The organism is Clostridium sp. L2-50 (assembly GCF_000154245.1).
Taxonomy (GTDB): Bacteria; Bacillota; Clostridia; order Lachnospirales; family Lachnospiraceae; genus Coprococcus.
Genome location: NZ_DS480312.1, coordinates 173,015 through 230,685, shown reverse-complemented (window position 1 = coordinate 230,685; position 57,671 = coordinate 173,015). Strand labels below are relative to the sequence as shown.

57 protein-coding genes and 1 pseudogene (2 of these 58 running past the window's edge) are annotated in these 57,671 nt (G+C 45.3%); 53 read left to right on the top strand and 5 right to left on the bottom strand.

The window, feature by feature from the left end; all coding sequences use genetic code 11:
* The 7 genes from CLOL250_RS01225 to argJ form a co-directional block, all read left to right on the top strand.
* On the top strand, positions 1 to 9 hold the end of the coding sequence (locus tag CLOL250_RS01225; protein ID WP_044944572.1) for an FtsX-like permease family protein. Its footprint begins 1,200 nt before the window's first position; only the last 9 of its 1,209 coding nucleotides appear in the window; the start codon falls outside the window, past its left edge; it ends in the stop codon at positions 7 to 9.
* A 213-nt stretch (positions 10 to 222) separates the two neighbouring features.
* On the top strand, positions 223 to 1,284 hold the full coding sequence (locus CLOL250_RS01220) for an ABC transporter permease (protein WP_274922218.1): 1,062 nt from the start codon (positions 223 to 225) through the stop codon (positions 1,282 to 1,284).
* The gene (locus CLOL250_RS01215) at positions 1,281 to 1,940 is read left to right on the top strand and encodes an ABC transporter ATP-binding protein (RefSeq protein ID WP_008400106.1); all 660 of its coding nucleotides are present in this window, start codon (positions 1,281 to 1,283) and stop codon (positions 1,938 to 1,940) included. Before CLOL250_RS01220 ends, CLOL250_RS01215 begins: the two co-directional genes overlap by 4 nt.
* The gene (locus tag CLOL250_RS01210) at positions 1,937 to 3,283 is read left to right on the top strand and encodes a DUF6034 family protein (protein WP_008400104.1); all 1,347 of its coding nucleotides are present in this window, start codon (positions 1,937 to 1,939) and stop codon (positions 3,281 to 3,283) included. Before CLOL250_RS01215 ends, CLOL250_RS01210 begins: the two co-directional genes overlap by 4 nt.
* A 159-nt stretch (positions 3,284 to 3,442) precedes the next feature.
* Positions 3,443 to 4,417, top strand: a complete 975-nt coding sequence (locus CLOL250_RS01205) for an aldolase catalytic domain-containing protein (RefSeq protein WP_008400103.1) — start codon at positions 3,443 to 3,445, stop codon at positions 4,415 to 4,417.
* A 601-nt stretch (positions 4,418 to 5,018) separates the two neighbouring features.
* Entirely contained in the window at positions 5,019 to 6,698 is a 1,680-nt protein-coding gene (gene gltX, locus CLOL250_RS01200) for a glutamate--tRNA ligase (RefSeq protein ID WP_044944570.1), read from the top strand.
* Positions 6,699 to 6,814: 116 nt separating this feature from the next.
* Complete coding sequence (argJ, locus tag CLOL250_RS01195; RefSeq protein ID WP_044944736.1) at positions 6,815 to 8,059, top strand: bifunctional glutamate N-acetyltransferase/amino-acid acetyltransferase ArgJ; 1,245 nt, start codon at positions 6,815 to 6,817, stop codon at positions 8,057 to 8,059.
* Between the two features lie 106 nt (positions 8,060 to 8,165).
* On the opposite strand, the gene CLOL250_RS01190 is transcribed toward argJ, so the two are convergent.
* On the bottom strand, positions 8,166 to 8,879 hold the full coding sequence (locus CLOL250_RS01190; protein ID WP_008400098.1) for a GNAT family N-acetyltransferase: 714 nt from the start codon (positions 8,877 to 8,879) through the stop codon (positions 8,166 to 8,168).
* 67 nt (positions 8,880 to 8,946) lie between these two features.
* Positions 8,947 to 9,828, bottom strand: a complete 882-nt coding sequence (locus CLOL250_RS13200) for an Ig-like domain-containing protein (protein ID WP_008400096.1) — start codon at positions 9,826 to 9,828, stop codon at positions 8,947 to 8,949.
* Between the two features lie 506 nt (positions 9,829 to 10,334).
* On the opposite strand from CLOL250_RS13200, the gene CLOL250_RS01180 reads away from it, so the two are divergent.
* The 6 genes from CLOL250_RS01180 to CLOL250_RS01155 all read left to right on the top strand — a co-directional run bounded on the left by CLOL250_RS01180 (position 10,335) and on the right by CLOL250_RS01155 (position 17,173).
* On the top strand, positions 10,335 to 11,087 hold the full coding sequence (locus tag CLOL250_RS01180; RefSeq protein WP_008400090.1) for a DeoR/GlpR family DNA-binding transcription regulator: 753 nt from the start codon (positions 10,335 to 10,337) through the stop codon (positions 11,085 to 11,087).
* Positions 11,084 to 11,986, top strand: coding sequence for a 1-phosphofructokinase (pfkB, locus tag CLOL250_RS01175; protein WP_008400087.1), 903 nt, complete (start codon positions 11,084 to 11,086; stop codon positions 11,984 to 11,986). The genes CLOL250_RS01180 and pfkB overlap by 4 nt, the downstream gene beginning before the upstream one ends.
* A 78-nt stretch (positions 11,987 to 12,064) precedes the next feature.
* Complete coding sequence (locus CLOL250_RS01170) at positions 12,065 to 14,128, top strand: PTS fructose transporter subunit IIABC (RefSeq protein ID WP_044944569.1); 2,064 nt, start codon at positions 12,065 to 12,067, stop codon at positions 14,126 to 14,128.
* A gap of 181 nt (positions 14,129 to 14,309) precedes the next feature.
* Positions 14,310 to 14,573 (top strand): HPr family phosphocarrier protein, encoded by a 264-nt coding sequence (locus tag CLOL250_RS01165; RefSeq protein ID WP_008400082.1) that lies wholly within the window; start codon positions 14,310 to 14,312, stop codon positions 14,571 to 14,573.
* Positions 14,563 to 16,317, top strand: a complete 1,755-nt coding sequence (gene ptsP, locus CLOL250_RS01160) for a phosphoenolpyruvate--protein phosphotransferase (protein ID WP_008400081.1) — start codon at positions 14,563 to 14,565, stop codon at positions 16,315 to 16,317. The genes CLOL250_RS01165 and ptsP overlap by 11 nt, the downstream gene beginning before the upstream one ends.
* A gap of 553 nt (positions 16,318 to 16,870) precedes the next feature.
* The gene (locus CLOL250_RS01155) at positions 16,871 to 17,173 is read left to right on the top strand and encodes a hypothetical protein (RefSeq protein WP_008400078.1); all 303 of its coding nucleotides are present in this window, start codon (positions 16,871 to 16,873) and stop codon (positions 17,171 to 17,173) included.
* Here the strand turns inward: CLOL250_RS01155 and CLOL250_RS14355 are convergent.
* Positions 17,105 to 17,269, bottom strand: a pseudogene (locus tag CLOL250_RS14355) (winged helix-turn-helix transcriptional regulator); the annotation flags it as partial. The gene CLOL250_RS01155 and the pseudogene CLOL250_RS14355 overlap by 69 nt on opposite strands.
* Positions 17,270 to 17,511: 242 nt before the next feature.
* Between CLOL250_RS14355 and CLOL250_RS01150 the strand changes: the two are divergent.
* The 3 genes from CLOL250_RS01150 (at position 17,512) to CLOL250_RS14025 (ending at position 18,584) form a co-directional block, all read left to right on the top strand.
* Positions 17,512 to 17,703, top strand: coding sequence for a hypothetical protein (locus CLOL250_RS01150; protein ID WP_044944567.1), 192 nt, complete (start codon positions 17,512 to 17,514; stop codon positions 17,701 to 17,703).
* 271 nt (positions 17,704 to 17,974) lie between these two features.
* On the top strand, positions 17,975 to 18,316 hold the full coding sequence (locus CLOL250_RS14030; protein WP_008400074.1) for a DUF6664 family protein: 342 nt from the start codon (positions 17,975 to 17,977) through the stop codon (positions 18,314 to 18,316).
* Positions 18,282 to 18,584: a hypothetical protein gene (locus CLOL250_RS14025; RefSeq protein ID WP_274922217.1), complete on the top strand. Its 303-nt coding sequence runs from the start codon at positions 18,282 to 18,284 to the stop codon at positions 18,582 to 18,584. Before CLOL250_RS14030 ends, CLOL250_RS14025 begins: the two co-directional genes overlap by 35 nt.
* Before the next feature lie 54 nt (positions 18,585 to 18,638).
* Here CLOL250_RS14025 and CLOL250_RS01140 read toward each other — a convergent pair whose 3' ends face one another.
* Entirely contained in the window at positions 18,639 to 18,890 is a 252-nt protein-coding gene (locus tag CLOL250_RS01140) for a helix-turn-helix domain-containing protein (RefSeq protein ID WP_015513363.1), read from the bottom strand.
* Between the two features lie 216 nt (positions 18,891 to 19,106).
* Between CLOL250_RS01140 and CLOL250_RS01135 the strand changes: the two genes are divergently transcribed.
* The 29 genes from CLOL250_RS01135 to CLOL250_RS00995 all read left to right on the top strand — a co-directional run bounded on the left by CLOL250_RS01135 (position 19,107) and on the right by CLOL250_RS00995 (position 50,406).
* Positions 19,107 to 19,367, top strand: a complete 261-nt coding sequence (locus CLOL250_RS01135) for a hypothetical protein (RefSeq protein WP_008400069.1) — start codon at positions 19,107 to 19,109, stop codon at positions 19,365 to 19,367.
* Between the two features lie 102 nt (positions 19,368 to 19,469).
* On the top strand, positions 19,470 to 20,798 hold the full coding sequence (locus tag CLOL250_RS01130) for a HEPN/Toprim-associated domain-containing protein (RefSeq protein ID WP_055182926.1): 1,329 nt from the start codon (positions 19,470 to 19,472) through the stop codon (positions 20,796 to 20,798).
* Between the two features lie 127 nt (positions 20,799 to 20,925).
* The gene (locus CLOL250_RS01125; RefSeq protein ID WP_161208660.1) at positions 20,926 to 21,834 is read left to right on the top strand and encodes a ParM/StbA family protein; all 909 of its coding nucleotides are present in this window, start codon (positions 20,926 to 20,928) and stop codon (positions 21,832 to 21,834) included.
* The gene (locus tag CLOL250_RS01120) at positions 21,822 to 22,115 is read left to right on the top strand and encodes a hypothetical protein (RefSeq protein ID WP_006428275.1); all 294 of its coding nucleotides are present in this window, start codon (positions 21,822 to 21,824) and stop codon (positions 22,113 to 22,115) included. The genes CLOL250_RS01125 and CLOL250_RS01120 overlap by 13 nt, the downstream gene beginning before the upstream one ends.
* Positions 22,116 to 22,333: 218 nt before the next feature.
* A complete protein-coding gene (locus CLOL250_RS01115; RefSeq protein ID WP_006428276.1) occupies positions 22,334 to 22,906 on the top strand; it encodes a hypothetical protein in 573 nt (190 codons plus the stop codon).
* A gap of 33 nt (positions 22,907 to 22,939) precedes the next feature.
* Positions 22,940 to 24,283 carry a DNA (cytosine-5-)-methyltransferase gene (gene dcm, locus CLOL250_RS01110; RefSeq protein WP_008400060.1) on the top strand — a complete coding sequence of 448 codons (1,344 nt, stop codon included), beginning with the start codon at positions 22,940 to 22,942 and terminating at the stop codon, positions 24,281 to 24,283.
* Positions 24,280 to 25,239, top strand: coding sequence for an amidoligase family protein (locus tag CLOL250_RS01105; protein WP_008400058.1), 960 nt, complete (start codon positions 24,280 to 24,282; stop codon positions 25,237 to 25,239). Before dcm ends, CLOL250_RS01105 begins: the two co-directional genes overlap by 4 nt.
* 7 nt (positions 25,240 to 25,246) lie before the next feature.
* Positions 25,247 to 31,654, top strand: coding sequence for a SpaA isopeptide-forming pilin-related protein (locus CLOL250_RS01100; protein ID WP_342413203.1), 6,408 nt, complete (start codon positions 25,247 to 25,249; stop codon positions 31,652 to 31,654).
* Complete coding sequence (locus tag CLOL250_RS01095) at positions 31,614 to 32,153, top strand: gamma-glutamylcyclotransferase family protein (protein ID WP_117628480.1); 540 nt, start codon at positions 31,614 to 31,616, stop codon at positions 32,151 to 32,153. Before CLOL250_RS01100 ends, CLOL250_RS01095 begins: the two co-directional genes overlap by 41 nt.
* Positions 32,150 to 32,965 (top strand): class B sortase, encoded by an 816-nt coding sequence (locus CLOL250_RS01090; protein ID WP_008400054.1) that lies wholly within the window; start codon positions 32,150 to 32,152, stop codon positions 32,963 to 32,965. Before CLOL250_RS01095 ends, CLOL250_RS01090 begins: the two co-directional genes overlap by 4 nt.
* 233 nt (positions 32,966 to 33,198) lie before the next feature.
* Positions 33,199 to 34,359, top strand: coding sequence for a methionine adenosyltransferase (gene metK, locus CLOL250_RS01085; RefSeq protein WP_025577044.1), 1,161 nt, complete (start codon positions 33,199 to 33,201; stop codon positions 34,357 to 34,359).
* Positions 34,359 to 35,330: a DUF3991 domain-containing protein gene (locus CLOL250_RS01080; RefSeq protein ID WP_008400051.1), complete on the top strand. Its 972-nt coding sequence runs from the start codon at positions 34,359 to 34,361 to the stop codon at positions 35,328 to 35,330. Before metK ends, CLOL250_RS01080 begins: the two co-directional genes overlap by 1 nt.
* Before the next feature lie 4 nt (positions 35,331 to 35,334).
* The gene (locus CLOL250_RS01075; protein ID WP_008400050.1) at positions 35,335 to 36,108 is read left to right on the top strand and encodes a hypothetical protein; all 774 of its coding nucleotides are present in this window, start codon (positions 35,335 to 35,337) and stop codon (positions 36,106 to 36,108) included.
* Positions 36,109 to 36,165: 57 nt separating this feature from the next.
* The gene (locus tag CLOL250_RS01070) at positions 36,166 to 36,987 is read left to right on the top strand and encodes a DNA-methyltransferase (RefSeq protein WP_006428285.1); all 822 of its coding nucleotides are present in this window, start codon (positions 36,166 to 36,168) and stop codon (positions 36,985 to 36,987) included.
* 139 nt (positions 36,988 to 37,126) lie between these two features.
* A complete protein-coding gene (locus tag CLOL250_RS01065) occupies positions 37,127 to 37,459 on the top strand; it encodes a DUF7768 domain-containing protein (protein WP_044920437.1) in 333 nt (110 codons plus the stop codon).
* A 142-nt stretch (positions 37,460 to 37,601) separates the two neighbouring features.
* Positions 37,602 to 37,979, top strand: coding sequence for a DUF3789 domain-containing protein (locus tag CLOL250_RS01060; protein WP_025577043.1), 378 nt, complete (start codon positions 37,602 to 37,604; stop codon positions 37,977 to 37,979).
* A gap of 126 nt (positions 37,980 to 38,105) precedes the next feature.
* Positions 38,106 to 38,414, top strand: coding sequence for a plasmid mobilization protein (locus CLOL250_RS01055; RefSeq protein ID WP_019162193.1), 309 nt, complete (start codon positions 38,106 to 38,108; stop codon positions 38,412 to 38,414).
* 3 nt (positions 38,415 to 38,417) lie between these two features.
* Complete coding sequence (locus CLOL250_RS01050; protein WP_008400045.1) at positions 38,418 to 39,707, top strand: relaxase/mobilization nuclease domain-containing protein; 1,290 nt, start codon at positions 38,418 to 38,420, stop codon at positions 39,705 to 39,707.
* Positions 39,708 to 39,712: 5 nt separating this feature from the next.
* Entirely contained in the window at positions 39,713 to 40,549 is an 837-nt protein-coding gene (locus CLOL250_RS01045) for a PcfB family protein (protein ID WP_008400044.1), read from the top strand.
* Between the two features lie 3 nt (positions 40,550 to 40,552).
* Positions 40,553 to 41,491, top strand: a complete 939-nt coding sequence (locus CLOL250_RS01040) for an ArdC-like ssDNA-binding domain-containing protein (protein ID WP_008400043.1) — start codon at positions 40,553 to 40,555, stop codon at positions 41,489 to 41,491.
* 95 nt (positions 41,492 to 41,586) lie between these two features.
* Positions 41,587 to 41,901, top strand: coding sequence for a hypothetical protein (locus CLOL250_RS01035; protein ID WP_015513376.1), 315 nt, complete (start codon positions 41,587 to 41,589; stop codon positions 41,899 to 41,901).
* 30 nt (positions 41,902 to 41,931) lie between these two features.
* Positions 41,932 to 42,183 carry a DUF4314 domain-containing protein gene (locus tag CLOL250_RS01030; protein ID WP_008400041.1) on the top strand — a complete coding sequence of 84 codons (252 nt, stop codon included), beginning with the start codon at positions 41,932 to 41,934 and terminating at the stop codon, positions 42,181 to 42,183.
* Entirely contained in the window at positions 42,174 to 43,940 is a 1,767-nt protein-coding gene (locus CLOL250_RS01025) for a VirD4-like conjugal transfer protein, CD1115 family (protein ID WP_349093466.1), read from the top strand. Before CLOL250_RS01030 ends, CLOL250_RS01025 begins: the two co-directional genes overlap by 10 nt.
* Positions 43,941 to 43,948: 8 nt before the next feature.
* Positions 43,949 to 44,314, top strand: a complete 366-nt coding sequence (locus CLOL250_RS01020; protein ID WP_446714943.1) for a glutamyl-tRNA amidotransferase — start codon at positions 43,949 to 43,951, stop codon at positions 44,312 to 44,314.
* Positions 44,315 to 44,388: 74 nt separating this feature from the next.
* Positions 44,389 to 45,228, top strand: coding sequence for a hypothetical protein (locus CLOL250_RS01015; RefSeq protein ID WP_008400038.1), 840 nt, complete (start codon positions 44,389 to 44,391; stop codon positions 45,226 to 45,228).
* 12 nt (positions 45,229 to 45,240) lie between these two features.
* A complete protein-coding gene (locus CLOL250_RS01010) occupies positions 45,241 to 45,705 on the top strand; it encodes a DUF4313 domain-containing protein (RefSeq protein WP_008400037.1) in 465 nt (154 codons plus the stop codon).
* A complete protein-coding gene (locus tag CLOL250_RS01005; RefSeq protein WP_330386278.1) occupies positions 45,698 to 46,120 on the top strand; it encodes a PrgI family protein in 423 nt (140 codons plus the stop codon). The genes CLOL250_RS01010 and CLOL250_RS01005 overlap by 8 nt, the downstream gene beginning before the upstream one ends.
* Entirely contained in the window at positions 46,107 to 48,443 is a 2,337-nt protein-coding gene (locus CLOL250_RS01000; RefSeq protein ID WP_008400035.1) for a VirB4-like conjugal transfer ATPase, CD1110 family, read from the top strand. Before CLOL250_RS01005 ends, CLOL250_RS01000 begins: the two co-directional genes overlap by 14 nt.
* A gap of 31 nt (positions 48,444 to 48,474) precedes the next feature.
* A complete protein-coding gene (locus CLOL250_RS00995) occupies positions 48,475 to 50,406 on the top strand; it encodes a lysozyme family protein (protein WP_008400034.1) in 1,932 nt (643 codons plus the stop codon).
* A 134-nt stretch (positions 50,407 to 50,540) separates the two neighbouring features.
* Here the strand turns inward: CLOL250_RS00995 and CLOL250_RS00990 are convergent, their stop codons facing one another.
* Entirely contained in the window at positions 50,541 to 50,897 is a 357-nt protein-coding gene (locus CLOL250_RS00990) for a helix-turn-helix domain-containing protein (RefSeq protein WP_008400033.1), read from the bottom strand.
* 588 nt (positions 50,898 to 51,485) lie between these two features.
* On the opposite strand from CLOL250_RS00990, the gene CLOL250_RS00980 reads away from it, so the two are divergent.
* The 8 genes in view from CLOL250_RS00980 to CLOL250_RS00950 are tightly spaced (at most 47 nt apart) and all read left to right on the top strand, a layout consistent with a single transcriptional unit that may run on beyond the window.
* Positions 51,486 to 52,268 carry an ABC transporter ATP-binding protein gene (locus CLOL250_RS00980; protein WP_008400030.1) on the top strand — a complete coding sequence of 261 codons (783 nt, stop codon included), beginning with the start codon at positions 51,486 to 51,488 and terminating at the stop codon, positions 52,266 to 52,268.
* On the top strand, positions 52,258 to 54,408 hold the full coding sequence (locus CLOL250_RS00975) for an ABC transporter permease (protein WP_008400029.1): 2,151 nt from the start codon (positions 52,258 to 52,260) through the stop codon (positions 54,406 to 54,408). The genes CLOL250_RS00980 and CLOL250_RS00975 overlap by 11 nt, the downstream gene beginning before the upstream one ends.
* Positions 54,409 to 54,437: 29 nt before the next feature.
* Positions 54,438 to 55,121 (top strand): response regulator transcription factor, encoded by a 684-nt coding sequence (locus CLOL250_RS00970; protein WP_025577041.1) that lies wholly within the window; start codon positions 54,438 to 54,440, stop codon positions 55,119 to 55,121.
* A complete protein-coding gene (locus CLOL250_RS00965) occupies positions 55,118 to 56,209 on the top strand; it encodes a sensor histidine kinase (RefSeq protein ID WP_008400027.1) in 1,092 nt (363 codons plus the stop codon). The genes CLOL250_RS00970 and CLOL250_RS00965 overlap by 4 nt, the downstream gene beginning before the upstream one ends.
* On the top strand, positions 56,169 to 56,678 hold the full coding sequence (locus CLOL250_RS00960; RefSeq protein ID WP_015533392.1) for a hypothetical protein: 510 nt from the start codon (positions 56,169 to 56,171) through the stop codon (positions 56,676 to 56,678). Before CLOL250_RS00965 ends, CLOL250_RS00960 begins: the two co-directional genes overlap by 41 nt.
* 22 nt (positions 56,679 to 56,700) lie before the next feature.
* The gene (locus CLOL250_RS14020; RefSeq protein WP_008400025.1) at positions 56,701 to 57,009 is read left to right on the top strand and encodes a DUF6619 domain-containing protein; all 309 of its coding nucleotides are present in this window, start codon (positions 56,701 to 56,703) and stop codon (positions 57,007 to 57,009) included.
* Positions 56,969 to 57,388: a DUF6619 domain-containing protein gene (locus CLOL250_RS14015; RefSeq protein ID WP_243871917.1), complete on the top strand. Its 420-nt coding sequence runs from the start codon at positions 56,969 to 56,971 to the stop codon at positions 57,386 to 57,388. Before CLOL250_RS14020 ends, CLOL250_RS14015 begins: the two co-directional genes overlap by 41 nt.
* 47 nt (positions 57,389 to 57,435) lie before the next feature.
* On the top strand, positions 57,436 to 57,671 hold the 5' portion of the coding sequence (locus tag CLOL250_RS00950) for a metal-dependent transcriptional regulator (protein WP_044944563.1). Its footprint extends 193 nt past the window's final position; 236 of the gene's 429 nt are visible here — the first part of the coding sequence; its start codon is at positions 57,436 to 57,438; its stop codon lies beyond the right edge, outside the window.

The window sequence follows — 57,671 nt, the reverse complement described above, 5'->3', positions numbered from 1 at the left end:
AGAGAATAAAATGGACAGGGGGTTAGATGGATGAAATTTCGATATAGACTAAAATTTGCAGTTGATAATATGTGCCTGCATAGTTCTAAGATATGGGAAGGAATTTTGCTGAATACCGTCACATTATTGGTACTGTCTGTTGTAATTCTAATTATGCATACGAGTGGTAATTTTTATAATGAAACGCAGAAAGCATATAAAGAAGACATTAAAAACATTGGGATGGTACAGATAGAAAATGAAGAAGATTATGAAAAGTGTTTGAAATTTATTGAATATATGAAAACACAAAAATATATAAAAATGCTTGGGACAATGGAGAATAAAATTGAAAATGGAGATAGCTGGAGAACTGTAGCAGAGAAACAGGCAAATAACAAGGAAGAGAAAGATGAATTGTATAATTCGGATTCATATGTTGAGACTTGGAATGTTAGTAAAGATATGTTTTCAATGCTGAGTATAAATCTGGAAGCGGGCTATATTACAATAGATGATGCATTGCGCAGGGGATATGAAGCGGTTTATGCCGGATTCCAATATAAAAAAATATTGCACATAGGTGATGTAATAGAACTAAATGGATGCGACAAACAGGGGATCATTGCAGGTTATATAAAAAGAAACCAGGTTATTCCTGTTATGGACATAACGGATGTGAATAAATATTCAATTCATACAACTACTTCTTTAGATTATGGGGTTATAGAAGTAAATGAAACAGAAGCGGGATATTGGAACCTTTATTTTTGTGTAAACCATGATTATACATTTGATGATGCAAAGAATAGATTGAATATGTTAGCAGACCGCGAGAATATAAGTATCTCTGTTAAGAATCTGGCAGCCGTTATGAGCAGCGTTGAGTCATCAACCAAGGATATACGCAGATATTTATTGGAATTGTTTTTTATTGTGGCAATATCAGCATGTGTATCATTGACTTGTTATCAAAGTATGAATATTCTCACACGAAAATATGAGTATGGTATTTTGTATGCGAATGGATGGAATCAGAAAGATATAATTTCAATTATTTTAATTGAAAATATATGGAAAATGTTAATCGCAATTATTTTAGTAATTCCTGTGGTGGCACTTCTTGCAAAATATTTTTTTGAAGCAGTATATGAGTCTCAAAGAATATTAACTATGGTGATATATAAAAATGTATTGGTTATGAATGTATTAGCAGGTGTCTTTATGATAATGCTTTCATCCGTTATCCCGATTAGATTGATAAAAAATCACTCAGGAGCAGAATTAATAGGAGATGAATTATGATTAGATTAAATAATGTAAGAAAGACATATGTAACTGGTGATGTATCGACAGCAGCATTAAATGGAATTTCTCTGGAGATAGAAGATGGAGCTTATATTTCTATTATGGGAACTTCTGGTTCAGGGAAAAGTACCCTGTTAAATATTTTAGGAGGAATGGATCGGCTGACGGAAGGCGAATATTTTTATAATGATATAGCAGTACATGAGTTGAAGGAAAATGAACTTCATAATTTCAGAAAAGAAAATGTAGGATTTATTTTTCAACAATTTGCCCTTATGAAACATTATACGGTTTTTGAAAATGTGGAGATACCGTTAATAGCATTAAATATTCCGAAGAAAAAAAGAAAAGAAATCGTTATGCAAAGCTTGGATATGGTGGGAATTGCAGATTATTGGAAAAAACTTCCGGCTAATTTATCAGGGGGACAACAGCAGAGGTGTGCGATCGCAAGAGCGTTGGTTGCAAATAAAAATATAATTCTGGCAGATGAGCCGACGGGTGCATTGGATAAAATGACCGGACAAGAGATTATGAAAATTTTAAAGAAAGTAAATCAACAGGGCAAAACAGTGATTGTTGTCACACATGATGAAAATGTAGCACAAATGGGTGATCGTATAATACGGATAGAGGATGGAAGATTAGTATGATAATAAATAATCTGAAAAAAACTGCTTTTTTATTACTTATCTGTGTGGCGTTGACTGGATGCCAGAGAAAAGTAGGGGCAGATATTAATGAGGAAATGGATGATTATGCAGAACCCGGTTTGAGAGGAGAATTAAATATACCGGAAAAGGAATCATTTGAATTTGGAGAGACCAATGGGAAAAAGATATTGCTTGATACAGAGAATATTATATTACCGGAGACAGACCGTATGGAATCGATACGATATAAAGAGATTCAAATAGATAGAGATTATAAGAAAAAGGTAGCGGAATGTATATTTGATAAGGACAATGAAATATATGAATATAATGGAAAATTGTCTAAGGAAATGCATGATGAAAATATTTGTTATTATAAAAAATGTGAAGATATAGCAAAAAAACAGGGAGATAAAGATGCGGTAGAAGCTTATAGAGAAATGGCAGCTGAAGAAGAACAGAAAAAGACACAGGCAGCACCATTGCATCCTGCAGGAGAATATGAGTCAGATTCATATATTGGATACATAGATGGAAAGACGTTCCTGCTGAATTTTACAGAAAGTGGGGATGGTTTTGAGTTAAAACGTTATCCCGAAGAATTAACATATGATGTTATACATGCAGACGACATAACATATGCATACTGCATTACAGAATATGGAGATGGTAAAGAACAAGAACTTATTCAAACCAATGAACTGAATAGGGCGGAGATCAGTAAAGAAGAAGCAATTAAAGAAGCGGGTGATTTTTTTGCTGATATAGGAATCGGAAATGTAATGATGGCAGAAGCGGCAACAGCAGAGTGGCTATGTCGTGATCTGGCGTTGGGACAGAATGAAGAAAGTGTTATATATGATGGTTACTATATTACTTTTACAGATGCAGTAGAATCAAATCCTGCCTACCTTGGATTTTGTGATGAAACGAATATTTTGTCACCAATTGAAGGTGATCAAAGAAGTATGACATCCCAAATTTATGAGGTTAACATAAATGATAATGGAATTGTTGGTATTGTATGCCGTCAAAAATATCAGAGGTCAGATAGCAAACAGGATCAACAGGTATTGATGGATTGGGATAAATTATTAGAAACAGTATCCTTAGAATTTGATAATTATTCTAATGATAATATATCAGGAGATATCATTTTTAATTACGCACGGTTAACTTATTGCATGACGCTTCAGGATAATGGAGAATTTGTACTCTCGCCGGTATGGGTATTTTTGTCATTGGATGAAATTTCATTAGAATATCAGATAGATGCCTATCCCAATGAAATGTTGATAATTGATGCATGTACAGGAAAATTTATTACAATTTGCACGTTTTAGTGCGTTGAAGTAAAAAAGTGCTTGCATTATTTTAAAAAGCTGTTATACTATACTCACACCAACGCGTTAAAGTGAGAAAATAAATAGAAAGAGCGTTGGATAACCCTGGGAGTTTGATCGGCTCATCAGGTGATAAAAAAGATTTAGGAGGAAACAGCGATGATAGGCGGAGATATGATCACGTACAGACCTGATATTCAGGTGCTTGATGCTACAATTCGAGATGGAGGACTTGTCAACGATTTTTATTTTACAGATGAATTTGTAAAAGCACTTTATGAAGCAAATTTGAAGGCTGGTGTTGATTATATGGAATTCGGCTACAAGGCTTCCAAGGAGATGTTCGATGTAGAAAAGTTCGGAAAGTGGAAGTTCTGTGACGAAGAAGCCATTCGCAGTATAGTCGGAGAGAATAATACAGAGATGAAGATATCTGTTATGGCGGATGTCGGAAGATGCGATTACAAGACAGATATTATTGACAGAGCAGACAGTGTTATTGACATGATACGTGTGGCTACATACATCAACACCATGCCTGCTGCGATCGAGATGATAGAGGATGCACATGCAAAGGGATATGAGACGACCTGTAACATTATGGCAATCTCAAAGGATCAGGAGTCAGAGATCGATATCGCTCTTGAGATGTTAGGCAAATCAAATGTAGACGGAATCTACATTGTAGACAGCTACGGCTCTTTATACCCGGAGCAGATCCAGAGACTGACACAGAAATATGTGGCAGTTGGAGAGAAATACGGTAAGAAGATTGGTATTCATGCACATGACAACATGAAGATGGCATATGCAAATACTGTTGAAGCAATGAGACATGGAGCAAGCATGTTAGATGGAACGGTAAGCTCTATGGGACGAGGTGCAGGAAATTGCGCGATGGAATTGCTGCTTGGCTTCCTTCGTAATCCAAAGTACAATCTGTACCATATCCTGAAGTTCATTGAGCGTTACATGGTTCCGTTAAAGGAAAAGGGTGATGCTGTATGGGGCTATGATGTACCGTACATGCTGACCGGTATGCTGAACCAGCATCCAAGAGAGGCCATTGATTTCATCAAACAGGGCAAACACGAATACGCTGACATGTACAGCTACTTACTTTATCGCGAATAAGCAACTGTGAGTAGTAGCTTGTGCTGTATTACAGATATTGTTCAGCTTGGCAGATAATAATATATGAAATAAAAATGGAAGACAGTATTTACTATATGTAACAAGTTGGATGTCAAGACTTGCGAATCATATGGAAAACTGTCTTCCATTTTATTTACGCTTTGGAGACTGTAGATATAATATAAGTTCTACGAACTTCGAGCAGTATCTTCAAGACGTACCCCGTTCAGAAAAAGCATTACCAGCCAATGCCGGTACCAGCCGACAGTATGGGTTGACGGATATCAACGATCATAGCGAGGCTTTCGTAATGAGGTTTGCGCTAGCTGCCTGCATTAAGCCCATTGTTTGAGCCTGAAAGGCGAGTTTGGGCGACTGCAGGCAAATGGGCGCGTGAACCGAATAGAAAACGAAGCGTATCGGAGATATCCGTCAACCCATACTGTACGGCGTACGGTGTACGGTGGTGTACAGGAAATAAACAACTGTACAAAATGTGGGGTTTGTGGTATTTTTTACTATATGTGTTTTGACAGTCGATTAGGTGCTGTCAGGCGGTAAGAAACGAAAAATAGATTTGATATAAGAGGTGGCAGATAAGATGGATTATAACAAATTAGCAGAATTAATATTCCCGGATATAACAGGAACGGTAGACGATCTCGAAGCAAGATTTCCAAAGAGAGACTTGCCGGAGGGTGCGAAGGTAACGAGATTTGCGCCAAGCCCAACCGGATATATGCATATCGGTGGTTTATATGCTGCTATGATATCAAGAAAACTTGCAAAGCAGAGCGGTGGTGTGTTTTATCTTAGAATAGAAGATACAGACAGAAAGAGAGAGCTTGAAAATGGCGTGGAGGAGATCATCAATTCCTTAAACAAGTTTGATCTTGGATTTGATGAGGGACCATTTGAAGGAAGCCCTGTCACATATGCACCATATAAGCAGAGCGAGAGAAAAGAGATCTATCAGATTTGCGTTAAGAAGCTGATGCAGGAGGGATATGCATATCCTGATTTTACAACTGCGGAAGAACTGGATGCGATAAGAGCAAAGCAGGAGGCTGCAAAGGTAGATATCGGATATTATGGAGAGTATGCAGTTGGAAGAAATCTGACATACGAGCAGATCGAGGAGAAATTGGCAGCCGGAGAGCCTTATGTTGTCAGACTTAAGAGCCCGGGCGAGGCAGGCAAGACAGTTGTTTACAGTGACCCGATCCGTGGTAAGATCGAGATGCCTGAGAACATGATGGATGTTGTACTGTTAAAATCTGATGGAATCCCAACCTATCATTTTGCACATGCAGTAGACGATCATTTTATGAGAACAAATATGGTCATCCGTGGTGATGAATGGCTTGCATCCTATCCGCTTCATAAGCAGTTATTTGAACTGTGCGGATTTGAACTTCCTGAGTATGCACATATTTCACCAATTATGAAGATGGAAATATCCGTTGATGAGGATGGAAATGAACATCAGCATAAGAGAAAGCTTAGTAAGAGAAAAGACCCGGAGGCAGCCGTTGGCTTCTATCAGGAGCAGGGTTATCCATCCGAGAGTGTACTGGAATATCTGATGACGATCGCCAATTCCAATTATGAGGAATGGCATGCAGCAAATCCGGATAAGACGATCGATGATTTCACATTGTCACTTGCGAAGATGCCGGCATCCGGTGCATTATTTGACATGGTGAAGTTAAATGATGTCAGCAAAGAGATGATCTCCACATTTTCAGAAGAAAAGTGCTATGAGAAGATTATGGCATGGGCAAAAGAATTTGATGAGAAGCTGTATGAATTTGGCACAAATGATAAAGAGAGCTTCTTAAAGACGATCAGTCTCTGGAAGATGTCCGGAAATAAAGTCCGTAAGGATGTTGGTAAGTGGTCAGATCTGGCAGAGATGTTCGGCTATCTCTATGTGCCGGAGGATGAACTGAAGCTTTCCTACGAGGTCGATGAGAAGTATAATGCAGATCAGATGGCAGAGATCATCAATGAATATAAGAAGGATCTGTTCTTAGATGCAGAGAACTGGTTTGCCGAGATGAAGGTGATGGGCGACAAGCTTGGCTATTGTCCGAATGTCAAGGAGTATAAGAAGAATCCGGATGCTTATAAGGGATCGATCACAGATGTCTGCACGATCGTTCGTGTGGCAGTAACCGGTAAGAAGAATTCACCGGATCTTGCTACGATCATGAACGTGATCGGCAAGGATCGTACGATCGGAAGACTGGACAAGTTCCTGGCAGCGATCGGTAAGTAAGATAATAGAAATACAGGCAGAGTTTTATATATCTTAAAAAGGAGGCAGTGGCGAATCACTGATCGGCAGTAGCGGAACAGAACGTGGAAGTCGACAGGATTTGGCTACGGATGATTATGAAGAAGAAAACATACGAAGGATACACATATGTAGATGGTGGTGTCTGTGCAGCAAAGGGATTTGTGGCAAATGGTATAAACTGCGGACTGAATTCCGATAAGAATAAGAATGATCTGGGTATGGTTTACAGCAGTACAGTCTGTAATGCAGCAGCCGTATATACACAGAACAAGGTAAAAGGTGCGCCAATCCTTGTAACTAAGGAGCATCTGAAGGCAACAGGCGGCAAAGCCATGGCAGTTGTCGTTAATTCAAAGAATGCAAATACCTGTAATGCGGATGGCGTGGAAAAGGCAGAGCGGATCTGCGAGCTGGCAGCAGATGCACTGGGAATCGATGCAGATATGATCATCAATGCATCGACCGGTGTGATTGGTCAGATCATTCCGATCGAACCATTTGAAGAGCACATGAAAGAGCTTGCTGGCGGTTTAAGTGCCGATGGCAATGATAAGGCTGCAAATGCGATCATGACGACAGATACAGTTGATAAGCAGGTTGCAGTAGAATTCACACTTGGTGGCAAGACCTGTCGTCTTGGTGGAATGGCAAAGGGAAGCGGTATGATTCATCCGAATATGGCAACCACGCTGAACTTTATCACAACGGATGTTGCAATCTCAGCCGATATGATCCAGAAGGCTCTGAGTGAGATCGTAAAGGTAACCTATAATTGTCTGTCTATAGATGGTGATACATCGACAAATGATACTTTAAGTGTCATGGCAAACGGACTTGCAGGAAATGAAGAGATCGTAACAGAAAATGACGACTATGCAATTTTCAAGAAAGCACTGTACATCGTTATGGAGTGTATGACGATGATGCTCGCAAGTGATGGAGAGGGCGCAAGCAAGATGCTGGAATGTACAGTATCAGGAGCACCGGATCAGGACACAGCGATCATCGTCGCAAAGAGCATTATCCGTTCCCCACTGACCAAATGTGCGATGTTTGGTGAAGATGCAAACTGGGGACGTATTCTCTGTGCGATCGGATATGCAGAAGCAGATTTCGATATCGATAAAGTAGATGTAGATCTTGAATCTGAGAAGGGAATCGTAGAGGTGTGCAGAAATGGTTCCGGTATTCCATTTTCTGAGGAAAAAGCCTCTGAGGTATTATCTGAGGATGATATCTATATTAACGTCAATCTGAATCAGGGCGAAGCATCCGCCAAGGCGTGGGGCTGTGACCTGACTTATGATTACGTTAAGATCAACGGGGATTATCGTTCATAAATAAAAAGTGCTACCGATAGACGGTTAGCCTTGATATGATTGGTTAAAAATAACCGCTCGCAGTTTGCAGGCTGGGCGGTTATTTTTTATACTTATAGTGCGCTGATTAGCGTGTCCCAAATGAATCCGTCCAGAGTGGCATATAGCCGCTTCGGATGGCTACTGCTTGGGAAGCCAGATTTGTAACAGATGCACTATAAAATGGAATCATATTTCGTTCCAGAATTTCAACTGTCAGATTTCTAACCAGCAAACGGGCTAGACCATATCCTCTCCATTTCTTTTTTACATCAATTCCAACTTCCATCAGTTTACCGGTGGGAGCAGCACCCGCAATTGCTATTATTTCGTTATCTTTTATTGCACATAAAACGATGGTTGTATTTGTATTTCCTTCTGCATCAAAAGCCAGTGAATTTTCAAAGCCCTCGATATCACATAATGTTTTAAGGTTGTTACCTTCATATAATTTGAACGAAAAGGTATCTGAAAGAGGTAATTTAACCATTTGTTTCAGGTCAGGAATGTAATGAATAGTCTGACCAAAAATCAAGGTACTTTCATATAATTCGTTTCGAGTTTTACCTGATAACAGTTGTTTTCCAAGTTCATATTTTTCTTCAGACAGAGAAATGATATTTGTATCTCTGATGCTGAGAATTTTAACATAATTTTTAGCAGCCTTTTTGTTCTTTACGAAATGTGTGCCTTCTTCTTTTAATTGATCTGTTGAACAATTTATGTAGCCGGCAATGTAGTCATATATTTTATTATTTATCTCATCTTTATTAATATAAGAATTATTCATGATTTTCTCCATAAGTATAGTCAAACAGGGAGATAAAAACTTATCTCCCTGAAATGAATGATTTGCATTTGAACTGTGCTTAATACCGTGTATCTACTGAAAAGCCTGTTTGCTGCAGGGAAGATTTCGTTATGGTTCGGAACCAGTGAATGGAGGAGTTGTAGTTTCCCTCTACTACTGTTACGGAATCGCTCGTATGTGAGATGACGATAACGGAATGATAATTACCGATCCGGATATGGTCGCCGTTCTTGATCGCGGAGAAATCTTTATGCGTTTTTACAGGTGCATCTTTGCCGAATACAGTATCACTGATCTTTCCGGCAAGGGCGATACAGCCATAGCAGTACATGTTCTTTGCCTTCCAGAGATAGAAGTTGTCATTTGTCCATGTTGTACCTTCTTTATATGTATTCTGTAATGCAAGGATTTTCTTTTTTACAGTCTCTTCACGGGATTCTTTTTTCGCTGCTGTAACAGTGACCTTGCACTTTAATGTCTTTATCTTTCCGTTCTTTTTATAGGTAGCTTTAATAACGGTGGAGCCTGCCTTTTTTGCAGTAACCTTACCTTTCTTTGAAACTGTGGCAATCTTCTTATTAGAAGATCTCCATGTTACCGTTCCCTTTACATTTTTTGTTTTTAACTGGTAAGTTTTGCCCTTCTTCAGCTTTAAAGATGTTTTATTCAGTGCAGCTTTCTTGGCCGTGGTCTTGCTTGCGGTAAGGGTGGCATCATTTGTGGTTGTATTTGTAGTAGAAGTGGCAGTGTTTATAGCTGCGGTCTTACTTGTGGCAAGGGCAGCATTGGTGCCTGTGTATGTACTGACAGCGGAAACTGTGCGCTCATTTAAAGTTGCTGCCTGAACTGCTGCCTGTGCTGGCAATGCAGTTACGATAACCATACCGAGCAGGCTGCATCCGATGATTGTACGTTTCCAGAAAGAATTGGAATGTTTCATAGAAATTACCTCCGAACTATGTAATAAAATATTTGATCTGTTAACTTAATAAGTCCCCCCATATCAGCTAATGCAGATATTTATATTATATATGTAATTTTAGACAGGAACAACCGGAAATATATGGTGATGTCCCATTTTATATTTTAGAATTTCGTACGCAAAAAAGAACTCTATAATGAAATCCTTTTTGGAAGAGGCGCAGCTATGACCCTTTGGCTGATGTCATATATCAATCAGCAATATTCGATATAGCAGATTGGTTATCGACCGGCAGGTGGTCTTATAACGAGACTGCCTGCTTTCTTTAATTCTGTTTCTTTCATATTTGTTCAAAAAACTTCAAAATAATGCAAATTAATGATTGATTCTGAACGAAATGTGTGTTAATATAAATCTAAGTTGAACGAATATGATTGATTTTGAATGAAAAATCGGTTATAATGCATATATATGAATTGAATTGCAAATAATAAAATGATTTGATAATAAGGAGACCAATATATATGCTTACGGAAGAAAGATATAACAAGATACTGGAAGCTCTGAAGAACAAAGGAACGATCACAGTTGCAGAAATGACAGAGTGCACAGGAGCATCAGAATCAACCATAAGGCGGGATCTTATCGCTCTCGATGAAATGGGAAAACTGAATAAGGTACACGGAGGAGCTACAGCAGTTGCACACCAGTTTATTGCAGATGAGATTGCGGTCAGTGTAAAAGAGCAGCTCTGTGTGGAAGAAAAGAAAGCAATTGCGCGGTATGCGGTGAATATGATCAATGATGACGATTTTATTTTCATAGATGCAGGAACAAGTACCGGATGGATGATCGAGTATCTGGAATCAACCAGAGCGACATTTGTCACAAACGGAATTGCACATATCAAACGGCTGATGAACAAAGGACTTCGGGCATACATGATCGGAGGACTCGGAAAGCCGGTCACAGAATCTACGGTAGGTGCAGATGCTGTAAATAATATGAAGATGTTCAATTTCTCAAAATGCTTCCTTGGAACTAACGGTGTACATACAGATTACGGTTTCACGACAGTCGATGTAGAAGAAGCACTTGTAAAGATGGAAGCGGTCAACCGATCTTATGCAAGTGTTGTCCTTGCCGATCACACGAAGTTTGACAAGGTTACAGCGGTTACATTTGCAGGAATCAAGAAGGCGTGTATTATCACCGACCGACTTGTAAATGATAAGTATGCAGATGCAACAGTCATAAAGGAGGTAATGAAGGAATGATCTACACAGTAACTTTCAATCCGGCAATCGATTATGTTGTCAGAATGGAAAAACTGGAAATCGGTTCGGTAAACAGAAGCAGAGAAGAAGCCCTGTTCTACGGTGGAAAGGGAATCAATGTTTCGACAGTCCTTAAGAATTTGGGCGTAGATTCTGTAGCACTTGGATTTGTTGCAGGCTTTACCGGAAAAGCGATTGAAGAAGGAGTCGCTGCCCTTGGTGTAAAAGCTGATTTCATCACGGTTTCAGATGGCGTTAGCAGAATCAATGTTAAGCTGAAAGCCGGAGAAGAAACAGAGATCAATGGAAAAGGCCCCAATATCAGCGATGCAGAACTGGAAGAACTTTATAAGAAATTAGATGGTTTAACAGACGGTGACTGTCTGGTTCTGGCAGGAGCGATCCCACCATCTTTACCATCTGATGTGTACGAGAAAATCATGGCAAGACTTGCAGGCAAGAAGGTTGATATCGTAGTCGATGCTACGAAGGATCTCTTGTTAAATGTTCTCAAGTATCATCCGTTTCTTATCAAGCCGAATAACTTCGAGCTTGGAGAAATGTTTGGCGTAACACTTCATTCCGATGAGGAGATTGAAGAATATGCAAAGAAATTACAGGCACTTGGAGCAAGAAACGTAGCGGTCTCTATGGCAGGAGACGGATCTATGCTGATCACAGAGAACGGAGAGACATACAGAATGGGCGTTCCAAAAGGAAAAGTTGTTAATTCTGTAGGAGCCGGAGATTCCATGGTGGCAGGATTTATCGCAAGCTATTTTGCAGAGCATGATTACAAGAAAGCATTAAAATACGGCGCAGCAACAGGCAGCGCAACCGCATTTTCAGAAGGACTTGCAACTAAAGACCAGGTTGAGAAGCTTTTAGGACAATTTTAACAGTTGGGGAAAAGGGAGAAGAATCGACTGACCTGACCAGATCCTGATAAACCGGTATTTGAATAAAGGAGAATGAGTATGAGAATAAGGGAGTTATTAAAAAAAGAAGGAATTGCCCTTGGTGTAAAAGTAGATTCTAAAGACGCAGCGATTGATTATCTGATCGATCTTCATGCAAAATCGGGCAATATAACAGATAAGGCAGAATTCAAGAAAGGAATTCTTGCAAGAGAAGAATCCGGTTCGACCGGAGTTGGAGAGGGAATCGCGATTCCTCATTCCAAGAATGCAGCAGTTAAGCAGCCGGGACTTGCAGCTATGACAGTACCGGACGGTGTAGATTATGATTCATTAGACGGACAGCCTGCAAACCTGTTCTTCATGATCGCAGCACCGGAAAAGGGCGCAGATGTACATCTGGAAGTATTATCAAGACTCAGTATGTTGCTGATGGATGAGAACTTCAGAGCAGAACTTCTTGCAGCAAAGAATGCAGATCAGTTCTTAGATATCTGCAGCAAATATGAGATGGAAAAGTTCGCGGATGAACTTGGAGAAGCAACAGAAGATAAGAAAGAAAACGCACCGGAAAAGACAGGATACAGAGTCCTTGCAGTTACAGCATGTCCGACCGGTATCGCACATACATTTATGGCAGCGGAAGCCCTTGAGAAAAAAGGAAATGAAATGGGCATTACGATCAAGGTTGAAACAAATGGCTCCGGCGGTGTTAAGAATCGTCTGACAGCAAAGGAGATTGAAGAATGTGACGGTATTATCGTAGCAGCCGATAAGAATGTGGAGACTGCAAGATTTGACGGCAAGCCAGTTCTTTTTACAAAGGTAGCAGATGGTATCCACAAACCGGAAGAGCTTATCAATAAAGTGATCGATGGCAAGGTTTCGGTGCATCATGAGAGTGGAAAGAAAGCAGAGGAAGAAAGCGCAGGCGGTGTTGGAAGTCAGATCTACAAGCATCTGATGAGCGGTGTATCCCATATGCTTCCATTCGTTATCGGTGGCGGTATCATGATCGCACTGGCATTCCTGATCGATACAATCTGTGGATATGGTTCAACCGGTGGTTCAAACTTCGGTACCTGTACACCACTTTCCGCATTCTTTAAATATGTCGGAGATCTGTCCATGGGACTGATGGTTCCGGTACTTGCAGGTTATATCGCATATTCGATCGCAGATCGTCCGGGTCTTGCAGTTGGATTTACCGGCGGACTTCTTGCTTCATCCGGTAATGCAGCGATCGCAAAATATATATGGGCAGGTGCAAGCCTTTCCCCATTCCAGAATTTTATTGCAAAATTCGGTTTTGTAGGCGAAGGCTCCGGTAATACAGTATCCGGTTTCTTAGGTGGTATTCTTGCAGGTTTCCTTGCAGGTTATATCGTACTTTTATTAAAGAAGATGTGTTCAAAGTTCCCTCAGTCATTAGAGGGTATCAAGCCAACATTGATCTATCCGTTAGTTGGTATTTTCCTTGTAGGCGTATTGATGGTATTTATCTTTAATCCATTGATCGGCCTTATAAATACAGGACTTTCCAATATGCTTACATCACTTGCAGATAAGAATCTGTTAGCTCTCCTTGGTCTGATCCTCGGAGCAATGATGGCGATCGACATGGGCGGTCCTATCAACAAGGCAGCTTATGTATTCGGCTCGGGAATGCTTTCTACAGCAGCAGACCTTGTATCAGCCGGTGCATCCCAGAGTGATGCAGCCGTTCAGGCATGTTACATTTCCATGGCAGCCGTAATGATCGGCGGTATGGTTCCACCAATGGGAATTGCACTTGCATGTAAGCTGTTTCCTAAGAAATTCACAAAGGCAGAAAGAGGCTCAGCCGTTTCTAACTTTGTAATGGGTTGTTCCTTCATCACAGAGGGTGCGATTCCATTTGCAGCAGCAGATCCGCTTCATGTTATCCCATGTACCCTGGTTGGTGCAGGTGTAGCAGGAGCATTATCAGCAGCATTCAAATGTACACTGATGGCGCCACACGGAGGAATCTTCGTATTTGCAACAGTAGGACATCCATTATTCTACATTCTTTCATGGGTGATCGGTTCTGTAGTAACCTGTTTACTGCTCGGTCTGATCAAGAAAAATGTAGCAGAAGAATAAAAACAAAAACCCTATCCTTTTTAATAACGGTGGGAACAGAAAGAATCTGTTCCTGCCGGATATAAATAAAACAGGAATATTTCAAATATTAAATCAAAAGTATCAATGTTGATCATGCGTTTGTCCGAATCGGACAAATGATAAAAGAAATAAAAAGAGATATAAAAAGGAGAAGATAATTATGGTATCACAGACAGTTAAAGTTATTAATGAGCAGGGATTACACATGAGACCGGCAGGAGTATTTGCAAAGGAAATGACAAAGTTCAAATGTAACGTAACAATCGATATTGCCGGTAAGAGAATCAACGCAAAGAGCGTTATGCTGATCATTGCAGCATGTATTAAGTGTGGAACAGAGATGACAATTGAGTGTGACGGTGAAGACGAGCAGGCAGCTCTCGCAAAGGCAGTAGAGTTGGTTGAATCCGGCCTTGGCGAATAGTCAGACAGCATTCTTTCATCTGGAAAGCGGGGTAGAAGATATGTTAAAAGGAATAGGCGGCTCAGCCGGTTATGGCATCGGAAAGGTTGTCATCATCAGTGATGGCAAACCGGAATATAAGCAGCATACAGTAACAGATACAGATGCTGAACTTCAGAGATTTGAGAATGCTATGGAAGTTTTTGTTGAAAAGACTCAGAAAATGGCAGATGCAATGAAAGAAAAGGTTGGAGAACATAATGCAGAGATCCTGGAAGGACATATCGTTTTGATGAGTGATCCATTTATGCAGGATCAGGTCAAGGAGTTGATCGGTAATGGCGAATGTGCAGAAGCAGCCGTTGACAGCGTATGTGATATGTTCGTATCCATGTTCTCCCAGGTAGATGATGAACTGACCAGACAGAGAGCAACTGACGTAGGAGATATCCGTGTCCGTATGCTTAAGATCCTTACCGGTACGCCGGATATTAATATCGGAGATGTTCCGGCAGGTACAGTGATCGTCGCAAAGGATCTGACACCATCCATGACAGCAGGAATCGTAAAGGAAAATGTAGCAGGTATTATCACCGAGATTGGCGGTAAGACTTCTCATTCAGCTATTCTTGCAAGAGCACTTGAGATCCCTGCTGTACTTAGTGTAGATGGTATCGTAGATCAGGTGTCCGATGGTATGATGGCAGTTGTAGACGGATGCGAAGGCGTTTGCATCTTAGAACCTGCGACGGATGAGATCGCAGAATATGAGACAAAGCGTGCAGATTACCTGAAAGAGAAGGAACTGCTTGAGATCTACAGAGGAAAAGATACAGTAACTGCTGATGGAACAAAGGTAGCTTTATATGGCAATATCGGCAATCCGGAGGATGCCAAGGGTGTTGTAGCTGCTGATGGTGAAGGCGTAGGCTTATTCCGTACTGAGTTCCTGTTCATGGGAACAGACAGCTTGCCAACAGAGGACGAGCAGTTTGAAGCATATAAGGCAGCAGCCGAGACGATGCAGGGTAAAGAAGTTATTATCCGTACACTGGATGTCGGCGGTGACAAAGATATCCCGTATCTCGGATTGGAAAAAGAAGACAATCCGTTCCTTGGTTTCCGTGCAGTCAGATATTGTCTGAAAAATGAGGACAGCTACAAGGTACAGCTTCGTGCATTGCTTCGTGCGAGTGCATTTGGCGATATTAAGATCATGGTTCCGCTTGTTACCTGTGTGGATGAGATTCGACGGGTAAAAGAACTGGTAGCGGAACTTAAGAAGGAGTTAGATTCAGAGAAAATCGCATATAACAAGGATATTCAGGTCGGCGTTATGATCGAGACTCCTGCAGCCAGCCTGATCGCAGATCTTCTGGCAAAGGAAGCTGATTTCTTCAGTATCGGTACAAATGATCTGACCCAGTACACAATGGCAGTTGACAGAGGAAATGCCAAGGTTGCATATCTGTATTCCGCATACAATCCTGCTGTTCTTCGTTCTATGAAGAATGTTATTGAAGCAGGAAATGCAGCAGGCATCATGGTAGGTATGTGTGGTGAAGCAGCTGCTGATCCGTTACTGATCCCACTTCTGATCTCCTTTGGACTGGGAGAGTTCAGTGTATCGGCAACTTCTGTTTTAAGAACCAGAGGCACGATTGCCAAATGGTCAAAGGCAGATGCAGATGCTCTTGCAGCAAAAGCATTGTCCTTATCCACAGAAGCTGAAGTGGCTGAACTGTTAAAAGCCTCCGCAAGATAAGCGAAAAACCCATATCTGTTTTGTTTGGAACAGAATGAAAGATATTAAAAGCAACTAGTACTATAATTACACCTATTATTCCGCAAGTCGTTTGCACTCTATTTCAACGCAGCGGTACTAAGCTCCTTGCTTATGGCAACTCGCTAAGGACCGGCGTTGAAAAAGGCTTGCTACATAATAGTGTAATATATAGTAACTGTTGCTTTTGTAATATATCGGATAGTTCCAAACAAAACAGATATGAAAGTTTCTGCAATTAACGCAGGATGAACTTTAAAAGTGCATTATTTTTTGAGGCGGTTTTCTGCATATTTGAATAGCCGGGTAAATGTCAAGAATAAATTTTTTACAAAATTTGAAAGCTTGAGTGTGGTTTTTTCCGAATTTCTTACGAAAATTAATTTGCACTGGAATTTTATGGAAAATATTTGGTAATATTAATAATATAGAAGTCTGAAATAAAAAAGTTATTTTTTAGCCGTAGCGGCAAGACGAAACAGGGCACATATTGGCAGTTGGAGATGTTTTCAATAGGTAGAGAGGAAGATAGGTTATGTTTGAAAACGAAAAAGTGAAACATGTAAAATTTGGTGAGGGGAATGTAGTTGAATGTGATGGTACACACATCCGTATTTTATTTCAGTGTGAGAATATAGAAAAGACTTTCACTTATCCGACCGTATTTGAGAAGTTTGTAAGATTTGACAGTCAGGACGCACAGGATAGGGTCACAGATGATCTGAATACCGCAAAAGAGGAGGCTGCAAAGCTGGAAAATCTCAGAAAATTATTCATGGCTGAGCAGGCAAAGAAGCGAAAGCTGGAGAAAGCAGCCAAGGCAGCAAAGAAAAGATAAAGCAAGAGCACCCGGTCGGGGGATCAGCCCATCTTCTTCCATTGAGCGAAGACTGTCGGTCAGAACCTTCTGGCTGATGCCGGTCAGATCACGTTTAAGTTCGTTGAAATAAGACTACCGCAATCCCACTGGCTTTAGACAATGGGTAGTTCACTACTGAGAATACTTACTTCATAAAAACTTCATACAAAAAAGTTCTTGACTTGGAGTAAGGTTCAAAGAGTATGATAGGAGTGTACGAAAAAGGTATGCTCCTTTTTCGTATATAAATACGGGAAACATCAGAACATAAGAGCATAAGCTCTGAAGCAGGTTTAAGTAAGATGGAGAGTGATAGTATGAAGACTACAAGCAGAGAAGAATTTGAGAAGCAGAACGTATTTGGAACAGGAACAGCAAATACAGCATATGCACAGTATTTTATCGGAGATTCCTTTTTGAATCCACTGACCGATCCCAATAAGACAGCAGTATTTCTTGCAAATGTAACATTTGAACCGGGATGCCGTAAACTGGATTATGTAGCATAAGAGTGTATAGCGTGTCTGTAGTCTGATTTTTGCCATAAATAAGTACAGGATACACAGAGAATAGAAAAGAATGTGTATTCAGTTAAATAAGAAATAGATAGCTGGTATGAGAGAACAAGGAGTCTTTCATACCAGTTTTTTGTGGGAAAAGGGATAGGTTGCACAGGATCTGCCAGGAGATTTCAGTAGGTTTGATGAATAGCTTTCTTCCAGAAGTGTGGTATAGTCTTGTGCTTGGAACAGGAAAACTACACAGAAGGGAGACACCGATATGACAACACAGCCAGATATTATCTGGAATGAGCAGTGCCTGGGGATACGGATAGGAGAACAGGTATGCACCTATCTGAAAAAGCATGATGCGGAATACCAGAGACTGCAAAAGAAAATACTGGAACTTACAGAGAAGTATCCAGTGATAGAAACATTTATGGAGTCGAATCAGTCAATCAGCCTAACAGAAGAAGAGCATAAGGCAGTACATCGATATTTTCAACTGGAGAGCGAAAAGGAAATGATAGAAGAAGAGTACCATTTTTATATGGGACAGGCTCAAATGATCTCCTATGGAGCAATGCTTGGAAAAATTAAAAAAAGCAATATTGGGAAATGATGACGGTGACACAAAGAAACTGCTGGAGTTGCTGCTGGATACCTGGATTGATGAGGTTGAAGATCAGCTGAAAGAAAATACAGTGTACCAGGGAATGCTTGAAAAAATATCGAAATATGAAGAACAGGTTCAGACAATGGGATTATCAAAAGAAAAGCGAAAAACAATAGACAAATACGTTACTGAAGTTAGTGAGAGATGGATATTATATGCGGAATCTTTATATCAGGCTGGCATGCAGAAAATTCTGGAACTATTAAATTTGTAAAAAAGGGACGGATAAAATGGGGAAGCACGAAAGGAACTTCCCCATTTGTCACTTCTATTCATCTTTGCCATCAATGAGAAATATGTATGAAACCTGAAAGATTTCAGCAATGGCTTTTAATTCAAGATCAGTGACATAACGCTTGTTTGTTTCGATTCTGGTGATTACATTTTTATCCATATCGTAACCAGCTAACTGGAGTTTATAGGCAAGATCACGCTGAGACATATTGTGGGTCTTGCGAAGTTCAATCAATCGCTGGCTAATCAGATTCTTCTCACCAGACTGTGTCCTTGGCTTTGGCATCTTAAATCTCTTCCTCTCTGGTAAAAGGATGGCTTGTCTCACTTTTTGCACCATCTGTATTGATTTTAACGATTGGACAAGGTAGAATCGGTTGTAAAAGTGAGACAAAGTAGAAGAGAAGGGAGAAATATATGGAGCAGGCAAAGATAGAACAGCTTGCATTTTTATATCTATGCAGCGAGCATGATAAAAGGTTATTGCTGAAAAAAAGAAAAAATGCCGTTAGCTGATTTTGACAGGTTGACCTACTTGATTTACCATTTTGGTTTTAAGGAATACCATATAAAAGTGTGGATGGAATTTGCAGGAGAGTTCAAAAAGGAATGGGATTGTCTGGAAGCACTTCAGGAAATGGGGGGCTGTGTTGGAAACATAGGAAATACAGAATCAGAAATTAGCTTGCATAAAATGTGGATGCAGAATTTTTGTAAAAATGCACCCAAAGAAAGCAGAGAATGGATTCAAAAATTGAATTAAAATATGCAGTAGAACATTTTTGTGATATCATTATCAATAGAGCAGATTTGTATTTTATGAATTTGTAAAAGAATAATGAAGCGAAAAGGTGTGAAGCTAATTATGAGTGAATATGCAGATATAGTAATTGGAAATTTATCATTACATTGGTTTAGAAACTATTTGGATAGCAAAATCGTTAGTCTGTTTTTTTCAAAAAATGACCTTATTGTAGTAAATAATTGTAATATAGACGATGATGATAAAGATGCCGGAACATACACTAAATATATGTATAGGACGACTGTTCGGCGTGCAAAAGAACGCTTAGATGCACAGGGATTTGGACTTAATAATTTTGAAAAAATATTTAATGATGAAATGGTTCAAGCAGTAGACTACTCATCTTTTTTGTATCATTTACAGGGAGATTATGATGAAGAGGACAAGAATAATGAAATTCGGATTAAGAAAAATGTTTCATTAAAAAAATGGAAAAATGCAATGAAAAAAATTGTTTCTTATGAACTTGCAAATGGAAACATACAATTTGGAGGAACACTTTCAGAGGTTAATATTACAACAGAGTGTGACAAAGTTATATTTTATTCTTTGAAAGATGAGGATAGCGAATCATTTTATGCTTTAAATCCTGAAATAATCAATTATAAATATGTATACAGACTTATACTAGAATATTGTGCAAATGATATGGAGATAATATTGGATTTCTCAAATTTGGATAATTGGGCAGATGATTGTATTCCCAAAGCACTAGCAGCGACAGAGAACGTTTCAAAAACAATTGTTCTTGTTGAAGGGTCAAGCGATAAAGATATTTTAGAATTTGCGATGTCACAGTTATATCCTCATCTTTCAGATTTATTTTATTTTATGGATTTCAGTGATGAATCTGGTGGAAAAAGAGATGGAGGAACATCATATGTAATAAAAAATCTTAAAACTTTTTATTTTTCAAAAATTAGAGCAAATTTTATTGCAATTTTTGATAATGATGCAGAGGGATATTCTAGTAAATGCTCATTATTAAATGAAATAAAAAACTGGCCGGCAAATTTTAGAATATTATTATATCCAGAAATTACAATGTTTCATAAATACCCAACTATTGCACCTAATGGGAAAATTGTGCCTGATGACATTAACAAGAAAGCTGCTTCTATTGAATTGTATTTGCCAGATTCCATTATAAAAACTGGTGGGAACTATTATCCAATTGAATGGGAATCGAGAAAACGAATACGAAATAAAAATAATGTTGAAGAAGCATTATATCAAGGAGTGATTTCTTATAAAGATGATATAAAGCATAAGTTTCATGAAATGCGTAATAAAATTGAGAGAGGTGATGAAGTTTTTAAAACAGAAGAATGGAAAAATATGAAAAAATTACTAGAAACAATAGTATTCGCTTTTAATAACGAACAATAAATAGCAACGTAAACTAATGCAAATATCATGGGCAGGGCTCTTCGGGGTTCTGCCCTTTTTCTTTTTCCAGACCAAAAGACCACCTGCTGGAAAAGAACAAGAAAAACCTGAAAGGATGTGGTGACTTATCATTATAGGAATCGATCATGGATATTATGCCATCAAAACTCCCCATGTGTGTTTCCCGACTGGACTGACCGGGTACGATTATGAGCCGTATACCATGCAGAATGTCCTGCAGTACAATGGGAAATTTTATGTGTGTGGAACTGGGCGGCAGACGCTGGTGAGAAGTAAGACTTCCAATGACAATTATTATCTTTTGACAATGGCAGCCATTGCCCAAGAAATCCGCTATCGCCGGGGAGAGCGGAAAACAGATGTAGTTCTGGCAGCCGGTCTTCCACTGGCAAGTTTTGGCAGGGAGAAAAAAGGCTTCCGGGAATATCTGTTTCGGAAAGAGCAGCCTCTGCGTTTCCGGTACGAGGATGAGAGCTATGAGATCCGGATTCAGGATGTAAAACTGTTCCCACAGGGATACTCAGCCCTGGCTCTCCACCCGGAATGTGTTCGGGACGAGCCTTCTGTTCTTCTCGCAGATATCGGTGGCTGGACCGTAGACCTGATGCGGCTGGACAACAGTGTTCCAAATGCCGCTACCTGCCGCAGCCTGGAACTTGGTGTGATCCGGTGTGTGGATGAGATCACCGAGCAGGTACGCAGAAATACCGGACTGTCTGTAACGGATATTCAGATCGAACGTGTTCTGAACGGCCAGAGCTGCAGCATGGACCCGGCCGCAAAAGAAATCATTGTCCGGCAGGGAAGGCTCTACACGGAGAAAATACTGTCTGCAATTATGGAAGCCGGGTTCGATCTGAAGGCAATTCCGTCCGTGATCATGGGCGGCGGAGCCAGCATTCTGAAACGGCACGTGACACCGCAGGACGGGCTGTGTCGGCAGATTTACCTGACAGACGTACACGCCAATGCTTCCGGCTATGAGCGGATTGTGGGGCAGATGTGCGCGAAGTAAAGAGACCCGTTTTCTCGTTCCGCCTGAACCTTGATAACCCAGATCACAAAAAGGCATGGGAGATCCTGCAAAGTGTTCCAGATGGACAGAAGAGCAGCTATCTGGTTCAGGTGATCTTAAAAGATCAGGAAAACAACCAGCTGGAGAAAAGCATCCGGCAGGCAATCCGGGAAGAACTGGCAGGTGTTTCCATTTCTGGCTCCGGGGAGAGTGTTTCAAAAAAGGAAGAAATCCCGTCCCAGATGCTGGATTTTCTCTCCGGGCTTGAGGATGCATTCTGAAAAAGTCAAGTCTTTCCTGGTGATAAAATAGCCAAATTTCAAGCAGTCAAATTAGTATAAATCACGGATTTTTGAAAGGGGTGATGCCTATTGAATGTTATTGGATCTGCATCCTTTGGGAGCTTTTGAGAGCCTCATATTCGTTGGGTATTGTGAATAGCTTTCTGTCACGTTTTAGGGTATGTTGTATGTAGAAAAAAGAAAGGAGAACGAACACAATGGAGATGAAAAACATATGCGGAAAAATCCCGGTAGAGCTGCATGAAAAGCTAAAACTGGAAGTCGAAGAGTTAGGAATCAGCATACCAAAATACCTTGAAATGGTAATCGAAGAACACATGACAAGAAAAGGAGAAAAGACGAACATGGCAGATTTAAGAACAGTAGCAGTACAGGTAACCGAGGATTTATTTTCCAGACTGAAAGCAGTCCTCGCCAGGAATGGCATGAAACAGAAAGACTTCTTAATCGGGCTTATCGAAGATGCAATCGAAAAAGAAGAAGCCAAATGGAAAGCAGAGTCAGAGGAAGCCGAAGAAACAGAAATGGAAGATCCTGAGACTGCGAAATCAGAACCGGATGAAGAGTCAGTAGAACCTGAAGCAGAAGAGCCTGAGACAGAAGCACTGGAAGCTGAAACAGACGGAGAAATGACAGAACCGGACGAAGCTGAAGCAGATGAAGAGCCGACAGAGCCAGAAAACGAAGAGCCAGCGGAAGCAGAGCCAACAGAACTGGAAACCGAAGAAGCAGAAGAATCTGAGCCAGAGGAAGCGGAATCAGAAGAATAGACATCACAAAACAGAAACCAAGAGACGGAAACGGTGCAGAGAAATCTGCACTGTTTTTTTCGCAGCGAAGGGAGGCTGATAGCCGGAACAATTCGATTTTTTGACCTGTTCAGTGGAATCGGAGGATTCCGAGAAGGGCTGCACAGGGCAGGGGGCTTCACCTGTGTCGGACACTGTGAAGCAGATGCATATGCAGACCACAACTACCGGGTGCTGTTTGATACGGAAGGAGAGTGGTTCTGCAATGACGCAAGAAATATTGAAACAGAACGAATGCCGGACTTTGATCTTTTATGTGCGGGATTTCCTTGCCAGGCATTCTCAATCGCTGGACGAAGGGAAGGATTTGCCGATGCAAGAGGAACCCTTTTCTTTGAAGTTGCCAGACTGGTTGCAGACAAACGACCTGCGTATTTTCTCCTTGAAAACGTACCCGGTCTGCTTTCGCATGACAAAGGGCGGACGTTTCACACCATCCTCAGTACGCTATCTGAACTGGGGTATCATGTCGAATGGAAAGTGCTTAACAGCAAGGATTTCGGAGTCCCCCAGTCAAGGAAGCGGGTGTATATTGTCGGATATCTTGATGGAAGATGTGCCGGAAAAATATTACCTTTCCCAAAAGCAAATGGAACAGCTCTTATACAAGTCCATGCTGGCAAACAGGGAGAAAGAGTCTACGCAGAAGAAGGACTGAGCTGCACGCTGACCAGCGGGGCTGGTGGTATGGGCGGCAAGACCGGATTATACGAAGTCGGTATCCCAATCAAGGAAAACACCCGAAAAGGATACAAGATGGCCTACGAGGGGGACAGCATCGATCTCGGATATCCGGGAATCAACAGTCGCAGGGGGAGAGTCGGGCATGAGATCGCCCATACCCTGACGACCGGAAACCAGCAGGGAACACTGCATTTTGTAGATATCTCCCCTCCGCCGCTGGTGACAGACGTTGCAAGATGTCTGAATACCAGACAGGATTCCAGCATCCATAACCACAGAGGCGAAAGTTCCGGGGTGCTGGTGGAAGAACCGCCAAGGGCAGTGCTGACACCGGCCAAGGAAAAAGTCCGCCAGAATGGAAGAAGGATGAAAGAACCGGAAGAGCCAATGTTCACCATTACGGCAACTGACCGTCATGGAGTGATTTACCACGGCAGAATCCGCAGGCTGACGCCAAGGGAGTGTCTGCGGCTGCAGGGATATCGGGATGGTCAGATTTCCAAGATGGAAAAAGAAACATCGGATAACCAGCTTTACAAGCAGGCCGGTAATGGTGTCACTGTCAATGTCATTGAAGCAATAGGCAGAAATTTGAAAGCAGTAGATGAAGAGATCCAAAGCGGCTCACCTGTTCCAGAAGCGAAGGGTGGGTGAAGCAGATCGACCTAAAAGACCAGTATTTTGGTACAGAGATTGAGATGACAGGTATCAGCCGCTATGATGCGGCTGTTGCGATTGGAAGAATGTTCGGAACAGAGCCATATCATATCCGTTCTTACGATTCCTGGTGTGTAAAAGATTCAGATGGAAAAACGTGGAAATTTTCAAGAGACAGCAGTATCGACTGTGAAAGGCTGGCAAATGGTACTGTAATAGATGCCGATGGAGATTATTCGACAGAAATGGTATCCCCGAAATTGGAATATTCGGAAATGGGAAAACTCCAGGAAGTGGTGCGGTGTGTCAAAAACGCAGGTGCTTTTGTCAATTCATCCTGTGGCATGCATGTCCATGTGGACGCATCCAATCATACACCAAGGAGTCTGAAAAATGCACTGACGATCATGTACTGCAAAGAGGATATTCTGTTCAAAGCCTTAAATGTACAGACGAGAAGGGAAGATGAGTATTGCCAGAAAGTCCGTCCTATGGTATTGGAGAAGATCCGCCGGATGCCAAACAGCACCATCACGATGGAAAAATTCAAAAGGGCATGGTATGAGGGAAATGACGGAAGCTCCGAGCATTACAACTGGACAAGGTATTATGCCTTAAACCTACATGCTGTTTTTTCCAAGGGAACACTGGAATGGCGTTGTTTTGAAAGCACCCTCCATGCAGGAAAAGTCCGGTCGAATATCACACTGGCACTTGCCATATCCGCACAGGCGATCAACCAATCTTGTACCCATGCAAAAAAGACGGAGATCGGGGATAACCCGGCATTTACGTTCCGCACCTTTCTGCTCCGCCTCGGATTGATCGGGGACGAATACAAAAATGTACGGAAGCATCTACTTGCCAATCTGGACGGGGATAAGGCATGGCGGTATGACAAAAGTACCTATGCCTGTCTGCAGAATCCAAGACGGACAGATGATGCGAGATAACAGAATAATGAGAACAGACAGGCCGGGTGGAAACATCCGGCTGTTCTTATGCAAAATGAAGAAAAAGAAGAAAGAGGTAGAAAACATGAAGAGTAAATATCGATTCAGGCGAATCCTTTCAGGGGTGATGGCGGCAGTCACCATCTTATCCACGGTCATTTCACCGCTGACGGTGTATGCTTCGGAAGAGCCGAAAGCGGCGGAACCGCCAGCGTATGAATCCGTAAAGGATCAGCTGGATGAAAATGAAGTGGTAAAAGCCACCGATCTGGAGCTGGAAGTCGGACAGGACTTTGATGTTTCCACGGATTTTACAAATTTGGAAATCAAGGACGAAAGCAAAGTCAAAGTGACATTCCAGAAAGCAGAGAATGACGCCGGGGAGAACTTCAGCACCAGCCATGCAGACATTTACCATGCCGTTTATTATGTGGAGCCAGTCAACCAGAACCACCCGGTTTATCAGATTGGGAGAAACCTGATCGTAAAAGAGCCTGTGACAGCAGCTCAGAGTGAACTGCAGACAGAACAGGCAGTTACCGAAGAGGATACAGGTTCTGATGATGAGGAAGCTGCCTCGCAGGAAGAAACTGAGACAGTGCCTGTAGAGACAGAAATTGTTGAGCCGGAGACAGCTGAATCTGAAACAGAAGAACCGGAAGAAACAGAACCCGAATTTCAGGGTGGACTTTCTGAATCTGAGTTTGATGCCGCATTAGAGGAAGCCGAAACAGAAAATACAACCGATAAAGAATCCGGGCTGACACTCAGCGATGTTCTGGAGCAGGCAGGGGAACAGGATATTGACCTTATGGCAATGGAAGATGGGGAAACCGTTTCTTTCACCGCAGTCAATACCAGTACAAGAGCAACACAGGATGTAGATGTGACAAGAGGGACTGCATACTATTATGCAGACTACGGTCTGGGTTCTTATGTAACCTATAAATATACCGTAAAATTTGGAAACGTGTCTGCAACTGCCTACTGTGTGCAGCCGTCAAAAGCAGGACCTGGGGATGGTGTTTATAAGATCACCAAACTGGGTGACAGCAAAGCACTGGCAAAAGTATGCTACTACGGCACAAAAGCATCCGGCGAAAATGGATTTTTCTCAGAGAAACATCCTGATTTTTCCGCTGGAAAACAGTTTATCATTGTCCATCTGGCTGCGTCTTATGCCAATAACAGTAGTGACGCTTTTTCCGGTACGAATGCAACCGGACAGGCTCTGGCAATGGAACTCTACAATTATTGCATGAGCCAGCCGGAGATACCGGAAGTGGACATGAGTTTCTCCAATGCAGATGTTACCGCATATATCAGCGGCAACAGCCAGAGAACAGAAGAGATCACCTTTAAGGCATCCGAACTGCAGACCATCACCATGAAACTGCCTTCCGGTGTCAAACTGCATAATGTGACAACGGGAAAAACAAGCAGTGCAGGTGCATCCGTGGAGATCTGCGGCGGTACCAAATTCTACTTATCTGCACCGCTGACACAGGCAGTGGATGTCAAAGGGGAATGGTCTGTTACCATGAAGGGAAGCATCATCAAAGACTATTCCGCTTACAAGATCACAACCGGAAGCGAGACACAGGACCTTGCCCTGGTATTTGGCGAGGGCGTGACCGATGAGAAGTATGTAGATTTTAAAGTGTCATGGGTAAAACAGGCAACTCTAGAGATCGTAAAGAAGGACCGCAAGAGCAACAAAGCCATCGCAGGTGCAGTTTATGGCGTTTACAGTGACAAGGATGGAAAGAACTTGATCACAAAGATGCCGGCCACAGATGCCAACGGAGCTTCCAGCGTTACGATCACCAAAACACAGGATACCGTATACCTGAAAGAGATCTCCGTACCAAACGGATATCTGCTGGATACCAAAGCCTACGATGTGAAACTGGTCATCGGAGATACTGTAAAACAAACCGTTACCGATGCAGAGCAGATGGCAAGCCTGACTGTTTATAAATTAGGAGAAGTCCTGACCGGAGCAAAGGTAACTGATGATGGTGTTTCCTTTGTTTATACCGAGCAGAAACAGAAGAGTGCGGTTTACAATGTTTATGCCGCAGCGGATATTGTATCCGCAGACGGAACCGTCATTTATAAAAAAGACGCACTGGTCAAAGCCGGACTTACTACCGGGGATGACGGAAGTGTCACACTGGATAATCTATATCTGGGAAAATATGTGGTAAAAGAAATGCAGGCACCACAAAATCTGGTATGCACAGGCGAAAGCCAGGAAATCACCCTTTCCTATGCCGGAAGCAATGTGGAGAAGGTCATGGGAAGCGTGACATTCAAAAATGACCGCCAAAAAGCAAGCGTAAGCGTATACAAACAGGATAAGGAAACCAGGAAATACCTTCCGGGCGGCACTTATGGCCTGTATGCCGGAAACGACATCAAAGCAGCGGACGGAACCGTTGTGGTCAAAAAAGATACCCTCATTGAGAAGGTAGTGACCGGAACAGACGGAAAAGCCGTATATCAGGCAGACCTGCCGATCGCTAACAGCTACTACATGAAAGAGGTTTCTGCACCGGCCGGATATACCAGAAACAGTGAGGATGTGTACTCTTTTACGTTCCAGTACACCACAGACAAAGAGGCAACCGTTTCTTTCAGCCACACGTTCCAGAACGAGCGTGTCAATGCGAAGATCAAACTGGTAAAAGAGGATTCCGAAACCGGAAAGACCGCACAGGGAGATGCAACCCTTGAGGGTGCGGTTTACGGACTGTATGCCCGTGAGGATATCGTTCATCCGGATGGACAGACAGGTGTCCTTTACCCGGCAGGAACGCAGATTGCAACCCTGACTACGGATACAGAGGGAAATGCAGAAATCGCAGACCTCTATCTCGGAAAGTATTACGTGAAAGAATTGACGCCGCCTGTTGGATATCTGGCAGACCCGGAAGAACATGATCTGGAGTGTAATGACGAGGGAGATCTGGTTCAGACGGTAGAACGTACCGCAACTTCTCTGGAAGATGTGATCAAACAGCCGTTCCAGGTCATTAAAGCAGCCAACAATGGTAAGACCGATGCCGATCTGTTAAAAGGTGTGGGATTCAGTGCATATCTGGAGAGCAGCCTGAAGAAAAATAAGGACGGTTCCTATGACTTTGCATCTGCAACTCCGGTTGTACTGACCGCAGACGGACAGACAGAAATGTTCACGGATGAGCGTGGATATGCATGCTCCATTCCGCTTGCATACGGAACCTACATTGTAAGGGAGACCACCACACCGCACAACTTCAAACCAGTCGATGACTTTAAGGTTGTGATCTCGGAAAACAATCCGGATCAGCCGCAGGTATGGCGTGTGCTTCTGGACGAAGAGTTTGAAGCAAAATTAAAGATCGTCAAAAAAGATGACGAGACAAAGAAATCTGTCCTGGTTCCGAATACTGAGTTTAAAGTATACGATCTGGATAACAAGAAATATGTGGAACAGGTGACCACCTACCCATCTACTATGGTACATAAATCTTATTTTACGGATGAGAATGGATACCTGATCCTGCCACAGAATCTGGCTTGTGGAAATTACCGCATCGAAGAAGTGACTGCACCGGATGGATACACCCACAGTGCCAATACCGTGGAAATCAAGGTAGACAGCGATACTGCATACCAGGAAGATCCGGTCAGCGGTGACCTGATCATCGAGGTGGAATTCGAGAACCACCCGGCAAAAGGCAGACTGACCATCCACAAGGAAGGAGAAGTAGTCAAAGGTTTTGACAAGGATTTCATCCACGAGGAAGCCAGCCTTGCAGGAGCCGTGTTTGAGGTTTATGCCGCAGAAGATATCTATACCGCAGACCATCAGAAAGATGAGAACGGCAACCGTTATCTGGAATATGCCAAAGACACACTGGTGGCAACGGTGACAACCGATGAAACCGGAAGTGCCGTAGTAGAGAACCTTCCGCTCGGCAAATACCGTGTAGAAGAGAAAAAAACGCCGGAGGGCTACACCTGGAATGCCAAAGGCGAAGAAGTAACTTTTACCTATGCCGGACAGGATACCCCAGTCGTAGACGAAGAAGTGACTTTTACCAATGAACGCCAGAAAGTAAGCATCACCGTGGAAAAACAGGATGCAGAAACAGGAAGCACGGTAGCTGGAGCTACATTCGGTCTTTACAATAAGAACGAGATCAAATCCGGTGACAAGATTATTGTGAAAGCAGATACCTTATTACAGGAGATCACAAGCGATGAAAAAGGACAGGCACACTTCACCCTGGACCTGCCGCTTGGAACTTATTATGTGAAAGAAATTTCTGCACCGGATGGTTTTGTATCTTCTGACGAGATACTGGAATTTGATGCCACCTATCAGGGGCAGGACATTCCGACCATCAAGCTGAAATCTGTGAAGAAGAACCAGCCGACCACCATCGAGGTGACAAAATCCGACCTGACCACAGGCGTAGAGCTGAACGGGGCATCCCTTTCTGTTCTGGACAAGGATGGAAATGTGATCGACAGCTGGACTTCCGTAAAGGATGAGCCTCATGTGATCAAATACCTGACCGTTGGAAAAACTTATACCCTCCGTGAATCTCTTGCACCGCTTGGTTATTTAAAGACCACGGATGTGGAATTCACCGTTCAGGATACCGCAAAAGTACAGAAAGTGGAAATGAAAGACGATGTGCCGAAAGCCCTGCTGATCGTAAACAAGAAGGGTGAATTCCTTGATAAGATCACCCTGCTGGACAATGTCAAAGGCGTTGTAGAGCATCTGTTTGAGTACATCACAGGAAGCCTGTCAGACGTTACCTTTGAGATTTACACTGCAGAGGATATCAAAGCAGCCGATGGTGTAAGCCCGGATTATTATGCTAAGGACGAGCTGGTGGCAACCGTGACTACTGATGCAAACGGTGTTGCAGAAGTATCTGACCTTCCGGTTGGAAAATACTATGTCAAAGAGGTGGGCACAGCATATGGTTATGTGCTGGATGAAAAACCACGATATGTAGATCTTTCCTACCGTGACCAGGATACCCCGGTTGTCGTATACGATGAGGACTGGCAGAACAACCGTCAGAAAGTAAAAGTGAACGTCCTGAAGAAAGAAAAGGATACCGACCGTGTATTAAAAGGCGGCATCTTTGGACTGTACACCAGAAACGACATCCTGTCCGCATCTGGAAAGGTGCTGATGGAAGCAGATACCCTGATCGAGTTAAAAACAACAGATGCAGATGGAAAGATTTCCTTTATTGCAGACCTGCCGATCGACGGAACCTATTATGTGAAGGAGCTGTATGCACCGGATGGATTTGTCACCACCGGAGAAGAGCAGGAATTTGTTTTTGAGTACCAGGGGGATAAAGAAGCAGAAGCATCCTATGAATTTGTATTTGAAGATGAGCCGACAACCGTGGAGCTTTCCAAAACCGATCTGACCACGGGCGAGGAACTGCCGGGAGCCAGATTACAGCTGACGGATGAAAACGGGGCTGTTGTTGAGGAATGGACATCCACCAAGGAGCCGCACATCATCAAAGAACTGGTTGTAGGAAAATCTTACACCCTGACAGAAAACAAGCCGGCCGATGGATATGCCACTGCGGAAAGCATCACATTCACCGTAGAGAATACTGCGGAGATCCAGAAACAGGTAATGGAAGATGACGTGACCAAAGTGAAGATCAGCAAAACGGATATTACCGGAGATAATGAGATCGAAGGAGCCAAACTGACCATCACAGATGAAAATGGCAACATCGTAGAAACCTGGACTTCCGGTAAAGAGCCGCATTATATCGAAAAACTTCCGATTGGTAAATACACCCTGAAAGAAGAGCAGGCTCCAAACGGTTATGTCGTTGCAGAGGAGATCACCTTCGAGGTGGCAGATACCGCAGAGATCCAGAAGGTAGCCATGAAAGATGACACCGCAAAGGGACGCCTGATCATTGAGAAAACAGATAAGGATGCCGGAGCAGCACTGAAAGATGCAGAATTTGAACTGAGGGATGCGGATGGCAAAGTGGTAGAAACCCTGACCACTGATGAAAACGGCCATGCAACCAGCGGACTGCTTGCAATCGGAACTTATAAGGACGGCAAATTTGATAAGGCAGCCACCTATTATCTGGTTGAGACCAAAGCACCGGAGGGCTATCAGCTGGATGAGACCAAACATGAGGTGACATTTACCTATGTAGATGACAAAACTCCAGTGATCGAAGTCATCCAGAAAGTGACGAACGAGAAGCTGCCGGAGGATACCCCGTTTGTAAGCAACCCGAAAACAGGCGATGACACCAACCTCTGGATTCCGGCCCTGTGCCTGATTCTTTCCGCAGGCGGTCTGATCGGCATGGGTGTGGCATCCAGAAGAAAGAAGAAAAAAGGGGGCAGATAGGCTGAAACAATTATATTTTGCGTATGGAAGCAACATGGATCTGGACCAGATGGCATATCGGTGCCCAAAGGCGGAGGTGGTAGAAATCGTCCGCCTGGAGGGGTATCGGCTGACCTTTGCAGCCGCAGGAAGCGGCCTTGCCACCATCTTCCCGGAAGAGGGAAGCCATGTGGACGGCGTCCTCTGGTCACTGACCGGGGACTGTGAAAAGAGCCTGGATCTTTATGAAGGCTATCCTGATTTTTACGACAAGCAGGAGATCACTGTCAAGAACAAAGATGGAAGAGAGATCAAAGCCATTGTCTATATCATGACAAAAGATTACATGCAGAACTTTAATCCGCCCGGACGGTCGTACCTGACTGGGATCTTAAAGGGCTGCAGACAGAACCAAATCCCGACAGAGCCGATCCTGAAAGCAGCAAGGAAACCGCCTGTGCCGGGAAAGACGCAGAAGAGTCAGCCAAAGAAGCAGAGAAAAGCCGGACAGGAACGATGAAGAAAAAACCAAAGACAGGAATCTTACAGAGGTTTTTCAAGATCATCTGCCTTGCAGTGACGCTGACAAGTGCCGGGTTTCTGATTTACCACATGGTATATCTTCCAATGGAGAACAAAAAGCTGATGGCAGAGCTGAAAGGGAATTTCCCGGAGCCGGAAGCTCCGGGAGCCTCAGGCTCTGAAAAGAAAGACCAACCAGCTGGAAGAAAATGCCCGGTGGCTGCGGTAGACCTTGTTTCTCTTCGGGAACAATACCCGGATGTGCAGGGATGGCTGACAATACCGGATACCGGGATTGATTACCCGGTGCTTCAGTCCGAACAGGAGAATGGGGAGTTTTACCTGAAACGGAATTACAAAAAGGAATATGACATCAACGGAAGCCTGTTTTTACAGGCAGACTGTAAAGTGTCTGAAAGTCGGAACCTTATCATTTACGGTCACAACATGAACAGTGGGGCAATGTTCGGAAATCTGGACTTATATGCAGATGAAACGTACTATCAGGAGCATCCCTTTGCTTATCTTCAGACAGAGGATAGCATTCAGGAATACCGAATTGTCACGGTGCTGAAAGCAGACAGGAATTTGTTCCCATTCCAGCAGAAACTCGCAGATGCGGAGGCAGTGCAGGAATATTTAAAAGCAGCTAAGCAGAGGGAAGTGTTCGAAACCGGGGATGATTACCTGAAGTGTATATACGATAAGGTTTTGACGCTCGTCACGTGTTCATATGAATGGAGCGGTGCCAGGAACATCGTCCTGGCGGTGCCGGTTTCCGGGGCAGTGTGGAGTCAGAAGTGTTCGTAAGTACCCGAAAAGTGCAGAAAATGAGACAAATAATGACCGCACGGGCAGGGATGTGTTCAAAACAGGGGGATTATGAAGGGTGTGCATTGGTAGTATTTAGGTTGAAAAAAGTGTCTGAAAGTACCAGAAAAGTGCAGAATGTGAGACAACTTATAACCCAGATCCGGCAGAAAGTGTTCCAGAAAGGAGCGTTTCCTGCCGTTATTATTTACTTGGAAAGGATGGTAACGATTATGAAACGATTTTATACAGCAGAATCCGTAACAGAAGGACATCCGGATAAGCTCTGCGACCTGATCGCAGACAGCATTCTGGACGCGTGTCTGAAAGAGGACGAAAATTCCAGAGTGGCCTGCGAGGTGCTGGCGACCAAAAGGAACATCATTGTAGCAGGAGAGATCACCAGCCGATTTGAGCCACAGGTGTTTGAAATCATCAAAAAGGTGCTGGAGAGTGCAGGCTATGAAGCAGAGGAAATCCACATGGATGCCCTCATCCACAAACAGAGTCCGGATATCGCCGGGGCAGTGGAGAGATCCAGAGAACGAAGGGCAGGGACTGTTTTTGTTCAGAGCGGACTTGCCAGCGGTACCGGGGATCAGGGCATCATGATTGGCTACGCCTGCGATGAGACACCGCAGCTTATGCCGATGCCAGTGGTTCTGGCGAACCGCATTGTAAGGGAACTGTCTGCAAGCCGTAGAAGCGGATATATCACGGGAATCTTGCCAGATGGAAAGGCGCAGGTGACCGTGGAGTATGAAGATGACAGACCTGCCCGGCTGGATACCGTCATTGTGTCCTGCCAGCATGAAAAGGAAAAATCCCTTCGGAAGCTGGAGCATGAGATCCGGGAGAAAGTGTTACGCCCGGCACTCCGTATGCTGCCACCGGATGAGGATACCAAGATCCTGATTAACCCATCGGGCAGATTTGTGTGCGGAGGTCTGGATGCAGACACCGGACTGACCGGAAGGAAACTAATGGTGGATACCTACGGCAGCCTGGTACCGCATGGCGGCGGTGCATTCTCCGGGAAGGATTGTTCCAAAGTTGACCGTTCCGGGGCATACATGGCCCGTTACATCGCCAAAAACATGGTAGCTGCCGGACTTGCCAGCCGATGCCAGGTGTCCCTTGCCTATGCCATTGGGGTTGCCCAGCCAGTCATGGTGCAGGTGGATACCTTTGGAACGGGAAAGATCTGTGCGGATGACTGCCTCGCCGCAGCGATCCCTCTGGTGTTCGGGCTTACCCCAAGCCAGATCTGTGACACCCTGCACCTGAAGCGGCCAATCTACCGACAGAGTGCGGTGTTCGGGCATTTTGGAAGAAAGGAATTCCCGTGGGAGAAAACGGATAAGGCAGAGCAGCTCCGGGATACCGTGATGTAATGCCGTGGATTCCGGAAGAAGAAATCAAACGTGCAAGGGAGATCACCGCCATTGAATACCTGAAGAAATATCAGCCAAACCGTCTGAAAAAATCTTCAGCCAGAAATGAATGGGAGCTGACAGACCACGACAGCTTTAAGATTAACGAGCAGACCAGCCAGTGGCACTGGAAATCCAGAGATATCGGGGGCACCAGTGCTTTAAATTTCCTGATTCATGTAGACGGGTGTTCTTTTCTGGAGGCAGTGCAAATGCTGAAAGATGAGTATCCCACCTATATCCCTCCTCCAGTGGAAGCAAAGCCAAAGAAGCCATTTGTCCTGCCTACGGCCAGCCCAGACTGCCGCAGGGTGTTCCGCTATCTGAAAGAGCGGGGCATCAGTGGCGAGGTCTTACAGCGGTGTGTTCATTTGGGAATCTTATATGAGAGTCTGCCCTACCACAATGCCGTGTTCATAGGACGGGATGAAAACCAGGTGGCAAGATATGCTTTCCTGCGTGGGATTTACGATGCCAGCGGAAAGTCTTTTAAGATGGAACAGGCCGGAAGTGAAAAGGCATACGCTTTTTGTGTTCCGGCGAAATCGGGATGCAGACGGGTTGCTGTTTATGAAGCCTGTGTGGATGTGCTTGCCCACATGACATTGGAACAGAGACAAGGAAGCCGGGATAAGTACCGTCTGGAGCTTGGCGGGATCAGCGCACCAAAAGAAGGGCAGAGCCAGCGGAGCATGAAAAAGCCGCAGGCATTGGAACATTTTCTGTCCCAGCACCCGGAGATCACCGAGATCGAAGTGTGTACCGACAATGACTTTGCCGGACGGTGGGCGTGTGAACATATCCGAAAAGCCTACGAGGGAAGCTATCGGATCATCGAGAACCTGCCGGAAATCGAAGGGGCAGACTGGGCAGACATGGCAAAAATGGCTGCCCGTACACCGGAGAAACGGCAGAATAGGGAAGCGAGGTGATGCTTTGAAAGATAAAATAGAAGTGGGAATGCTGTCACCTCTGATGGCAGAGTTTATTCCGGACTATTCAGACATTGTGGATCTGGATGATGCGGAGCCATTGGAAGGACCTGACCTGGTGCAGTATCAGACATCCATCGCAGAAAAGGTTGACGAGATCAATCGGCTCGGTATGCCTGACAACCAGCCATGCAACCTGATCGATTATTTTGACCAAAACAAGGACATTAAGGAAAAAGTGGAACGCATTACAATGGCGGTAAAGGAACAGGAGGGCGTTTTATATGGCTGTGCAAACCTGACACTCCGGGAGAATCTGACACCAGAGGAATACCGTGTGGTGGGGCAGTATCTGAGAGGGCAGTACAGCGATGGCTGGGGAGAAAGTCTGGAACAGCGGGAGATCAAGGTAGACGGTGGTGAATTATACTTACATTTCTATGTTGGTGCCGGCTCGGATTTCCAGATACAGGTGAAAGCACCGGAAAACGGTGTGCAGGAAAAGCAGCCGGAACAAAAGCCGTCCCGTCCAGAACTTAAGCTCTTAGGGCATGACGGAAATATTTTCTCAATCCTTGGGGATGCCGCAAGACTGCTTAGACGTGCTGGGATGTCCGAACAGGCCAACGAAATGGCGGATCGTGTCCACAAGAGCAGCAATTACTATGAAGCGCTGGGAATCATCAGCGAATACGTGGAAACCGAGCTGTCGGACCACCGTGAACAGCCCAGAACGCCAAGAAAAGAAACACTGAAAAAAGAGGATACCTGCCGATGAGCAGTTCCATAAAGAAAAGCACTTCCAGAGAAATCTGGAAAATAAGCGACCGAAAGGATGATGCCTATGGGAAATACCCTGAAACTTGAAGATCTTTTAAAACCGGACTGTGTGCCGGATGAGTCTGCCGGAGGGGAGAACTGGCGTATCCTGCATGGAGATACCTTAAAACTGGTCAAAGGATTCCAGCCGGGGATCTTTGATGCAGTTATAACCGATCCGCCCTATGCGTCCGGGGGAACCAAGCAGAACGAACGCAACCGAACTACCAACCAGAAGTACAGCAGCATGAAAGCAGAAAATGCCCTGCCGGATTTTGATGGGGATAATAAAGACCAGCGTTCCTGGACCCACTGGATGGCAGAATGGCTGTACGATGTGCGGAAAGCCTGCAAGAGAGGGGCTCCGATCTGCCTCTTTATTGACTGGAGACAGTACCCGTCCATCACCGATGCCCTCCAGTGGGCAGGGTGGATCTGGAGAGGGACTGCCGTCTGGGACAAGGGGAACTCCCGTCCGCAGAAAGGCAGATTCCGCCAGCAGGCAGAATATATTGTATGGGGAAGCAACGGACCGATGCCGATCAACCGCCCGGTGTCCTGCCTTCCGGGTGTGTTCCGTTATGGGAATCCCCAGAACCGCATCCATGTGACAGAAAAGCCGCTCCAGCTGATGAAGGATGTCATCCAGATCTGTGAGCCGGGCGGCCTGATCTTAGACCCGTTTGCCGGAGCTGGTACTACCATCCTTGCGGCGGCAGAGTCGGGGTTTCAGGCAGTCGGCATTGAAGTGACCGATGCGTATTATAAGCTGGGAAGCGACCGTGTCCGCATTGCACTGGAAGCTGGGGAAGAAGCGGAAAACAAAGAACCACAGTAGCCGGATGTCTGGCAGACATCTGAAAAAGAGAAGAAAAGAATCCAGATGTCCACAAGACATCCACAGAGCGGAATGCTTTGTGGGTGTTTCTTTTTGGAAAAACGCCGGGCAGAGGAAACCTGTCCGGCCAGGAAAGGAGATGGTCGTATTGGAACAGGCACTTGCTTATGTCTGCTGTTCTGCAGAAGAAGGAAAGACCAAAGTACAGCGGTACTGCCGGAAGATCTACGAACTGGGATATGTGCCGATCTGCCCGCAGTACAGCTTTTCCCCATTCCTTGATGACGGGGATGCAGAGGATATGCAGGCCATGCGGAGAATGTCCCACCAGATATTAAGGCGGTGCAGGATGGTGGTTGTCTGCGGAAAAGAGACCACCGGGACGATGAACACGGAGATCAGCATGGCTGACAGACTCCATATCATCTGTACCACACTGGATGGGTTGAGCAAAATCAAGGAAAATGAATGATTCAGAAAAACGACTGGTTCAGAGGGGACGAAACCGGATGCGACTGGTTTTGCAAGCATAGCGTTTGGATATCCAAACGCACTTTGGGGAGAACCCCAATCCCCCATACCGAGCCGTAAACAGACGAAAGGAGAACGAAAAAATGTTGGGATTTATACTTGGCACAATGACCGGAGGAGTAATGGGCGTTTTTGCAATGTGTCTTTTCATAGCTGGAAAACGTGAGGATGAGGCACTGGAGCGGTGCCGGATGAAACCAAAGGAGATCATTGACCACGGCGTGTGCATCTGTTTTGTAAACAGCCAGGGAGAGGAACTGTTCCGTCTGGCAGACGGGGAAAGCCTTGTGCAGAATGCCCCAAATGGAGAGCGGAACGTATCCACCTGCCACTATCTGGATGCCGATTCTGCTATGATTGATGGGAAAAAATGGAACCTCCTGGAATTCGCAAAAGAGATGGAAAAGAGAGGGATCATGTTCGCCCCGATGGAGCTGTGCCAGGTATCGGAAAGGGGGTGAGGCCCATATGAAGAAAAAGATCATTGCTGCAGCGGTAGCCATCGGCGTTCTGGCAGGTTTCCTGATCTGGAAAAATCGTGAAATGTAATGACGCAACCAATAACCCGTTGGAAAGCAGGTGAAGAGATGAGAAAAAGGAACCATGTGATACCAGTCCGCCTCAATGCAAAAGAGCTGCGTTTTCTGGAAGAGCAGGTAGAAAAAAGCGGCCTGTCCCGTGAGGAATACATCCGTTCCATTGTCATGGGTGGCGAAGTCCGGGCAAGACCCTGTGAGCATCATACGGAGCTTTTGCGGAAAATATCCGGTCTGTGCAACAACGCCAATCAGCTTGCCCATGTAGCCAACGGCTGTGGGATGGCCGGGGAAGAGAGTATCCGGGAAATGCTCCGCATGACGAAAGAGACATGGAGGCTGGTCAAAGAGGAATGGTAGCCGATGGCATACACCAGTATCATCCCGGTCAGCCGTCTGGACAATTCCATCACGTACATCCGAAACAAGGATAAGACCACCAAGAAAGGGCAGAGTGCCGGCTCTCTGGAAGAAGCCATCGATTACGCCATGAATCGGGACAAGACGGAGCGTTCCGTTTTTGAGGATGCCATCGGCTGCGTCTGTGAGACTGCCTATCAAGATATGGTAGCTACGAAGAAACGATACCACAAGATGGACGGAGTACAGGGGTACCATCTGGTGCAGAGCTTTGTCAAAGGGGAAGTCACCCCGGAGCTTGCTCACCAGATCGGCATGGAAATGGCAGAAAGGCTCCTTCAGGGAAAATACGAAGCAGTCATCACCACCCATCTGAATACGGAGCATTACCACAACCACATCGTGTTTAATTCCGTGAGCATGGAAGATGGGAAAAAGTACCACAGCAACAGCAGGAGTTACTATGAGGATGTGCGGAAAGCTTCGGATGCCTTATGCCTGAAATACGGCTTATCTGTCATCGAACCGAAAAACGGCAAAGGGAAATCCTATGCACAGTGGATGGCAGAACAGGACGGAAAGCCGACCTGGAGAACCTCGATCCGTCTGGACATCCGGGATGCTGTGGCAGAGAGCTTCACATGGAAACAGTTTCTGGAACAGATGAAGCAGAGGGGATACCAGTGGAAGCTGAACCGGAAGTACATTGCATTAAAAGCACCGGGGATGGAACGGTATATCCGTCTGCGGAGCCTTGGGAAGCATTACTCGGAAGAGAGCATCCGGCAGTGGATCTTGCAGCCCAAGAGCAGGATACCTGCTGGAAAAGAAGGAGATTCCAGATTCCCGAAAAAGAAGTTAAAAGGGATACAGGCCCTGTACTATTCCTATCTGTACCAGATGGGTGCACTAAAGCAGAAGCCGAAAAGGATTTCCCCGGTGCTCCGGGCAGACATCCGAAAACTGGATGCCAGGATCGAGCAGATGGAATTTCTACAGAAGCATCAGATTACTAGCCGTGAAGAGCTACTCGCCTACCGCACATCGTTGGAAGAGAGGGTACAGGCACTCACGAAAGAGCGGAAGCGGCTCTACCGGAGCGAACCGGACAGTGTCAGGATCGGTCAGATCACCGAAGAACTGAAGCCGCTTCGAAAGGATATCCGCATTTGTATCCGGATCGAACAGCAGTCCCAGGAGATGGAAGAAAAGATGCGTCTGGCAGAGCAGATCCAGAGACAGGAAGAAGAACAGACGGAGAAAAACAGAAAACCGAGAACAGAAAGCAGGTGAACAACATGAATTATGGAGGCGATGCGGCGGACCAGATCGTCCGGTATTCCCTAGACGGCGTGGACCACGGGCTCAGGCTTTCGGGTACGCTGGCAAAGCATCTGGCGGTATTTGTTGCCGCCGTATTAAAAGACCAGAAGAAAACGAGGGGCAAGACCAGAATGGTGCGGATGTTAAAGGAGAACAAGCCATTGAAGTTCTTCACTGTGCCATCTGACCGCCTGCGTGAATTCTGCAGTGAGGGCAGGAAACGAGGACTGCTCTATGTGATCATCCGGGATAAAAAGAACCCGGAGATGAGCGAGGTCATGGTCTTTGCCGATGATGCAGCCAAAGTCAACCGTGTCATGGATAAGATGAACCTTGATTTTGTAAGGAGCGAAGTCGGGGAAGCTGTCCATGAGGTAACCGCCGGAATGGAAGCACCGGAAACCGAAGCAGTACAGGAAACTGTGCAGATGCCGGAGGGCGAGGTGCAGTTTGAAATCAGCGATCTGGACGAAGCATTCCAGGTCGGTGACATGGACTTTTCTGAAGAGGAAAAGAACCAGAATCATCCCGAAAAGGAGTTTTCCGAACCGGAAAATTTTATCCCGGTGCAGGAAGAGGGGGAAGAGAATCTGTCCGGCTCTTCCTTGCACAGCAGAAATATTTCTACCGGGCAGGAAAAAGGGACTGATGCAGGGCAGAGGGAACAGGAGCGTCCCAGTGTCCGCCGGGAGCTGGAGAACATCAAACGGGAGAAAGCAGAGGAATCCCAGAAGCGGAGCCGGGAAAAGAACCGTGGACCAAGGAAAACGCAGAAGAAAGCAAGAAAGAAACGAAAGGTGAAAGCGAGGTAGGAGATGGACCTGACAAAATTTTTAGGGCAGGACTCGCAGGAGCAGTCCGCCCAGCGGTTATCGAAAGAAGAATATGCCGCACAGAAAAAGCAGGAGAGGGAAGAAATCTGGGGTATGATCGATGGAAAGGCACAGGAGGTCTTCCAGAATGGGGACTCCTTAAAAGGATTCCTTGATTTTATGGGACAGTGCAAGCCGCAGAGGACAGACAACCTGTTCCTGCTTTATGCACAGAATCCGGAGATCCGGCAGGTCAAGACCTTTGAAAAATGGAAGGAAGAAGGCAAGGTAGTCAAGACCGGAAGCAAGGGATACAACTTCATTGTCGGACAGGAATATGAAAAGGACGGTGTCATCCAGCAGGGGTACTCCATCCAGAAAGCCTATGACATCAGCCAGATCCGTACCAAGCAGCCAGAAGAGGCAGAGCCAAAGCCGATGGACCAGCTGATGGAAGCACTGCTGACCGACAGCGAGGTACGGATTCAGATCGCAGACAATCTGCCGGATAAGGTACAGGCACAGTACATCCCGAATAAGCGGACGATCTATGTCCGAAATGGCATGAGCGAAAATGCAACGTTCCATTCCATCAGCCGGGAGCTGGCCTGTGCATCCCTTGACCATCACGATGGAAGCTACAGCCGGGCAGGGGTATCGGCACAGGCCTATTGTGCGGCGTATGTGACAGCACAGAAATACGGCGTGGATGTCTCCGGTTTTTCCTTTGACAAGGTATGCCAGATGCAGGCATTCGGACAGAAAGATCCGAAAGAACTCCGCTCCTTTATCCAGGATGTAAAGAGTGCAGCCTATTCCATTGGCAAGCAGGTAGACCGCAACCTTGGCAAAAGCGAGCAGGAATTTATGACCGATGAATTTGCCATCCCGGAGGAAAAAACGGAGAAACCTGCCAAGAGTAAAAAGTCTCCGGAACGCTGATAAAAAGGGGCTTTTCCGGCTCTTTTGCAGTAGCTTTCCGGGAGGAAGTGTGGTATGTTGTGGTTGAGAAAAAGAGGAAAAAAGGAGGCTCGCCTATGACAAGAATGCGATATGTAAAGATGGACCGGATCATGAACCACATGCTGATCCATGCACTCCGGGAAGTGTTCCGGCAGGAAAAAGAACAGGGGCTTCCGGTGGATACCACACGGGATCTGGTTCTGAAGCTGGCAGAGCAGGAAGAGGGAAAGCTCTACCTGACAGAAGCCGAACACAGCAAATCCGTGGAAGCCTTAAACCAGCTCCGGGACACATACCTGAAAAACGGACGCTATTCCGATGGGATCGACAGCGTCCTGTTAAAGATCATGAAATCCAGATACCGCCCATACCGTGGAAGGGGAAGATGAAGAAAGGATGTGGTACAAATATACAGAAATATGACACAAGAAAGAATAGAAGCCATGCGGAGAAGATATCCGCCGGGAACCGAGGTCATGCTTAACAGCATGGAGGGGGAGAGCCACATGCCACCCGGCTTAAAAGGTAAGGTGGATATGGTAGACGATGCAGGGCAGATCCACGTAAACTGGGAGAATGGAAGCAGCCTTGCCCTCGTTCCGGGAGTGGACAGCTTCCACATTACAGACCTGCCAAGAGCAGAGAGGCCCAAACAGCAGCCATCCCGGTAACAAACAGCCGGAAGTCAGACTGGGTGATTTGGCTTGCCGGACTGCCTGTCATCTGGTGGGTAGCAATCCTGCTTGCGGATGCCATCCAGCCGGGCAGGAATCTTTTCGAGCTGATGGAGGTTCTCACAGAAAAGCTGAACCATCCCTTCCAGTTTCATTATACGGAATACACCATCAAGTCGATGCTGGTCTGCACGTTACTTTACGCAGCCGGGATCGGCATTTTTTATTCCAGTCAGAAGAACTACCGCAGAGGGGAAGAACATGGCTCTGCCAGATGGGGCGATGCCCGGCAGATCTGTAAGAAATATAGCAAGAAGCCGTACTCCCAGAACATCCTGCTGACACAGAACTTCCGCATTAGCCTTGACACCCACAAGCACCGCAGATGTCTCAACATTCTCGTAGTGGGAGGCTCCGGTGCAGGAAAATCCAGAGGCTTTGCCCTGCCAAACATCATGCAGTGCTGCTGTTCGATGGTCATCACCGATCCGAAAGCCGAGCTGCTCCGAAAGACAGGCGGTCTGCTGGAAAAGAAAGGATATGAGGTGCGTGTCTTTGACCTCATCAATCCCGACACATCTTTTTGCTACAATCCATTCGAGTATGTCCACGATGACAAAGACGTGCTCCGTCTTATTTCCAATCTGATACAAAACACCACACCCAAAGGTTCCCAGTCCTCCGATCCCTTCTGGGAGAAGAGCGAAACCGCACTGCTTCAGGCACTGATGCTGTATCTGCTCCACGAAGCTCCGCCGGAAGAACAGAACTTCGCCATGATTATGGAGATGTTAGGCTCGGCACAGGTAAAAGAAGAGGACGAGGACTACGAGTCCCCTCTGGACATTTTGTTTGACCGTCTGGAGATGCGGGACCCGGACAGCATTGCCGTCAAGCAGTATCACATTTACAAGCAGGCGGCAGGAAAGACCGCCAAGTCCATCCTGATCAGTGTAGGTGTCCGGCTGGCAGCCTTCAATCTGCCGCAGATTGCCAAGCTGACCAATACTGATGAACTGGATCTTTCCAACATGGGAGAAAGAAAAGTTGCCCTTTTCTGCTGTATCCCGGATGCAGACACCTCTTTGAATTATCTGGTAGGCATGATCTACAGCCAGCTTTTCCAGACGCTTTATTACATGGCAGACCGTGTGCATGGCGGTGCCCTCCCGGTTCCGGTCAACTGCATCATGGATGAGTTTCCAAACGTATCCCTGCCAAATGAGTTTGAGAAGATCCTGGCAACCTGCCGTTCCCGTTCCATTTACTGCAGCATCATCATCCAGAACATGAGCCAGCTAAAGGCTCTGTTCAAGGACTCCTGGGAAAGTCTGGTGGGCAACTGCGATGAGTTTTTGTACCTGGGCGGCAATGAAAAAGAGACACACAAATATGTATCAGAATTACTGGGGAAAGAAACCATAGACACCAACACCTACGGGCAAACCAAAGGAAAATCCGGCAGCTACTCCACCAACTTCCAGCAGAGCGGAAGGGAGCTGTTACAGCCGGATGAAGTCCGTATGCTGGATAACCAGAATGCACTTCTGTTTATCCGCGGGGAGCGGCCCATACTGGATGCCAAGTATGACCTGATGAAGCATCCCAACATCCGGTATACCGAGGACGGAGGTGCCGGCCCGTTCAATTATGCGAAAGCACCGCTGGCGCATGACGATTTTACATTTGACGAAACAAGATATGACGATTACGAACTGCTTCTGGATGAGGACATCATCGGGGAGCTTTTTTGATGGGAGGAATGCCAATGAATTTACTGAAAAATAAGAAACACACAGAAATCAGGAAAGAGACCGCACCGCTAAAGATGAAGAGAGGGCAGAAGAAACTGTTTGCTCTGTATGCAGTCATGGTACTGTCGATCTGCATTGGGGCGACCTGCGTTTATGCCGCAGGCGATCCGCTGACCGTAGTCAATAACCTATCCACGTTTATCTTTTCCCTGATCCGCGCCATTGGCCTGATTCTGCTGGGATTTGGTATCGTGCAGGTCGGTCTGTCCTTAAAGAGCCACGATCCAAGCCAGAGGGCAAACGGATTTTTGACACTGGCAGGCGGTATCATCATTACCTTTGCAAAAGAGATCCTGGACCTAATCATGGGATAGGAGAAGAGTCCAGAAGGGGAGCCATGCGAAATGCCGGCTCCCTGCTCACTTTTGAGGATGGGAGGTGAAACTGTTTGAGTGATAACTGGATCGTACAGAATCTAAATTCTGCCTTGCAGACCTGGAGCGACAAGCTGGCTGAAATCTGGACACTGCTGACGCAAAGCCCGGAGAATTTCAAGGGCGGGGCAATCTGGAGCGTGATGACGAACATCAACGGTGGACTGAAAGCCATCGGGTACGGCCTGCTGGTTCTGTTCTTTGCGGCAGGGCTGGTAAAAACCTGTGGGAGTTTCACGGATATGAAAAAGCCGGAACACGTAGTGAAAGCCTTTATCCGTTTTGCACTGGCACAGGGAGCCGTTATGTCCGGCATGGAGCTTCTGACAGCGATCTTTTCCATTGTGCAGGGCATCGTGACCAACATCATGTCCCACTCCGGGATGGCAGGGGGAACCGTAACGGAACTGCCCTCGGAGATCGTGGACAAGATCGAAGCGGTCGGGATGCTGGAATCTATCCCTTTGTGGATCGTAACTTTATTAGGAAGCCTGCTGATTACGGTATTGTCATTTGTCATGATTCTGACTGTATACGGGAGAATGTTTAAGCTGTATATGTACACAGCCATCGCACCGATTCCATTGGCAACCTTTGCCGGGGAGCCAACCCAGTCTGTAGGAAAGAACTTTATCCGTTCCTACGCCGGGGTATGTCTGGAAGGAGCCATCATCGCACTGGCCTGCATCATCTTTTCGGTGTTTGCATCAAGTCCGCCGGCCATCGGGGACACCAGCCTGTCCGCCGTGACCATTGTCTGGAATTACGTCGGGGAACTGGTATTTAACCTGCTGGTACTGGTCGGGGCAGTCAAGGCATCCGACCGTATCGTAAAAGAAATCATGGGATTATAGGAGGCGAAAAAAATGGAAGAACCAAAGACACTGAGCTACGACTGGCAGTATGGCCGGGAGGAATTATTTCTCAGGGTAGACAGTTACATGAGCGATGACAATCTCTATATCGGGCTTTACCATATGGAAGATGGATACCCGGAAAGCTTTGCAGACCTTACGGTAAACCTGCCTTTTGCTCCGCTGGGCGGTATCAATGAAGCCTATATCGACCACAATTTCAGCAAAGAAAAGCTTCGTTTTATAAAGCAGCATAAGCTGGGAACGATACAGCCGGATACCGCATCCTCCGGTTACTGCATCTTCCAGAGGGTTGCATTCGACCTGAAAAACTGGCAGAGCTTGATCCGGAAGGAACAAAAAGATTTATGGAAAGAAATGGCATCCGGCAAAGGGATGTACCAAAACAGAAACAAAAGAAAAAACAGAGATTACAAAGAGAAAGGTAGGAAACAACATGGAAGTGAAAATGAATAAAGAAATCCGAGACTATCAGGAGTCAATGTTCTGGGGCTTAAGCTTCCGGCAGTGCTTATTTTCGGTACTGGCGATCCTGGCAGCCCTTGGAATCTATTTTGTCACCCGGAAATATGCCGGGGAACAGGTAACCGGATGGCTGTGCGTGCTTGGGGCGGCTCCCTTTGCAGCCTGCGGCTTTTTCCGTTACCACGGCATGACGGCAGAACAGTTCGCATGGGCAGTCATCAAATCCGAACTGCTGTACCCGAAACGGCTGGTATTCAAATCAGAGAACCTGTACTTTTCCTGCATGGAAGAGAGCCTGCGGCTGGGTGAAAAGATGATGGGAAACGGAGCGGAACTTCTGGAAAAGAAGCGGACGAAACAGAAGAAACCAAAGAAGCGAAGAGGAAGGGGTGATGCCTTTGATTAAAACCCTGAGTCAGACACTGAAACAGGACAAGGAAAAATTTAAAGTACCGAAGTCTGTCCAGCAGGCCATCCCGATTCGCAAGATCTGGCCAGATGGTATTTTTCAGGTGGAGAGCAAGTATTCCAGGACATTCCGGTTTACGGATATCAACTATTCCATTGCCAGTAAAGCGGATAAGACGGAAATGTTCCTGGACTACTCTGAACTTTTAAATGCACTGGATTCTGGCTGTACGGCGAAGATCACCCTGAACAATCGTAAGATCAACAAGGAAGAGTTTGAGCAGTCCCTGCTGATCCCGATGAAAGGGGACGGTCTGGACGAGTACCGGAAAGAGTACAATGACATGCTCCTTTCCAAGATCTCCGGTACCAACAACAGTATCTACCAGGAACGCTATCTGACCATCAGCGTCCACAAGAAAAACATCGATGAAGCCAGAACCTATTTCGCACGTGTGGGAACGGACATCATCACCCATCTGGCCAAGCTGTCCTCTATTGGGGAAGAGCTGGATGCAGAGCAGAGGCTACAGATCTTCCGGGACTTTTTCAAGGCAGACGTTCCACAGAGTTTTCCATTTGACATGAAAGCCTTTGCGAAAAAAGGACACAGCTTCAAAGACTGGATCTGCCCGGACACAATGGAATTCCATAACGACCATTTCAAGCTGGGCGAGCAGTACGGCAGAGTCCTTTTTATGGAAGATTACGCCAGCTATGTAAAGGATGAGATGATCTCCGAACTGTGCAGCCTTGGCAGGAACCTGATGCTGTCCATTGATATCATCCCCGTACCGACAGACGAAGCGGTGCGTGAGATCCAGAACCGACTGCTGGGCGTGGAGACAAACGTCACCAACTGGCAGAGACGCCAGAATGCCAACAATAACTTTTCAGCCGTAGTTCCCTATGACATGGAGCTGCAGAGAAAAGAGACCAAGGAAATGCTGGACGATCTGACCACCAGGGATCAGAGGATGATGTTCGGCATCCTGACAATGGTACATATGGCAGACAGCAAGAAACAACTGGACTCCGATACGGAAACCCTGTATTCCATTGCGAGAAAACACCTCTGCCAGATGGCAACTTTGAAGTGGCAACAGGTCGATGGACTGAATACCGTCCTGCCGTATGGCCTGCGGAAAATCGATGCAGTGCGTACCCTTACTACAGAATCCACCGCCGTCCTGATCCCGTTCCATACGCAGGAAATCATGCAGCCGGGAGGCATCTATTATGGGCAGAATGCCGTCAGCAAAAATATGCTGGTGGCAGACCGAAGGAAGCTGTTAAACGGCAACTCTTTCCGACTGGGTGTCAGCGGCTCCGGCAAGAGCTTCTCGGCAAAAGAGGAGATCGTAGACCTTGCCCTTTCCACGGAAGATGACATCCTCATCCTCGATCCGGAGTCGGAGTTTGCTTCTCTGGTGGAAGCCTTAAACGGAGAGGTCATCCGGATCTCGGCAACCTCGGATACCCATCTGAATGCACTGGATATGGATTCTGCCTATGGCAATGACCGAAATCCTCTGATTGAGAAGTCAGAATTTATCCTTTCCCTGTTTGAGCAGCTCGTAGGAGCCGGAAACCTTTCGGCAAAGGAGAAATCCATCCTTGACCGCTGCACCGCAGATGTGTACCGGGATTATATGAGGGGCGGTTACAAAGGGCAGGTGCCGACCTTAAAGGACCTGTACCGACAACTCATGCTCCAGCCGGAGGAAGAAGCCAGAGGGCTGGCTCTGTCTTCGGAACTGTTTATCAATGGCAGTCTGAACACCTTTGCCCAGGAAACCAATGTCAACACGAAGAGCCGTATCATCGACTATGACATCCGGGAGCTGGGCGAACAGCTGATGCCCCTTGGCATGCTGGTCACATTGGATTCGATTTTTAACCGTGTGATCCAGAACTGGAAGAAGGGAAAAACGACATGGATCTTTGCGGATGAGTTTTATCTGCTGTTCCGCTATGAATACAGTGCGGACTTTTTCTACCGCCTGTACAAGCGTATCCGTAAGTATTCCGGATTTGTAACCGGACTTACCCAGAACGTTGAGGAACTTCTGAAATCCGATACCGCCCGCCTGATGCTGGCGAACAGTGAGTTCCTGATCCTTTTGAATCAGGCTACCACCGACCGGGATGAGCTGGCGGCACTTCTGAATATTTCAGACAATCAGTTATCCTACATCACCAATGTGGGTGCCGGCCATGGTCTGATCCGCTGTTCCGGGAATCTGGTGCCGTTTGAAAATTCGTTTCCAAGAAATACAAAACTGTACCGCCTGATGACAACCAAGCCGGGCGAAGCGTAAGAGCGGGACAAGCCGGGACTGGAGGTGAGAGATGAAGGATATCAAAACCAAAGAAGTTACAACAAAACCAAAGACCAAAAATCCTGCCTCCAGAATCCCCAAGGAGCTGATGCGGACGGCCATACTGGAGAGCAAGGAAAAATCCCAGACCATCGCAAATGCCAGGGACAATGACATGGGAGAACAGTCCCCATCCGAATATGCCAGTGGGAAAGTCACATCCGCAGAGGAATGGGCTGCAAGAAAGACAGGCAGAACTGTAACCAGAGCCGGAAAGACAGCCGCACAGACTTCCTACGAGAAGATCAAACAGAGAGCCGCTGGCAAAAAAGAAGCGGAGAAAGAAACCGCCAGAGGAACAGGGGACACACAGACCGCCAATCCTGCCAGCCGGGAAGCTCAGGAAGCACAGATCCGGGAAGTACAGATCCAGGAAGCCCAGCGGCAAAAGGTGGTTTCAGATGCCGTCAAAACGAAAGAGCAGAAGATCCGGGCTGCCAGGGAGACACCAAGAATCCAGAACAGACAGGAAATAGCAGAAATGAAGCAGCTCTCCATCCGAGAACAGAGCCGGAAGAAGGAAGCAAAAGATACAGTAAGGCAGACCGCCATCCGACAGAAACAGCCGGAAACCATTCGGATTAAAGAAAAACCAAGGAAACAGCCGGAGCCGAAAACCATACAGAAGCGTATCATCAAGACGGCTCCCCAGTCTGCGAAGATCAGCGTCCAGCCAGAGCAGAAGCTCCGTGCGGCCAGCTCCAACGCCCTGACAGCCCGGATGCAGAAGCAGATGGAACGAAGGGCAGCGAAACAGGCGGCGAAGAAAGCAGCCTTGCAGACTTCTGATGGAATCCGTCGGATACAGAAAACGGCAAGGGCAGGGGAGAATACATTCAAGGCAGCTAGGGCCGCCGTGGAAGTGGCAGCGAAAACCGTGCAGTCCATGATGGCTGCACTGGGAGCCGCCGGAGCAGTTATCGTTCTTTTATTGGTTATCATGGTTGGAATCATTGGCGGTGCGGCATTTTCAGGAAGCTCAGAGAGCAACGAAGCATTGAGTCAGGAAGTCCTTTCCTATACAACAGCTATCCAGAAATATGCCAACCAGTACGGAATCCCCGAATACGTTTCCGTGATACAGGCAATCATGATGCAGGAATCCGGCGGCCGGGGAACCGATCCCATGCAGAGCAGTGAGTGCCCATACAACACTAGGTACTCCAACAGTCCCAATGCCATCCAGGACGCAGATTACTCCATACAGGTAGGAATCCAGTATTATGCAGACTGCCTGAAGGAAGCCGGATGCACCAGTCCACAGGATATGGATAAGCTGAAACTGTCCCTGCAAGGATATAACTACGGCAACGGATACATAACGTGGGCGATACGGAAGTATGGCGGTTACAGTGCCGAAAATGCCCTGCAGTTCTCCAACGAGCAGGCGGCTTCGCATGGATGGAGTGCCTATGGCGACCCAGAGTACGTCCCACATGTCCTGCGGTATTATTCCAGCGGCGGATTGTTTGCCGGCCTGTTTGGAGGCAGCGGCCAGATCGTATCGGTGGCACTTACCCAGCTTGGAAATGAGGGAGGCCAGAAGTTCTGGTCGTGGTATGGCTTTGACAGCCATGTGGCATGGTGTGCCTGCTTTGCCAGCTGGTGTGGGGATCAGGCAGGACTCATCGAGAGCGGCAAGATGCCAAAATTCTCCCTGTGCGATGATGGAATCGCATGGTTCCAGAGCAAGGGAAAGTGGAAAAGCCGGGGATATTCCCCAGCACCCGGAACCCTGATCTTTTTTGACTGGAACGGGGACGGAACCTCAGACCATGTGGGAATCGTGGAGAAAACCGAAGGCAGTACCGTATACACCGTAGAAGGAAACTCCAGCAATGCCGTGAACCAGAGAAGCTATAATATTAATAACGGAACAATCATGGGATATGGTATACTTTGAAAATAAAAATATAAGTTATAACCTATGAAGAGAAATTTGATATGTACAAGTTGACTTTTTTATTTGATTGAAATTTTAATTTTATATGAAATGAAAAGAACCAGTGAGAGAATCGTTAAATTTCACTCACTGGCTCAATTCGTTTCAAATTTTTCGGACAACTCTGTCAGTTCTTTCACCGTTTCCTGGGTGTGATGCAGCAGGGTGTCACGCATTTCTGGCGGACAGCTGGAATAAAGCATTTTCATCTGATTGACACCCGCATCCTCCAGAGAAACATCTGGATTTATAAGTGTATCTAAAGAGATGTGCAGGACCTTTGCCAATGCTCTCAAAATCAAATAGGAAGGATTCATTTTCCCTTTTTCGATATTGGCGATTTGCTTTACAGAAACATGGCTCAGATCAGAAAGTTCCTGTTGTGTCAGTTCTTTATTCTTTCGGGCTTCCCGCATTTTTTGCCCTAAAGCAGTTAAATCATCAATCGGCATAATCGTTCACCTCAATAATATCGTATCGTTCCGGTTTATGTGATGGAATGACCTTATTATGCCGGTTAATGGGCTTGATTATACCGATTATAAAACTGAGAATACAAATTCCATTAAAGAGTAATGAAGGATGCAAACTTACCTGTATCCGTGACAGCATCCGGCGTGGTCTGAAGCAGCTGGCAAAGTATTTTTAGGGTAGAATAACAGAGGGCGCAAGGTCTCAAAGTGCTTCTGCATAAGACCTTGCGCCCTACCTATTGTAGTAGCCTTAGAGGTGTATTTTGTAAAGCTATCTTTGAGTGAAGAAACATGATCTTTATCAAGAAAATTTGTTTCTTTCGGATATGTTTATATAGTTCCACTTGATAGCCAAAATAATTCATAACTATTACCTTGAAGCGGGCAAGCACATCGGATAGAATAAATATAAAGAAAAGCAGCGGCGATCTGGCACAAACGTCACATCGCCGCCCTTTAGCATTTAGCATAGAAACCTTACATCAACTGTAAGTGGTTTATCTTCCTGCCATGCAGTAAAATATAATCAACAACTAATCAAAAAGCGAAAAGGCAAAAGGTGATAATATGAATTGCAAAGAAAAACTTTTGGAAGTCCGAGATATACACAAGGTATATACGAAAGAGGGTGTTCCTACAAAAGCTCTTAATGGCATTACCTTTGATGTTCTTGATGGCGAATTTTTGGGGATCATGGGCGCAAGCGGATCAGGAAAAACGACCCTGCTAAATTGCATTGCTACGGTTATTAAACCGACCTCCGGGCAAGTCCTGCTTTCCGGCGCAAATGTGAGTTCCTTTGATAGCGAAAAACTGGCTGAGTATCGGGGCAATAAAATAGGCTATCTGTTTCAGGATTTTGCTTTGCTTGACAACTTGACTGGCAGAGAAAATATCCTGCTGCCGCTTTCTATCCATAATGTAGATATATCTGCTGCGGAGAAGAAGTTGAATGACATTGCAGGACTTTTTGGAATCACGGATGTGCTCTCCAAATTTCCGGCGCAGATGTCAGGTGGTCAAAAACAGCGCGTCGCTGCCGCCCGCAGTTTGATTTCCGACCCCGATATTATTTTGGCAGATGAGCCAACTGGGGCATTGGATACAAAGGCAGCGCGGTTGCTTATGGAAAAACTGTGCGAGATCAATCACGGTCGCGGACGCACAATTTTGATGGTAACACACGACCCGAACGCTGCAAGTTTTTGTTCCAGAATCCTATTCATACAGGACGGTGTGATTTTCCATGAGCTGCGCCGGAAAATTCCGACTGAAACACGGGAGGAATTTTATGCGCGTATCTTACAGGTAATGGCACAGATGGGAGGAGGGAGTGCAAATGTTCTTTAACCTTGCGTGGCGAAACTCCAAACGAAACCGTAGTGAGAACCTGATTTATTTTCTTACTATGGTTACAGCTGTAGCCACATTTTATATCGTCCTCTCCCTTGGAAGTCAGGACGTGATGCGCTTCTTGGAGGAAATCGAAAGTGACGCTGTTAATCGACTTCTGACAATGCTAATGCCGACGGTTTATCTTTTTTCGCTGCTGTTTGTATTTTTCCTTGTCATTTTTGCGAACAAATATCAGCTTGAATGTAGGAGCCGGGAATTAGGGCTTTACCTGATGTTTGGAATGACAAAGCGACACTTGTTTATTCAAATCATGGCAGAGGGGCTAATCACATCACTGCTGGCTCTTTTGGGCGGACTGATCTGCGGCGGCTTTTTATCAGAGGTAATCAGCCTTGCTACGGCACGGCTTGTAGGTCGCGGCATAATTGCACATCAGTCAAGTTTTTCTGTGAGCGCTGTTCTCTTGACAACGCTTGGATTTCTAATGATTCAAGTTGTCGCGTTGTTCATCCTTTGTGGAAAACTATTCAACAAAGAAATCCACCAACTCCTTTATGGAGAAATGGCGAAGAAACAGCAAGTTGGAAAAATGAGTGGGAACTTATTTTCCCTCATTCTCGGAGCGGTAGTTTTGACGCTTGCATATTGGGTAATCCTAAAGTATTTCATGGTTGCTGGCGGTATGATGATAATTGTTGCCGTGATATTAGGTATTGTGGGAACAATGCTTTTTATCCGTGGGCTTGCAGGCTTGCTGAGCGCAGCGGCGGCTTCTGTGAAACGCAACACAACACACGGTCTATATATTTTCACTCTGCGGCAGTTACACGAAAATATAGTCCACAAGTATATTTCAATCGGTGTTGCATCTATTTTGATTATGCTCACTATCATGCTCATTGCGGACGGATCAACCCGCATTATGTCGTATGGGAACCAAATGACGCGGGGATCTTCTGTTTACGATTTTACCGTCACGGGCAATGAAGCGACTGTTGAAAAATACCTTTCGGGTAAGCAAATGCAGCCCTATGTGGCTGATTTGAGCCGCATGGAAACAGGAACAATGAAACGCCCAGCTTCCGTGAAAGCGAACTCTTTTATAGATTGGTCCGGGCTGCGTGAACAGGTTGTTTTGAATCTGCCGCCAGAAGTAGAGGATCCCGTCACACAAGGAGCTACAAGCTATGAGTTCAGTCCCAATCAACCAGCCGCGCTTAACCTTTTAGGGTGTATTGATACTACGGGAGCTTCGCCATTTTTAATTCCCGTATCTTCATATAACGAATTGCTGGAAGCAGCTGGAGAAAAAACTATCGTTCTTGGAATCGACGAAGCTGTATTCTATCTTAACCCGGATTTTCAGGGGAGTACAAAAGAAGAAACCACCACCATGTTGAACCAGATTGCGGAGGACGCACGGGCTAATGGTAAAGTCTTGATTTCTATTGACGGACTGCCAATTACGCTTATCCCGTTTGTGCCGATGAAAGGCTTGACTGCGGATGAAAACGTAAAAATCATAACCGCATTGATTGTTTCCGATGAAGTATATTCTGAATATGTAAATCCAGACACCGTTACCGTTTATCACAATTTCTGTATTCCGAGCGAAACTGTGGAAGCTGATGGCCTGATGGTGTCGATTATGGAAGCCCGTGACCTGTTAAAGCCCTCTGGCCTGTACTGCGAAAGCTATTTGGACAATTTCGGACGGCAACTATTTTATGTCATTTCCGGCAGCTACACGACCTTATACATGGGTTTTATGCTTCTAATTATCGCTTGCGCCCTACTTGCCCTGCAATTCCTAACCCAAATGCGAGAAACAAAGGCAAGGTATGCGACACTTTCTATTCTGGGCGCACGACGCGAACAAATGAAGCGTTCCATAAACCAACAGGTGCTATGGTATTTTCTGCTCCCGCTGTTTCCTGCGTGTATCAGCGGTACAGTCGGAATTTGCGCAATGCAGCATTACCTATACTCTAATATGGCAAAACTGCAACAGTCTTATCCTATGCTGCTCGTTATGGCGCTTGTCGTTGTTTGTATGCTTGCATTGTACGGTGTGGCTATTGCGCGGACAGCAAACCGTGAAATCAGCAAATTAAATTGGAAGCCAAATGCTTAATGGGCTTATTCGGGAAGGAGGTGTTCATATTGGCGCAAATTATTGTGGTTGAAGATGATGTATATATGCGGGAAGAATTGATTGATGTGTTGGAAAAAGCGGGATATGACGCTGTTCCTTTGCTTGACTTTGAAAATGCCGTATCACAGATAATGTCTCTTTCCCCGGACTTGATTTTGCTCGACATCAATCTTCCTTTTCACTCCGGCTTTGAAATCTGCAAAGAGGTAAAGGCCAAACAGCTTGGGACTGTGCTGATATTAACTGCAAGAGATAAATTACAGGACGAGCTTCACGCTTTGGGATTAGGGGCGGACGATTACCTAACAAAGCCATGCAACACGGAACGGCTTCTTGCCCGCATTAAAAACCTCTTGCGCCGCAAAGAAGAACAGATGCAGCAGGGATTGCTTAACGGGGGCGGCTTCCTGCTTGATCCAAACACTTTTACGCTCTATGCAGGAAAGAAATCTTATGTTCTTCCGCAGAATGAGGGGAAAATACTTCTCACCCTTTTGAAAAGCAGCCCGAACCTTGTATCAAAGAGCGACCTGTTTCATGTGCTTTGGGGAACAGCGGAGTTTATAGACGAAAATGCGCTGCAAGTCAATTTTACACGACTGCGGAAAACGCTGCGTGAAGTTGGACTTGATGATCGCATTGAAACGGTGCGCGGGCAAGGCTACCGTTTGAAAGAGCAGGTGGAAGTATGAAGAAATTTAATACTCTCTTGACCTATGTATCGTCCAATCGTATTTGGTTGATTACTCTTGGCTGCTTGGATTTGTTCTTTGCGTTTCTGGCATGGGTGGCTTATCCGGGGGATTTTTTGAGCCTTGTGGGGCTAATGATATTTGTATCACTTGCCGCGTTTGTCATCCCCTTTGTCATCTCAATTCATAAACGCAGTAAAATTGATGCCGCTTTTCGGCGCTTTCTGTTAGAGCCGGACGACACAAACGAATACCTGTTGTGTGAAAGTGCCCCCGCGTCAATGCGCCCATATATCCATGAATTAGCCCATCATCTGAGAATGCAAGAGGGGTATGTGAACGAACAGCAGTTAAAGGTTGCCAACTACGAAAGTTATATTGAAAATTGGGTGCATGAAATCAAGAAACCTCTGTCCCTTATGACGCTTCTTTTAGATAATCGAAAGGTTGAGATGTCACCGTTGGTGCATACTCGTATGCTATATGTACGCGACCATGTGCGGCAGAACGTAGAACAGATTTTGTACTTTTCACGTCTTGGGGCGGCTCACAAAGATTGCTATTTTGAACCAATTCTGATCTTAGAGACTTGTCGGGAAGCGGTTGAGGACAATTTATCCTTGCTTGAAGAAGCCCAATTTTCTGTCACATATTCCGGGAACGACTGTAACGTAATTTCTAACAAAAAAGGCTTTATGTTCATTTTGGGACAGATTATTAGCAACAGTGTAAAGTATGCTGTGAAGGACACCGCCCCCGCTATTCAATTTTCAGTAACGGATAATCCAGAAAGCGGGCAGATTACTCTATCCGTCAGCGATAACGGAACAGGTATACCCGCGTCTGATCTGCCGTTTGTTTTTGATAAGGGCTTCACTGGGGACGCAGGAAGCTTTTTAAGCCGCTCCACAGGTATGGGATTATATTTAGTGCAGAAAATGGCAAAAGATTTAGCGATAGATTTACAAATCACATCACAGTTGTCATGCGGAACAACCATTATTCTGATGTTCCCCAAGGTGCAATATCCAGTCAGGAGGTTTGATGATGCAACAGCAGATTCGTACGCAAACACCAAAGAAAAATAAGCCTGCGGCTTCTCTGATTATAAGTTGGCTGATTATCTTGGGCGTATATTTACTTTTGCGCCTTGTCTTTGTTATCTTCGGATTTCATTTGGCACCAGTTGTTTTAGGTGGATGTTTAGCTGTTCTACCTTACATTGCGGGAGCGTTTTATCTTTTTAAGACACCAGCGGCACATCGGGTGGGAGGTTGTGTGTTAGGAATTTTACTGCCGTCCATTGTAGAAAAACTCGTTCTTTATTTTTTGGGTGCGTCCCTTTACGGAATACCTCTGGCAGATGTCAGCGGAGTAATGAGCAGAATTGCAGCGAATGAGCCGTTCACACACATTTTTTCTAATCCGGCAGCACGCTATATTCTTAATCTATCATTTTTTGGATGGCAGTACATTGTCGGCAGTATTGTCGTATGTGCAATTCTGATTTTAGGCATGATGGGTATTCAAAAAAGAAAATCATGTTCTCGAACGTAAGGAAAACTGAGGGGATTTGTAAATGAGCAGAAAAATAGTGATGACACTCGTGTGCATCCTTGTATTGGGTCTATCTGGGTGTGGAGATACACTCACTCTTAATCAATACAATACGAGTGAAATTTGGTATATAGCATATACAGACATTGATACAGTTTGTGAGAGCAATGAATTAACCGCAGATGGCTCCAGCATTTTACATTCTGAGGAAGATTATCTTCTGCTTTCATATGTAGTTGACAGCAATATTGAAATTACAAAAGAGCTAAAGGATGGGGGGGTGGGACCATTTGATCCTGACAAACCCTCAATGGATAGATCGCTTTGGTGATCCCAGCAAGTTAAAACCTGTGGAATATGGCAGTTTGGCAAATAGCATGCAGGAATTTTTAGATGTTCAAATGCCTATATTGACTGCTGATGGAAATGTATTGCCTGATGGAGTGGGACTATATCAATATGATGGAGAGACATTATTGGCATTTCCGGTGCATGTGGCGTTGGGCGCAGCAGAGCCGATAGAAGCAAAAAATCCATTGATTATCCTTGTGGATAAACCGGCACAAAGTCTTAAAGCGAGTAGCTGTATGTTGCCGCTGACTTCAAGCGGAAATGTCCTGTTTGCAGAAGGAGAGAAACTTCAAGAGTCATTTGACGAGAGCAAACTAATTGACTATGGATCGATTGAAGAGTTTCAGATGAATCATTAAAGTGAATCTGAAATGTGGAAAACAGTAGCTTAGTATAACAGAAATAGCTGCCGCACGACGGCAAAAGAAAAAAAGCCGTCGTACAGCAGCTAGAATCCGTGCTTATACTTCAAAAGAAACTCGGTATGGTGCGTTCCGTGGATGTTGCCCGGTACATGGAAGTTTCAAAACCCAGCGTATGTTACGCAGTAGGAACTTTACGAGAGGGCGGTTTTTTGACAACAGACGAAAACCATTATATACACCTGACCGACCTTGGCCGGGATGTGGCCGAAAAAATTTA

Bases quoted from the DNA above. Each gene is read 5' to 3' on its own strand.
- CLOL250_RS01220 (WP_274922218.1), top strand. From the start codon at position 223: ATGGTACAGATAGAAAATGAAGAAGATTATGAAAAGTGTTTGAAATTT.
- CLOL250_RS01215 (WP_008400106.1), top strand. From the start codon at position 1,281: ATGATTAGATTAAATAATGTAAGAAAGACATATGTAACTGGTGATGTA.
- CLOL250_RS01210 (WP_008400104.1), top strand. From the start codon at position 1,937: ATGATAATAAATAATCTGAAAAAAACTGCTTTTTTATTACTTATCTGT.
- CLOL250_RS01205 (WP_008400103.1), top strand. From the start codon at position 3,443: ATGATAGGCGGAGATATGATCACGTACAGACCTGATATTCAGGTGCTT.
- gltX (WP_044944570.1), top strand. From the start codon at position 5,019: ATGGATTATAACAAATTAGCAGAATTAATATTCCCGGATATAACAGGA.
- argJ (WP_044944736.1), top strand. From the start codon at position 6,815: ATGAAGAAGAAAACATACGAAGGATACACATATGTAGATGGTGGTGTC.
- CLOL250_RS01190 (WP_008400098.1), bottom strand. From the start codon at position 8,879: ATGGAGAAAATCATGAATAATTCTTATATTAATAAAGATGAGATAAAT.
- CLOL250_RS13200 (WP_008400096.1), bottom strand. From the start codon at position 9,828: ATGAAACATTCCAATTCTTTCTGGAAACGTACAATCATCGGATGCAGC.
- CLOL250_RS01180 (WP_008400090.1), top strand. From the start codon at position 10,335: ATGCTTACGGAAGAAAGATATAACAAGATACTGGAAGCTCTGAAGAAC.
- pfkB (WP_008400087.1), top strand. From the start codon at position 11,084: ATGATCTACACAGTAACTTTCAATCCGGCAATCGATTATGTTGTCAGA.
- CLOL250_RS01170 (WP_044944569.1), top strand. From the start codon at position 12,065: ATGAGAATAAGGGAGTTATTAAAAAAAGAAGGAATTGCCCTTGGTGTA.
- CLOL250_RS01165 (WP_008400082.1), top strand. From the start codon at position 14,310: ATGGTATCACAGACAGTTAAAGTTATTAATGAGCAGGGATTACACATG.
- CLOL250_RS01155 (WP_008400078.1), top strand. From the start codon at position 16,871: ATGTTTGAAAACGAAAAAGTGAAACATGTAAAATTTGGTGAGGGGAAT.
- CLOL250_RS01150 (WP_044944567.1), top strand. From the start codon at position 17,512: ATGAAGACTACAAGCAGAGAAGAATTTGAGAAGCAGAACGTATTTGGA.
- CLOL250_RS14030 (WP_008400074.1), top strand. From the start codon at position 17,975: ATGACAACACAGCCAGATATTATCTGGAATGAGCAGTGCCTGGGGATA.
- CLOL250_RS01140 (WP_015513363.1), bottom strand. From the start codon at position 18,890: ATGCCAAAGCCAAGGACACAGTCTGGTGAGAAGAATCTGATTAGCCAG.
- CLOL250_RS01135 (WP_008400069.1), top strand. From the start codon at position 19,107: ATGCCGTTAGCTGATTTTGACAGGTTGACCTACTTGATTTACCATTTT.
- CLOL250_RS01130 (WP_055182926.1), top strand. From the start codon at position 19,470: ATGAGTGAATATGCAGATATAGTAATTGGAAATTTATCATTACATTGG.
- CLOL250_RS01115 (WP_006428276.1), top strand. From the start codon at position 22,334: ATGGAGATGAAAAACATATGCGGAAAAATCCCGGTAGAGCTGCATGAA.
- CLOL250_RS01100 (WP_342413203.1), top strand. From the start codon at position 25,247: ATGAGAACAGACAGGCCGGGTGGAAACATCCGGCTGTTCTTATGCAAA.
- CLOL250_RS01090 (WP_008400054.1), top strand. From the start codon at position 32,150: ATGAAGAAAAAACCAAAGACAGGAATCTTACAGAGGTTTTTCAAGATC.
- metK (WP_025577044.1), top strand. From the start codon at position 33,199: ATGAAACGATTTTATACAGCAGAATCCGTAACAGAAGGACATCCGGAT.
- CLOL250_RS01080 (WP_008400051.1), top strand. From the start codon at position 34,359: ATGCCGTGGATTCCGGAAGAAGAAATCAAACGTGCAAGGGAGATCACC.
- CLOL250_RS01070 (WP_006428285.1), top strand. From the start codon at position 36,166: ATGATGCCTATGGGAAATACCCTGAAACTTGAAGATCTTTTAAAACCG.
- CLOL250_RS01065 (WP_044920437.1), top strand. From the start codon at position 37,127: ATGGTCGTATTGGAACAGGCACTTGCTTATGTCTGCTGTTCTGCAGAA.
- CLOL250_RS01060 (WP_025577043.1), top strand. From the start codon at position 37,602: ATGTTGGGATTTATACTTGGCACAATGACCGGAGGAGTAATGGGCGTT.
- CLOL250_RS01055 (WP_019162193.1), top strand. From the start codon at position 38,106: ATGAGAAAAAGGAACCATGTGATACCAGTCCGCCTCAATGCAAAAGAG.
- CLOL250_RS01050 (WP_008400045.1), top strand. From the start codon at position 38,418: ATGGCATACACCAGTATCATCCCGGTCAGCCGTCTGGACAATTCCATC.
- CLOL250_RS01045 (WP_008400044.1), top strand. From the start codon at position 39,713: ATGAATTATGGAGGCGATGCGGCGGACCAGATCGTCCGGTATTCCCTA.
- CLOL250_RS01040 (WP_008400043.1), top strand. From the start codon at position 40,553: ATGGACCTGACAAAATTTTTAGGGCAGGACTCGCAGGAGCAGTCCGCC.
- CLOL250_RS01035 (WP_015513376.1), top strand. From the start codon at position 41,587: ATGACAAGAATGCGATATGTAAAGATGGACCGGATCATGAACCACATG.
- CLOL250_RS01030 (WP_008400041.1), top strand. From the start codon at position 41,932: ATGACACAAGAAAGAATAGAAGCCATGCGGAGAAGATATCCGCCGGGA.
- CLOL250_RS01020 (WP_446714943.1), top strand. From the start codon at position 43,949: ATGCCAATGAATTTACTGAAAAATAAGAAACACACAGAAATCAGGAAA.
- CLOL250_RS01010 (WP_008400037.1), top strand. From the start codon at position 45,241: ATGGAAGAACCAAAGACACTGAGCTACGACTGGCAGTATGGCCGGGAG.
- CLOL250_RS01005 (WP_330386278.1), top strand. From the start codon at position 45,698: ATGAATAAAGAAATCCGAGACTATCAGGAGTCAATGTTCTGGGGCTTA.
- CLOL250_RS01000 (WP_008400035.1), top strand. From the start codon at position 46,107: ATGCCTTTGATTAAAACCCTGAGTCAGACACTGAAACAGGACAAGGAA.
- CLOL250_RS00995 (WP_008400034.1), top strand. From the start codon at position 48,475: ATGAAGGATATCAAAACCAAAGAAGTTACAACAAAACCAAAGACCAAA.
- CLOL250_RS00990 (WP_008400033.1), bottom strand. From the start codon at position 50,897: ATGCCGATTGATGATTTAACTGCTTTAGGGCAAAAAATGCGGGAAGCC.
- CLOL250_RS00980 (WP_008400030.1), top strand. From the start codon at position 51,486: ATGAATTGCAAAGAAAAACTTTTGGAAGTCCGAGATATACACAAGGTA.
- CLOL250_RS00975 (WP_008400029.1), top strand. From the start codon at position 52,258: ATGTTCTTTAACCTTGCGTGGCGAAACTCCAAACGAAACCGTAGTGAG.
- CLOL250_RS00965 (WP_008400027.1), top strand. From the start codon at position 55,118: ATGAAGAAATTTAATACTCTCTTGACCTATGTATCGTCCAATCGTATT.
- CLOL250_RS00960 (WP_015533392.1), top strand. From the start codon at position 56,169: ATGCAACAGCAGATTCGTACGCAAACACCAAAGAAAAATAAGCCTGCG.
- CLOL250_RS14020 (WP_008400025.1), top strand. From the start codon at position 56,701: ATGAGCAGAAAAATAGTGATGACACTCGTGTGCATCCTTGTATTGGGT.